At 55.8% G+C, this 57671-nt stretch carries 49 protein-coding genes and 1 pseudogene (1 of these 50 running past the window's edge); 31 read left to right on the forward strand and 19 right to left on the reverse strand.

Annotated features, from left to right (window positions below; all coding sequences use genetic code 11):
* Positions 1 to 180: 180 nt before the first annotated feature.
* A complete protein-coding gene (locus IDH45_RS19825; protein WP_190929868.1) occupies positions 181 to 333 on the reverse strand; it encodes a hypothetical protein in 153 nt (50 codons plus the stop codon).
* A gap of 232 nt (positions 334 to 565) precedes the next feature.
* Positions 566 to 1099 carry a 5' nucleotidase, NT5C type gene (locus IDH45_RS19830; RefSeq protein WP_190929869.1) on the reverse strand — a complete coding sequence of 178 codons (534 nt, stop codon included), beginning with the start codon at positions 1097 to 1099 and terminating at the stop codon, positions 566 to 568.
* Between the two features lie 230 nt (positions 1100 to 1329).
* Here IDH45_RS19830 and IDH45_RS19835 point away from each other — a divergent pair, with 230 nt between their 5' ends.
* Positions 1330 to 2457 (forward strand): response regulator, encoded by a 1128-nt coding sequence (locus tag IDH45_RS19835; protein WP_190929870.1) that lies wholly within the window; start codon positions 1330 to 1332, stop codon positions 2455 to 2457.
* Between the two features lie 19 nt (positions 2458 to 2476).
* On the opposite strand, the gene IDH45_RS19840 is transcribed toward IDH45_RS19835, so the two are convergent.
* On the reverse strand, positions 2477 to 3883 hold the full coding sequence (locus tag IDH45_RS19840) for a DUF4832 domain-containing protein (RefSeq protein WP_190929871.1): 1407 nt from the start codon (positions 3881 to 3883) through the stop codon (positions 2477 to 2479).
* Positions 3884 to 4040: 157 nt separating this feature from the next.
* Here IDH45_RS19840 and IDH45_RS19845 point away from each other — a divergent pair, with 157 nt between their 5' ends.
* The 7 genes from IDH45_RS19845 to IDH45_RS19875 are packed head-to-tail and all read left to right on the forward strand — an operon-like array spanning position 4041 to position 14929.
* Positions 4041 to 6227, forward strand: a complete 2187-nt coding sequence (locus IDH45_RS19845; protein WP_190929872.1) for an NAD-dependent epimerase/dehydratase family protein — start codon at positions 4041 to 4043, stop codon at positions 6225 to 6227.
* A complete protein-coding gene (locus IDH45_RS19850; RefSeq protein WP_190929873.1) occupies positions 6220 to 7113 on the forward strand; it encodes a tetratricopeptide repeat protein in 894 nt (297 codons plus the stop codon). The genes IDH45_RS19845 and IDH45_RS19850 overlap by 8 nt, the downstream gene beginning before the upstream one ends.
* A gap of 1 nt (position 7114) precedes the next feature.
* The gene (locus IDH45_RS19855) at positions 7115 to 8950 is read left to right on the forward strand and encodes a DUF2194 domain-containing protein (protein ID WP_190929874.1); all 1836 of its coding nucleotides are present in this window, start codon (positions 7115 to 7117) and stop codon (positions 8948 to 8950) included.
* Between the two features lie 5 nt (positions 8951 to 8955).
* Positions 8956 to 10389, forward strand: a complete 1434-nt coding sequence (gene pelF / locus IDH45_RS19860) for a GT4 family glycosyltransferase PelF (RefSeq protein ID WP_190929875.1) — start codon at positions 8956 to 8958, stop codon at positions 10387 to 10389.
* Positions 10377 to 13502, forward strand: coding sequence for an exopolysaccharide Pel transporter PelG (gene pelG, locus IDH45_RS19865; protein ID WP_190929876.1), 3126 nt, complete (start codon positions 10377 to 10379; stop codon positions 13500 to 13502). Before pelF ends, pelG begins: the two co-directional genes overlap by 13 nt.
* Before the next feature lie 2 nt (positions 13503 to 13504).
* Positions 13505 to 14215 (forward strand): polyphosphate polymerase domain-containing protein, encoded by a 711-nt coding sequence (locus IDH45_RS19870; protein ID WP_190929877.1) that lies wholly within the window; start codon positions 13505 to 13507, stop codon positions 14213 to 14215.
* A 33-nt stretch (positions 14216 to 14248) separates the two neighbouring features.
* On the forward strand, positions 14249 to 14929 hold the full coding sequence (locus tag IDH45_RS19875; RefSeq protein ID WP_317891242.1) for a DUF4956 domain-containing protein: 681 nt from the start codon (positions 14249 to 14251) through the stop codon (positions 14927 to 14929).
* 2 nt (positions 14930 to 14931) lie between these two features.
* Here the strand turns inward: IDH45_RS19875 and IDH45_RS19880 are convergent, their stop codons facing one another.
* The 3 genes from IDH45_RS19880 to IDH45_RS19890 form a co-directional block, all read right to left on the reverse strand.
* Entirely contained in the window at positions 14932 to 15918 is a 987-nt protein-coding gene (locus IDH45_RS19880) for a copper amine oxidase N-terminal domain-containing protein (RefSeq protein ID WP_190929878.1), read from the reverse strand.
* A 160-nt stretch (positions 15919 to 16078) separates the two neighbouring features.
* Positions 16079 to 18727, reverse strand: coding sequence for a TIM-barrel domain-containing protein (locus IDH45_RS19885; RefSeq protein ID WP_190929879.1), 2649 nt, complete (start codon positions 18725 to 18727; stop codon positions 16079 to 16081).
* Complete coding sequence (locus IDH45_RS19890) at positions 18700 to 18981, reverse strand: hypothetical protein (RefSeq protein WP_190929880.1); 282 nt, start codon at positions 18979 to 18981, stop codon at positions 18700 to 18702. Before IDH45_RS19890 ends, IDH45_RS19885 begins: the two co-directional genes overlap by 28 nt.
* Positions 18982 to 19299: 318 nt before the next feature.
* Between IDH45_RS19890 and IDH45_RS19895 the strand changes: the two genes are divergently transcribed.
* From IDH45_RS19895 to IDH45_RS19915, 5 genes are all read left to right on the forward strand, one after another.
* The gene (locus IDH45_RS19895; RefSeq protein ID WP_190929881.1) at positions 19300 to 19515 is read left to right on the forward strand and encodes a hypothetical protein; all 216 of its coding nucleotides are present in this window, start codon (positions 19300 to 19302) and stop codon (positions 19513 to 19515) included.
* A complete protein-coding gene (locus IDH45_RS35020) occupies positions 19487 to 20566 on the forward strand; it encodes a glycoside hydrolase family 31 protein (protein WP_317891245.1) in 1080 nt (359 codons plus the stop codon). Before IDH45_RS19895 ends, IDH45_RS35020 begins: the two co-directional genes overlap by 29 nt.
* A 168-nt stretch (positions 20567 to 20734) precedes the next feature.
* Positions 20735 to 21514, forward strand: a complete 780-nt coding sequence (locus IDH45_RS19905) for an NUDIX hydrolase (protein WP_190929883.1) — start codon at positions 20735 to 20737, stop codon at positions 21512 to 21514.
* A gap of 79 nt (positions 21515 to 21593) precedes the next feature.
* A complete protein-coding gene (locus IDH45_RS19910; protein WP_190929884.1) occupies positions 21594 to 22151 on the forward strand; it encodes a cysteine hydrolase family protein in 558 nt (185 codons plus the stop codon).
* 84 nt (positions 22152 to 22235) lie between these two features.
* On the forward strand, positions 22236 to 23669 hold the full coding sequence (locus IDH45_RS19915; protein ID WP_190929885.1) for a nicotinate phosphoribosyltransferase: 1434 nt from the start codon (positions 22236 to 22238) through the stop codon (positions 23667 to 23669).
* Positions 23670 to 23874: 205 nt separating this feature from the next.
* On the opposite strand, the gene IDH45_RS19920 is transcribed toward IDH45_RS19915, so the two are convergent.
* Complete coding sequence (locus tag IDH45_RS19920; RefSeq protein ID WP_190929886.1) at positions 23875 to 24726, reverse strand: SDR family oxidoreductase; 852 nt, start codon at positions 24724 to 24726, stop codon at positions 23875 to 23877.
* A gap of 483 nt (positions 24727 to 25209) precedes the next feature.
* Here IDH45_RS19920 and IDH45_RS19925 point away from each other — a divergent pair, with 483 nt between their 5' ends.
* The gene (locus IDH45_RS19925; RefSeq protein ID WP_190929887.1) at positions 25210 to 25386 is read left to right on the forward strand and encodes a hypothetical protein; all 177 of its coding nucleotides are present in this window, start codon (positions 25210 to 25212) and stop codon (positions 25384 to 25386) included.
* 141 nt (positions 25387 to 25527) lie between these two features.
* Here the strand turns inward: IDH45_RS19925 and IDH45_RS19930 are convergent, their stop codons facing one another.
* A complete protein-coding gene (locus IDH45_RS19930; protein ID WP_190929888.1) occupies positions 25528 to 25812 on the reverse strand; it encodes a hypothetical protein in 285 nt (94 codons plus the stop codon).
* Between the two features lie 305 nt (positions 25813 to 26117).
* On the opposite strand from IDH45_RS19930, the gene IDH45_RS19935 reads away from it, so the two are divergent.
* The 5 genes and pseudogenes from IDH45_RS19935 (at position 26118) to IDH45_RS19950 (ending at position 34386) form a co-directional block, all read left to right on the forward strand.
* The gene (locus IDH45_RS19935; protein ID WP_190929889.1) at positions 26118 to 31268 is read left to right on the forward strand and encodes a heparinase II/III domain-containing protein; all 5151 of its coding nucleotides are present in this window, start codon (positions 26118 to 26120) and stop codon (positions 31266 to 31268) included.
* 132 nt (positions 31269 to 31400) lie between these two features.
* The gene (locus tag IDH45_RS19940) at positions 31401 to 32804 is read left to right on the forward strand and encodes an extracellular solute-binding protein (protein ID WP_190929890.1); all 1404 of its coding nucleotides are present in this window, start codon (positions 31401 to 31403) and stop codon (positions 32802 to 32804) included.
* Between the two features lie 213 nt (positions 32805 to 33017).
* Positions 33018 to 33323, forward strand: a pseudogene (locus IDH45_RS19945) (Hsp70 family protein); the annotation flags it as partial.
* Positions 33324 to 33518: 195 nt separating this feature from the next.
* On the forward strand, positions 33519 to 34271 hold the full coding sequence (locus IDH45_RS34185; RefSeq protein ID WP_223836813.1) for a hypothetical protein: 753 nt from the start codon (positions 33519 to 33521) through the stop codon (positions 34269 to 34271).
* The gene (locus IDH45_RS19950; protein WP_317891246.1) at positions 34186 to 34386 is read left to right on the forward strand and encodes a DUF1266 domain-containing protein; all 201 of its coding nucleotides are present in this window, start codon (positions 34186 to 34188) and stop codon (positions 34384 to 34386) included. The genes IDH45_RS34185 and IDH45_RS19950 overlap by 86 nt, the downstream gene beginning before the upstream one ends.
* 142 nt (positions 34387 to 34528) lie before the next feature.
* On the opposite strand, the gene glsA is transcribed toward IDH45_RS19950, so the two are convergent.
* Together glsA and IDH45_RS19960 are read right to left on the reverse strand one after the other, a co-directional pair.
* Positions 34529 to 35473: a glutaminase A gene (gene glsA / locus IDH45_RS19955; RefSeq protein WP_190929892.1), complete on the reverse strand. Its 945-nt coding sequence runs from the start codon at positions 35471 to 35473 to the stop codon at positions 34529 to 34531.
* Positions 35474 to 35578: 105 nt separating this feature from the next.
* Positions 35579 to 37057, reverse strand: a complete 1479-nt coding sequence (locus IDH45_RS19960) for a sodium:solute symporter family protein (protein ID WP_190929893.1) — start codon at positions 37055 to 37057, stop codon at positions 35579 to 35581.
* 216 nt (positions 37058 to 37273) lie between these two features.
* Here IDH45_RS19960 and IDH45_RS19965 point away from each other — a divergent pair, with 216 nt between their 5' ends.
* Positions 37274 to 38407 carry an N-acetylmuramoyl-L-alanine amidase family protein gene (locus tag IDH45_RS19965; protein WP_317891243.1) on the forward strand — a complete coding sequence of 378 codons (1134 nt, stop codon included), beginning with the start codon at positions 37274 to 37276 and terminating at the stop codon, positions 38405 to 38407.
* 66 nt (positions 38408 to 38473) lie between these two features.
* On the opposite strand, the gene IDH45_RS19970 is transcribed toward IDH45_RS19965, so the two are convergent.
* From IDH45_RS19970 to IDH45_RS19990, 5 genes are all read right to left on the reverse strand, one after another.
* Positions 38474 to 39166, reverse strand: coding sequence for a hypothetical protein (locus IDH45_RS19970; RefSeq protein WP_190929894.1), 693 nt, complete (start codon positions 39164 to 39166; stop codon positions 38474 to 38476).
* Between the two features lie 183 nt (positions 39167 to 39349).
* Complete coding sequence (locus tag IDH45_RS19975) at positions 39350 to 39739, reverse strand: LytTR family DNA-binding domain-containing protein (protein ID WP_190929895.1); 390 nt, start codon at positions 39737 to 39739, stop codon at positions 39350 to 39352.
* Positions 39740 to 39802: 63 nt separating this feature from the next.
* Complete coding sequence (locus IDH45_RS19980) at positions 39803 to 39922, reverse strand: cyclic lactone autoinducer peptide (protein ID WP_190929896.1); 120 nt, start codon at positions 39920 to 39922, stop codon at positions 39803 to 39805.
* Between the two features lie 4 nt (positions 39923 to 39926).
* Positions 39927 to 40448 carry an accessory gene regulator B family protein gene (locus IDH45_RS19985; protein ID WP_223836814.1) on the reverse strand — a complete coding sequence of 174 codons (522 nt, stop codon included), beginning with the start codon at positions 40446 to 40448 and terminating at the stop codon, positions 39927 to 39929.
* Positions 40438 to 41088 (reverse strand): hypothetical protein, encoded by a 651-nt coding sequence (locus IDH45_RS19990; protein ID WP_190929897.1) that lies wholly within the window; start codon positions 41086 to 41088, stop codon positions 40438 to 40440. Before IDH45_RS19990 ends, IDH45_RS19985 begins: the two co-directional genes overlap by 11 nt.
* Before the next feature lie 396 nt (positions 41089 to 41484).
* On the opposite strand from IDH45_RS19990, the gene IDH45_RS19995 reads away from it, so the two are divergent.
* Together IDH45_RS19995 and IDH45_RS20000 are read left to right on the forward strand one after the other, a co-directional pair.
* Positions 41485 to 42573 carry a Gfo/Idh/MocA family protein gene (locus IDH45_RS19995; RefSeq protein ID WP_190929898.1) on the forward strand — a complete coding sequence of 363 codons (1089 nt, stop codon included), beginning with the start codon at positions 41485 to 41487 and terminating at the stop codon, positions 42571 to 42573.
* Between the two features lie 93 nt (positions 42574 to 42666).
* The gene (locus IDH45_RS20000; RefSeq protein WP_190929899.1) at positions 42667 to 43635 is read left to right on the forward strand and encodes a sugar phosphate isomerase/epimerase family protein; all 969 of its coding nucleotides are present in this window, start codon (positions 42667 to 42669) and stop codon (positions 43633 to 43635) included.
* Positions 43636 to 43693: 58 nt separating this feature from the next.
* On the opposite strand, the gene IDH45_RS20005 is transcribed toward IDH45_RS20000, so the two are convergent.
* A complete protein-coding gene (locus IDH45_RS20005) occupies positions 43694 to 44512 on the reverse strand; it encodes a helix-turn-helix transcriptional regulator (protein WP_317891244.1) in 819 nt (272 codons plus the stop codon).
* A gap of 222 nt (positions 44513 to 44734) precedes the next feature.
* On the opposite strand from IDH45_RS20005, the gene IDH45_RS20010 reads away from it, so the two are divergent.
* Together IDH45_RS20010 and IDH45_RS20015 are read left to right on the forward strand one after the other, a co-directional pair.
* Complete coding sequence (locus tag IDH45_RS20010; RefSeq protein ID WP_190929900.1) at positions 44735 to 45226, forward strand: GNAT family N-acetyltransferase; 492 nt, start codon at positions 44735 to 44737, stop codon at positions 45224 to 45226.
* 147 nt (positions 45227 to 45373) lie between these two features.
* Positions 45374 to 46078, forward strand: coding sequence for an HAD family hydrolase (locus tag IDH45_RS20015; RefSeq protein WP_190929901.1), 705 nt, complete (start codon positions 45374 to 45376; stop codon positions 46076 to 46078).
* A 55-nt stretch (positions 46079 to 46133) separates the two neighbouring features.
* Here the strand turns inward: IDH45_RS20015 and IDH45_RS20020 are convergent, their stop codons facing one another.
* The gene (locus IDH45_RS20020) at positions 46134 to 47222 is read right to left on the reverse strand and encodes a DNA alkylation repair protein (RefSeq protein WP_190929902.1); all 1089 of its coding nucleotides are present in this window, start codon (positions 47220 to 47222) and stop codon (positions 46134 to 46136) included.
* Positions 47223 to 47441: 219 nt separating this feature from the next.
* Here IDH45_RS20020 and IDH45_RS20025 point away from each other — a divergent pair, with 219 nt between their 5' ends.
* Positions 47442 to 47870: an SRPBCC family protein gene (locus tag IDH45_RS20025; protein ID WP_190929903.1), complete on the forward strand. Its 429-nt coding sequence runs from the start codon at positions 47442 to 47444 to the stop codon at positions 47868 to 47870.
* A gap of 148 nt (positions 47871 to 48018) precedes the next feature.
* Here IDH45_RS20025 and IDH45_RS20030 read toward each other — a convergent pair whose 3' ends face one another.
* Positions 48019 to 48870: an RluA family pseudouridine synthase gene (locus IDH45_RS20030; RefSeq protein ID WP_317891247.1), complete on the reverse strand. Its 852-nt coding sequence runs from the start codon at positions 48868 to 48870 to the stop codon at positions 48019 to 48021.
* Between the two features lie 554 nt (positions 48871 to 49424).
* Here IDH45_RS20030 and IDH45_RS20035 point away from each other — a divergent pair.
* From IDH45_RS20035 to pflA, 5 genes are all read left to right on the forward strand, one after another.
* Positions 49425 to 50420, forward strand: a complete 996-nt coding sequence (locus tag IDH45_RS20035; protein ID WP_190929905.1) for an ABC transporter ATP-binding protein — start codon at positions 49425 to 49427, stop codon at positions 50418 to 50420.
* Positions 50417 to 51550, forward strand: coding sequence for an ABC transporter permease (locus IDH45_RS20040; protein WP_190929906.1), 1134 nt, complete (start codon positions 50417 to 50419; stop codon positions 51548 to 51550). Before IDH45_RS20035 ends, IDH45_RS20040 begins: the two co-directional genes overlap by 4 nt.
* A gap of 332 nt (positions 51551 to 51882) precedes the next feature.
* Positions 51883 to 52293, forward strand: coding sequence for a hypothetical protein (locus tag IDH45_RS20045; protein WP_190929907.1), 411 nt, complete (start codon positions 51883 to 51885; stop codon positions 52291 to 52293).
* 617 nt (positions 52294 to 52910) lie between these two features.
* Complete coding sequence (gene pflB / locus IDH45_RS20050) at positions 52911 to 55172, forward strand: formate C-acetyltransferase (protein ID WP_190929908.1); 2262 nt, start codon at positions 52911 to 52913, stop codon at positions 55170 to 55172.
* Entirely contained in the window at positions 55169 to 55918 is a 750-nt protein-coding gene (gene pflA / locus IDH45_RS20055) for a pyruvate formate-lyase-activating protein (protein WP_190929909.1), read from the forward strand. The genes pflB and pflA overlap by 4 nt, the downstream gene beginning before the upstream one ends.
* Positions 55919 to 56000: 82 nt before the next feature.
* Here the strand turns inward: pflA and IDH45_RS20060 are convergent, their stop codons facing one another.
* Complete coding sequence (locus IDH45_RS20060; RefSeq protein ID WP_190929910.1) at positions 56001 to 57239, reverse strand: aminopeptidase; 1239 nt, start codon at positions 57237 to 57239, stop codon at positions 56001 to 56003.
* A gap of 368 nt (positions 57240 to 57607) precedes the next feature.
* On the opposite strand from IDH45_RS20060, the gene IDH45_RS20065 reads away from it, so the two are divergent.
* Positions 57608 to 57671, forward strand: the beginning of a protein-coding gene (locus IDH45_RS20065) for a B12-binding domain-containing radical SAM protein (protein WP_190929987.1). The gene runs 1715 nt beyond the window's last position; the window shows 64 of its 1779 coding nt (coding positions 1–64); the start codon lies at positions 57608 to 57610; its stop codon lies beyond the right edge, outside the window.

A 57671-nucleotide genomic window follows, 5' to 3' on the forward strand; every position in this document is an offset into this window, starting at 1 on the left:
GGCTACGCCGCCGGGCTACGCCGCCGGGCTACGCCGCCGGGCTACGCCGCCGGGCTACGCCGCCGGGCTACGCCGCCGGGCTACGCCGCCATATCGCACAGCTGCCGGCCGGGCGCGAACCCGTGCGCCGGATTTCCCCAAAAAAAGACGGGCCGGAACCTTGGTTCCGCCCCTATACGATCAAGGCTGCGCCGTCGATTTCGCCGCTGCGCCTTCCTGGGCCTTCCACTGCTTGCAGGCATTGTACAGGCCCGTATAGTTTTTTTTGACGTACTCCACGACCCGTTCCTGCTTGCTGGACGGTTGGCGCTTGTGCAATTTCAGAGGCTCCATCGTACTCTCCCTCGCAAAATAAAATAAACAACGAAAGCATTTATATGCGGTTCGGCGCGCCAATATGCTTGTCCGTAGTTAAAAACAGGCGTGTGACGGCACAAAAAAGGCTGTCCCACCAGGGGAAATCCCCACTGAGTCAGCCCGCAGCTGCATAAGTTGTACGAATTGTACTCTATGGTTATGGTCCACAATCCGAAGCCAAGTCCAATCCGCGACATTCCAAACCTCGTTATTTCAAAAACAGATCCGCCACTTCCCGCCAATTGTTGACGCGCGGATAGCGGGTTTCTTCGATGTTGTGCGAAGCCGTATACAGAATGCCTTGCCCCCGGAAGCGCTCGAATTGGTAGGCGTGGTCGTCGATCAGATAGTCGGCGTTGATGATGCTTTTGTCGCCGCAGAACACGATGTGGGTGTTCGGGATGAAGTCGAAATGCTCCTTCAGCCATTCGTACTTGGCGGCGAACGAAGCCGGTACCTCCATGGCGGCGGTGGCGATGAAGATTTCGTACCGGGATTGCAGCTCCCGGATCACGTCCTGGCTGTCCGGTATCACTTTCAGATCCCGCAAAAAGGAGGGGTCCTCGAAATATTTCGATACTTCGGAGCCGCACTTGGCGACGTGGCGCAGCTTTTTGCCGCGGAGGTCGTCTACGGTGAGGCAGTCCGCGTAATCCCGGTTGTAGCACTCGAGCATTTTGCCCAGCGTGTCCCCCATAACTTCGTCCATATCAATTGCGATGCGTGGTTTGACGGCGTCCATCCGGCATGCTCCTATCCTGTTGTTGTACCTCTATGCTAGCCGTAAACGAAGGCAAGGTCAATGGATATTGGGTACCGCGCAGGCCCGCATATGCCGGCAGACCTTGGCGCGTGGGAGGACGGACGCATAGTGCTTGGCCGAAAGGCGTGATATAATACCAAAGAATGGGTCGTGATTCAATATAGGGGAAACGGCAAGACAATCGCACAGAAGGATCGGAGCCGTGACATATGAAAGTAATCCTTGTTGATGATGAGCGCTTGGCTCTTGAAGTTATGGGGAGATTGATCGGGGAAATCGATAGCTTCGAGGTCATCGGCAAGTATACGAACCCTCATCAAGCCTTGGAGGCCATCACTCGCGAGGAGCCGGACGTGGCGTTTCTCGATATCGAGATGCCCGAGATTAACGGAATCCAACTGGCGGAGCGAATACGCAGCCGGCTGCCTTCGGTGAAGATCGTGTTCGTGACCGCCTACGACAATTACGCAGTCAAAGCGTTCGAGCTGAGCGCAATCGACTATCTGCTGAAGCCGGTGAAGCGGGAGCGTCTGGCCGAAACGGCCAAGCGGCTCTTCGAGAAAACGGAGAAAGCGGCCGTCCCTGTTCCGGACAGTCAGCTCCTCATCCGGTGTTTCCAATCGCTGCAGATCGAGCTGCCCGCAGGCTCGGCGGAGCAGGCCGCGATTCGCTGGAGAACGTCGAAGGCGCAGGAGCTGTTCGCTTTTCTGGTCCATCAGCGGGGGCAACTGGTCAGGAAAGATACGCTGCTGGATATGTTATGGCCGGAAGCGGATTGGAAGAAAGGGTATACCTTGCTGTACACGGCGGTGTACCAGATTCGTAAAATGCTGGAGAACGCCGGGGTCAACATGCGCATTTTAAGCTATGACGAAGGCTACCAGCTTGAGATGAACCAGGCGAAGCTGGACGTCGCGGACTGGGAGCACGGCCTGCGCGAAGCGCCCCCGATCTCGGCCGCGACGCTGCCGGAGCATCGGAGCTTGCTGGAGCTGTACCGCGGCGATTATATGGCAGACAACGCCTATATCTGGGCGGAAAGCGAGCGCCAGCGGTTGAGGGTGCTTTGGATTCAGCACGCGATGGCGGTAGGGGAATATCTCATCGCCTGCAAAAATTACGCGGAAGCGATTGCGCTCCATCTCCGGGTCCAGTCGCTCTATCCGTACATGGAGCAAACCTACTTCATCCTGATGCAGCTGTACGAAGCCGCAGGGGACCGCGGCTCCGTCGAACAGCAGCATAAACGTCTGGAAGAGATGCTGCGCGGGGAGTACGGTACCCAGCCGCAGGAACCCGTCCGCCTCTGGTACGAGAGCTGGAAAAGCAAGAGCTGAACAGTTGCCTCCGCGCGGCCTACCTCTTGGCGGGCTTGATGAGAACGGTGCCGAGCGCATAACGGCCGTCGGCTCGTTTCCCGTCGCTTGCAAACTCGACCCCGGGTTTCCCGGATTGCGGATCGAGAATGGCGGCGTTTACCGTGTACGTGCCTTCCTGAAGATGATCCGGGATCGGCAGCGCATAGGAGGCTTCGTGCTCGCCGGGAAGCCACTTCCGAATATCGACATCGGTCCGGACGGCGGCCACAATCGCCCCTTGTCCGTCGGCAAGCGACAGCTCGAGCGGCCAATTGTAATAAAACGGCGCCACTCCCCGGTTGTTTACCGTAAGCGAAATAGGCAGACTTTTGCCGGGCGTCGCTTCTTTCTCGTGCGTTTCTTTCGTCAAAACGAAGCGGTAGCCGATCGTTTTCAGAAAACGGTCGATGTTCGGCTGAATCGCTGCATCCTTCTCCCGGTAAGGTGCGCTGGGCCCCATCCAGGTAACATGCGTCAGCCGGGCTTGCCGCAGCGTCTCCTCAATCACGCTGTCCTTAAAATACGAGCCGCTGGAAAACTCGCCGCCGCTCGGCGAAGTCGCCCAGAAATCGGGCATCGCCGGCTCGTCTTCGTCCGTCAGCCAAGATTTATATCCTTCCGTATACCACTTCAGAAAGCCGTCGATCGTCGATTTCGATTTTCCGAAGGCGTCGTTATACAACCCCATCTTATGATCGAGCGCGACCTGATGCGGACGCCTCATAAGCAGATGCTTGTCCGGAAACGCGCGGACGTAATGCTCGGCGTACTGGTCCGAGATGTTCCGTTTCGGAAACGGAATGAAGCCCTGATCGTCGTCCCGCGTATGCCACTCGCCCCAATGGCCGAGGCTGCCGAGCTGGATGAAGGCGATCTGCGGATCTTGGTTATACCGCTCTCCCAGAGCGTTCAGCAGCCGCTCGTGGTTTTGCATCAATGCGGGATGACCGTAATCCGGGCTGAAGCCTTTGCCGTAATCGCTATCGTACCAATCCCCTTTTTGGCCGATTTCTTCATACAGCCAATCCGGTATATCCATATGCGACTGCTCGCGGGGGTAGTCGAGAATAACACGCAAAATGAGATGCACGCCTTTCTGCTTCCAGAGCGCAAAGTTAAACCGTTTCTCAATCCCATCAAACGCGTACTTTCCTTTCTCCGGCTCCAGTTCCCGCCACGAGAGATTGGCATGAGCGAGCCGGAACGGCTGCACGGCATTGTCGTATTTGGCATCGACCGCGAACCCCATATACGGATTGGCAAGCACGAGGTCGGTTTCGGCCGGCATATAACTGACGGCATTGATTTTTGTATCGGCGCGAAGATGATTGGTGATCAGCAGACCGGACAGGCCGGTGGCGGCGATCAGGACGGCAACGAGTACATAACGTCGGGTCAAGTGCAAGGGAAATCCTCCATCCATGAGTGCGTGTAGTTCTACCATTATATATCGACTCGGGAAAATCTGGCTATACAGGAAACTCGTTCAGTTTTTGTTCAGATCGATGTCGTACAATCACATTCATTGTCGAAATATTACGGGCGAAGAAGTGGTGATTAACTTGAGAGTACTGGTAACAGGAGGCTACGGATTCATCGGATCTTTTGTAGCCGAACGGTTTTATAAGGAAGGATATGAAGTCTCGCTTATAGACAGCATGTCCTCGGGGGACAAGAGCAATATTACCTTCAAGCACAAAAGCTATATCGTCTCCATCGAAGACCGCAAATGTGAAGAAATATTCCGGAGCACCAAGTTCGATGTGGTCGTTCATCTGGCCGCGCAAGTAAACGTATCGACCTCGCTTGACAATCCGCGTTTGGATACGAAATCCAACGTTCTCGGGCTCTCCAACATTTTATCTCTGTCGCACAAGTATGGCGTCAAAAAGTTTATTTTCGCCTCCTCGGCCGCCGTATACGGGGAGAACGACCGGCTGCCGCTCGCGGAGTCGGAGGAGTGCGAGCCGATTTCCCCGTACGGATTGAACAAATGGATCGGGGAAACCTACTGCCGGAAATGGCAGGACATCTACGGGCTGGAGACGATTTGCTTCCGATTCTCTAACGTGTACGGCCCCCGCCAAGGAAGCGTCGGCGAAGGGGGAGTCGTGTCGATTTTTACCGAACGGGCGCTCCATGCGAAGGAATTGATCGTATTCGGCGACGGAGGCCAGACGCGCGATTTCATTTACGTGGAGGATATCGCCGATGCCATTTACCGCGCCTCGTATTCGAGTCTCACCGGGGTGTACAACTTATCCACGAACAGTGAGACGAGCGTGAACGAGTTGGTCGACACGCTCCAGTCGCTGCATGGATCGATTCCCGTTACCTATAAGGACGGCCGCTCCGGCGATATTTACCGATCGGTGCTCGACAATTCGCGGATCAAGAAAGATCTGGACTGGGCGCCTAAATATTCGCTGAAGGAAGGGCTGGCCCGGACGTACCGGTGGTTTGCCGATGAGCATAAGCGCTCGGAGGAGCGGCAAGCCGACGTGAAGAGGGACTCCTCCCCGATTTGGACGTCGGTCAAAAAAGTGCTTCCTTATGCGGAGAATGCGCTGGCGTTCGGGGTTACCGCCTGGATCACGCTGTCGCTGCAAAACGGCATGTACGATATTCTCGATTTCCGGCTGATCTACATTATCCTGCTCGGCATTCTCTACGGAAACCGCCAGTCGCTTATAGCCGTCGCACTGTCCGTCGCGCTTTATATCTACCAGCAGTTGGACAACGGGCGCGAATTCGTGTCGCTGCTTCACGATACCGAGTTCTTTTTCCATACCGCCGTTTATTTGTTCATCGGCCTCGTCGTCGGTTACGCCATCGAGCGCAAAAACCTCGCGCTGCGCAATATGAAGCGGCGGACGGAAACGACGGAGGAGAAGTACGCGTTCCTGAACGACATCTACACGGAGACGCGGCTGGTGAAGGACGAGCTCCAACTGCAGGTGATGAACAGCAGCGACAGCTTCGGCAAAATCTACTCCGTTACGAAGGAATTGGAAAGTTTGGAGCCCGAAAGCATCTTTAACTCGACCGTCAGCGTTGTCGAATCGATTATGAGAGTGCAGGTCGTATCGATTTATACGGTCAACAAATACGGGAACTATCTTCGTCTCGTAACCCGCTCGGGCTCGGGCGATTATGAGATCGCCAAATCGATCAAGGTGGAGGACGTCGATTTCGCCAGGCACGTGCTGCACGACAAGAAGCTGTTCGTCAACAAGAAGCTTCAGGCCGACGCTCCGCTGATGGCCGCGCCGGTGTGGAACGGAAGAGAAGTGGTCGCGGTTGTCGCGTTGTACGGGATGAAATTCGACCATTTCACGTTGTACTATCAGAACTTGTTCAAAATTACGGTCGACCTCGTATCCTCCGCTTTGTCCCGAGCGCTCTCCTTCGTGGAGGCAACGGAAAACGTGAGGTACATCGACGGCACGCCCGTTCTGAAGCCCGACGTATTCCATGACATTCTCGTAAGCAAACGGATCGGCAGAGCGAAGCATGGGACCGAATACGTGCTGTTGTCCGCCGGAGAGGGCAATGAGCTGACCATCGACTTGTCCCATCTGATCTCCGGCTCGCTGCGCGAAACGGACTATATCGGGATTGGACCGGGCGGGGAGCTGATGGTGCTGCTCAGCAACTCCAGCTTGGCGGATGCGGCCTTCGTCCTGGAACGGCTGCAGAAGAACGGCATTACCCTAACGGTTGCGGAAGAGGAAGCGGAGTATGTTTGAGATCGCATGGCTCGTCTATATCGTCGTATGCGGCATCGTGTTCGGAATCGTTTACCGGCACGACAGAAGAGAAGGGTGGACCCGCTTTGCGCTGGCCGCCTCGCTGCCCGTCGTCGGCTTCCTGCTGCCTCTATTTCGCTCTCGCCGCAACAGAGCAAATCAAGCGCGTCCGGTCGAATCCGGGATGTTCGATCATTTCAGCATCCGGAACGAGGAGCACTCCAGTCTTTACGACAGTCCGGATACCGTCAAGGAATTGAACGTCGTACCGCTGGAGGAAGCGCTGCTCGTCAACGATTTTTCCACCCGGCGGAGGGTGATGATCGATCTGCTCAAGCAGGATTCCCTCGACTATCTGGAAGTTTTGCGGCTGGCGGTCAGCAATGAAGATACGGAAACCTCCCACTATGCGGTCAGCGCCATTACGGGCATCAAAAGCAAACTGACACTGACGCTTCAGCAATTGTCCGTCCAATACGAGGAGAACAAGGACGATTCATATTTGCTCCGCTCCTATGCGGACGTATTGAAAAACTATATGCGCAGCGGATTTCTCGATGAACGGACAATTTCCAAACACCGGTATACGTACTCGGCTGTGCTGGCCCGCCTGCTCGAGCTGGAGCCGGAGTCGGCCGAGGCGTATGCCGAGAAGATCGAAATGGATCTGGAGCTGGGCGAATACGCTTCGGCCGAAGCGTGCGCGGAAAGCTTTCTGCGGCATTGTCCGCATGATGAGAACGCCTATTTATGCCTGATGAACGTATATTTCACCGTCCAGTCGATCGAGAAGCTGAAGGACACGCTGGACCAACTCAAGCAATCTCCGATTCGTTTGTCGAACGAGGCATTAACAACCGTGAGATTCTGGTCGGAAGGAACATGAGATGGATACGAAAGTGAAATTGAGACGAAACGTGTATATCATTATCGCGGGTGTAGTGCTGCTTGCGCTGGCGATTCAGTTAACAAGCTCGGAGTACGTCCTGCAGTTCAGCAGGAACGAAGCGGTGCAGGCCCAAGCCGGGACATGGAAGCCGGAGTTCGTGGACAAAGCTTCCCTCGCCTCTTCCGGCTCTCCGTATTGCATCGCGTACGAAGGTTCAGAGTCGTACAGCGCCGATATCAAACATCAGGCGGAGCAAACGCTGATATATATGAAGAAGCCGTTCCGGTCTTTTGATCTAAACGGGGGAACGTTCCAGCCCGACTCCTGCGCGGCCGTCATTGTCGCCACGGAACGGCTTGAGCTGCTCGGCGGAGACGGAGCGGCTCTCGCCGGTTATGTGGAGAACGGGGGATATGTGTTTCTGGCGGACAGTCCCGAATTAAACGATACGTTTTACCGTTTATACCGAAAGCTGGGCATCGTCGCCGCCAGGAGCACCGGGCTTTCGAGGGGCATTGTGCTGACCTCGAACGTGTTAATCGGCGAGAAGGGGCTAGTCACTGAAGATCCGATTATTGCTAATACATCCGTAATCGTTGAACTGGACGACAAAAGCCGGTTACTGGCGAAATCGACCGAAGGCATTCCCCTGCTGTGGGATTATTCCTACGGCAAAGGGAAGTTCATGGTATTTAACGGGTCGATGATGAGCGGGAAAGTAAACCGGGGTTTGCTGGCCGGTGCACTCAGTATGCTGGAGCCGGACTTTATCTACCCGATCTTCAATTCCAAGATCTTTTATATCGATGATTTCCCCGCTCCGATACCAAGAGGAATCGACGACGACATCTTTCGTGACTACCGCCGCGACATTCCCGCTTTCTTCAAAGAAATCTGGTGGCCGGATATGCTGAAGGTGGCCAAACGCTACGATGTCAAATATACGGCGGCGCTTATCGAATCGTACAATGACCGGGTAGAGCCGCCCTTTCATGCGCCGATCGACGCGGATTTGAAAGGACTTCTCGGCTACGGCCGCGAAGTGCTCAAAAGCGGAGGAGAGATCGGCCTGCACGGCTACAACCACCAGTCTCTTCAGCGAAATCGTATCGTCGCCGACTGGTACGGCTACAGGAGCTGGAGGAATCCGGAGCATATGGTGGATTCGATCCGGGAAGCAGTCGAATTCGCAAGCAAAGCGTTTCCGGATTACAAGATGATCTCCTACGTACCGCCTTCGAACGTACTCAGCCCGGAAGGGCGGGAGGCATTGAAGAAAGGGTGGCCGGGCATGGCGGTCATTTCGTCCCTGTACGCTATAGATATGGAGAAACGCGAATATGCGCAGGAGTTCGAGGTGGCGCCGGACGGGATCCTGGAGATGCCGCGATTGACTTCGGGTTACTACGAGAAGCCGTTTGACCGCTGGATGATGGCGAACGGAATTACGCTGTTCGGATTTTTCTCCCATTTTATCCATCCCGACGACCTGCTCAGCGACGACCGCAGCAACAATATGTCTTGGGAAGAGCTGTATCGTGAATTCAATTCCATGCTGGAGAGATTGGACCGCGTCTATCCGTGGCTGAGGCACTCGACTTCCTCGGAAGCAGCGGTCGATGTGGAGGAAGTACTGACGAGCAAGGTTGATATCAGACGTCAGGGAGGCAAGATCAGCGGTACAATCGAGCAGCTCCGCACCGAGCAGCACTTCATTCTGAGAACAGAGCGGAGCATTCAAGATGTGTCAGGCTGCAAGGTGAGGAAGATCGACGATTCCGCTTATCTGGTCACGGCGGTTCAGGCCAACTTTGAAATAACATTGGGAGATTGAAAACTATGCGGATATGCATCATTGCAGAGGGTTCTTACCCGTATATAACCGGCGGGGTTTCCAGTTGGATTCACTCTCTGATGACGAGTATGCCGGAACATGAATTTGTCATCTATACGATCGGAGCGCAGGAGAAGCAGCGCGGCCAGTATAAATACAAGCTGCCTCCGAACGTCGTAGAAGTCAAGGAAACGTTTCTGGACGCTGTGCTCGACGAACCCGGGGGCAGCCGGAATGACGTCCGGCTCACCGTGGCGGAGAAGTCGTCGTTTCGTTCGCTGTTGTCCGGCGACGGAGAGGTCGACTGGGAGGGAATATTCACGCTGCTGCGCTCGGATCGGTTCGAGGTTGCCTCTGAATTTTTGATGAGTAAAGACTACTTCGACATTCTGGTCGAACTGTGCAGCGCCAAGTACTCGCAAATCCCGTTTACGGAAATGGTATGGATGGTCCGCTCGATGATGCTGCCGCTATTCCAAGCGGTGCGTCAGGATATCCCCGAGGCGGATCTGTACCACAGCGTCTCGACGGGTTATGCCGGTGTGGTCGGCGCGCTCGCCAAGCATCTGTACGGCAAGCCGTACCTGCTGACGGAGCACGGCATCTACTCCCGGGAGCGGGAAGAGGAGATCATCAAGGCGGACTGGGTCAAAGGGTACTTCAAGGACTTGTGGATCGAATATTTCTACCGGCTGTCCGGCTGCGCCTACGATTATACCGACCGGGTTGTCACTTTGTTCAACCGCAACCGGGAAATCGAGATGGAGCTGGGCTGCGATCCGGATAAGATCGAGATTATTCCGAATGGCGTGAACGATCAGGACTATGCGGATGTCGCACAGATGCCTCCGAAGGAGGAGACGAAAATCCGTATCGGCGCGATCGTCCGCATCGTGCCGATCAAGGATATCAAGACGATGATCCACAGCTTCGCGCTCGTGAAGATGCAGGTGCCGAATGCGGAGCTGTATATCATGGGGCCTGCGGAGGAAAACGACGAGTACTACGAGGAATGCTTGCAGCTCGTGGAATCGCTGCAGGTGGAGGACATTATCTTTACCGGCTCGGTCCGCATCAAGGATTACTTGGGACGGATGGATCTCATGCTGCTGTCGAGCGTAAGCGAAGGGATGCCGCTTGCGGTGATGGAGGCGATGGCGAGCGCAAGGCCGGTCGTGACGACCGACGTCGGCAGCTGCCGCGAGCTGTTGTTCGGGCGGGACGACGGGCTCGGTCCGGCCGGCATCGTCGTGCCGGTCATGCACTACGATCAGATGGCCGGCGCAGTCGTCCGGCTGTGCATGAGCCGCGCCCTGCGCGAGCAGATGGGACGCAACGGGCTGGAGCGCATTCGTCTGCACTACACGCACCGGAAGTTTATCGACAGCTACAAGCGGCTGTATGCATCCTTTGAGGAGGTGAGACCATGGCGGGCATAGGTTTTGAGCTGAGAAAGCTGTTCCGGGACCAGGGACTGCTGAGCAGCATCCGGGCATACGGCTATTCGTCGCTGACGACAGTCGGGCCGATGGTGCTGTGCATCTCGATGATTCTTCTGATGCAGTGGCTGATGACGTGGACCGGAGCCGCCTATTTGGAGCAGGAGCTGTTTCTGGCGACGGTCGTCTACTGTTTCATCTTCTCCGTGCTGATTACGGGAGGGCTGTCGCTCCTGCTCACCCGGTTTATCGCGGATATGATGTTCGAGAAGAAATACGAGCATATGCTCTCTTCGTTTTACGGAGCCGCGGCCGTATGCTTGCCGCTCGGCGCGGTTTGCGCCTGGCTGTTCCTAAGCGGCGTTACGCAGGGATTCGGCTACAAGGCGGCTACTTTCATTTTTTTCTCGGAGTTGATTGTCATCTGGCTTCAGACGGTTCACTTGTCGGCTCTGAAAGATTACAAACGGATTGTTCGCAATTTTTTGTACGGCGTAGCCATTTCGGTTTTGGGCTCGTGGCTTGTTCTTGCCTTTACGCCTTTCAAAAGCGCGACGGCCGTACTTACGATGATGGCCATCGGATTTTTTGTGATCGTTCTGCTCTCGGCTCGTCATTTCGAAGAAATGTTCCCGCCGAAATCGAGTCGTCTCTACTTCAGCTTCCTGAAATATTTCCGGAAGTACCCGGCTTTATTCGGGATCGGCACCTTTTTTTACTCCGGGGTTTACATACACAGCTTCGTTTATTGGTTTGGGCCGCACGGAGTAAGCGTCGCGAATCAGTACGTCATTTCCCCGTTTTACGATTTGCCGGTTTTTTACGCTTACTTAACGATCATTCCTACACTGGTGGCGTTCGTCGTATCGATGGAGACGTCCTTTTATGAAAAATATCGAGAGTATTACGACAAAATTTTGAACGGCGGCACCTATGTTGAAGTGAACCGGGCCAAACAAGCGATGCAGCAAACTTTAATGCAGGAGATCAGTTTTATTATGGAGCTACAATTATTGTTTACGGTAATTTCGATCGCGCTCGGGATTAAGCTTCTGCCGATGATCGGATTCACGATGGTCCAGCTCGATACGTTTATAACGCTTGTGCTGGGTTATTATTTGTTCATCATCGCTTATATTGTCATGTTGCTGATGCTGTATTTCGACGATCGAAAGGGTGCGCTCGCGACAAGTTTTCTGTTCGTCGTGCTGAACGCTGCTCTGACCATCTGGACGATGAATACGGAAAACCACGGATTCGGCATGTTTATCGCTTCGGCTCTGACGCTGGCGGCTGCTCTCGCCCGCTTGTTGACTTACGTCCGGAATATCGATTACTACACGTTCTGCTCACGGCCGCTTGCGCTTACTTCCAGGTTGATGGGACGCGAACGCGGAATGAAACCTCCCTTCTGGGGACAGGGCGGAGGCAAAGCGGCCGCAACTGTCGTTTCGGTTCTTGTATTGTCTGTTGTACTAGCCGCCTGCTCAGAGGAGAGTGGGGAACCGGTCAAGTCGACCACTCCCGCAGCTTCGGTGGTTCCCGCTATGACGTCCGAGCGGTTCATCGATGACAAGCGGCTGTACGAGCGCGATGATGATACTTCGATCATCCCTTTGTATTTGACGATAATGCCCGACAATAAACACGAGAGCGACCCTCTAAACTGGTACCAACTGAACCGGCTCACCAGCAGGATGGAGGAAGGTGAGCTTAAAGTTATCGTCCAGGAAGGAGCTGCCGACGGAAGTGGTCCCTTACAGAACTTGTTTGGATACGGGACAACGGACGCCAACGCAAAAGTAACCATACGTGGCAACTCGACTCGATACGCTTCGCAGCGTTCGTACAAAGTCAGGCTGAACAACCAGGCCGGGCTGTGGCGCGATCAGCGCGTTATCAACCTGGTCAAGCACTATTATGATCCGTCGCGATTGAGGAACAAACTGAGCTTCGACCTTATGGAGACGCTGCCGGACATAGCAAGCCTTCGCACCCAGTTCGTCCGGCTGTATGTGAAGGACTTATCCGAGCCGGGAAAAGCAAGTAAGTCTTTTATCGATTACGGTCTGTACACCCATGTGGAAAATCCGAACGAAATGTTTTTGAAAAACCATTGGCTTGATCCGAATGGGCAGCTTTACAAAGCGTCGATGTTCGAATTTTTCCGCTACCCCGAAGCTTTGAAGTCGCAATCCGATCCGAGCTACAACAAAGAAGCGTTTGAGAAAGTGCTCGAGATTCAGGGCCGGGAAGACCACGACAAGCTGCTCAAGATGCTGGACGATGTAAACGATATGACGATCTCTATTCAAGACGTCATGTCCAAGCATTTTGATCTGGACAATTATTTGACCTGGCTGGCCGTCAACATTCTGATGGACAATATGGACACGAATACTCAGAACTTCCTGTTGTACTCCCCGCTAAATTCGGACAAATGGTACTTCGTCCCGTGGGACTATGACGGCGGATGGGAGCTGGAGCTCGAAAGCAGCAGCTATTCGAACGGGATCAGCAATTACTGGGGAACCGTGCTGCACAACCGTTTTTTCCGCAGCCAGGAAAACGTCAATTTGTTGAAAAACAAAATGGAAGAGCTGTATAAAACGATCAACAACGAGTCTGTAGCGCAAAGGATTGAACGATATCGTCCTGTGGTTGAAACGTTCCTCCGCCGCTCGCCGGATAAAGACTTCTCTCCGATCCGGACAAGCCAGTTGGAAGTCGAATTGAAACGGATCGTGGAAACGCCGAGCCGTTCGATAGCCCGCTTTCAGGAGGATCTGCAGAAACCGAAGCCGATCTTCCTCGGCGACGTGGTCCAGAACGGCCAGCAGCTTAGCTTCACCTGGGACCATTCGTTCGATCTGCAAGGGGACGACTTGTACTACGACTGGTCAGTAGCCAAAGATCCGGCGTTCACCCAGATTGTCGGCCAGCAATCGAACTTGACGACAACGAAGCTGACGATCGACAAGCCGAAGCCGGGAACGTATTATTGGAAAGTGATAGTCCGCGACAAAAACGGCAACAAGCAAGTCGCCTTCGACTCGTATGAGGACGAGAAGGGCGATCCCTACTATGGAATCAGGCAGATAAAGGTGGAGTAGACGTGCAATTTCTCGGACGAAAGCTACGGCATGAGTTGAAGTATTACATTAACCCGCATGAATATGTCGCGCTTCGCCAGCGGATCTCGTCGCTGCTTACGCTGGACAAACACTCCGGAGCGTCCGACGGGTACTGCGTGCGCAGTCTCTACTTCGACGGGCCGCACGACCATGCGCTGTATGACAAAAATAACGGAGTGTTCAGCCGCGAGAAATATCGGATACGCGTCTATAACGGAAGCGACCGGGTCATCAAGCTGGAGCGCAAAAGCAAATACGGGGATTACGTATGCAAAGAGTCGGCGTCCTTAAGCCGCGACGTGTACGACCGTCTGCTCGTAGGGGACGGATCGGTCCTGAGGGATGCGACTGTCCCGCTCCTGAAAGATTTCTACATGGCCGTCGAAATGCGCGGATTCCGCCCGGCGGTCATCGTCGATTATATCCGGGAAGCGTACATCTACGAATATGAGGACGTCCGCATCACCTTCGATAAGAAGCTGTCGGGAGCCGTGAATACGTACGATCTGTTTGATCCGAATCTGGCCCTCGTCGAGGCGCTGGAGACCGGCCGGACGATTATGGAGGTCAAATTCAACGCCTTCTTGCCGGAATCGGTACGGCTGCTCGCGCAGCCTCACGCTCATAACCGGTCCGCGATCTCGAAGTACGTCATCTGCCGTGAGCTGGGGATCAAACATTTCACTCCGTAACGATATGGAGAATCAGGCGAGAGGAAGATTGCAGTGGGGGATTCTACTAATTTTCAGGATTTATTCAAGAAAAGCGTGCTTCATCTGGAGGCGTTCCGGAATGTATCCTACATCGACGTCATCATCGGACTGGCCGTCGCTTTCGGGCTCGGGCTGTTTATTTTCTACATCTACCGGAAAACGTTCCGGGGTGTCGTCTACAGCTACAACTACAACGTCACGTTCGTGCTGATGACGATGCTGACGGCGCTGATTATCATGACGATCAGCACGAATATCGTCTTGTCGCTCGGGATGGTCGGCGCGCTCAGTATCGTCCGGTTTCGGACGGCGGTCAAAGACCCGCTCGATACGATCTACATGTTCTGGGCGGTATCGGCGGGGATCGCCACGGGTGCGAAGCTGTACCCTGTCGCCATTATCGGCTCGGCCGCCGTCGGCCTGGCCATGATCTGGCTATCGAGACGGAAAGTGAGGGAGCAGCCATACCTGCTCATTATCCGCCATTCCGAATCGGCAACCGACAGCGTACGCGAACACATTCGCAAATTAAACTATCATCTGAAGTCGAAAACGGTGCGCAAAGATTTTACCGAGCTGACGCTGGAGCTGAGGCTCCGGGACGACAATACGGCGTTCGTCAGCGAATTGTCCGATGTGGAGGGCGTCGTCGACGTTGCCTTGATCAACTATACGGGCGATTACGCGCAGTAACGTCAAGGGGAAGCGATCTGGATCGTCCGGGTCGCTTCTTCCCATATTACCTTCTCGCCGAGGGCTTCTCCAATGAAGCGCAGCGGGACGAACGTCGTTCCGTCCAGCAGCAGGGGCGGATGGCTAAGCTCTGTCCGCTTGCCGCCGATCGACGCTTCGGCGCTGCCGATCGCGATGCGGACGGTTTTGCCTTTGCGGATCGTCACCTCCGCGGAGTCCGGGTCCCAGCCGATGTCGGCCCCGAGCGATTCCGCTATCGCGCGCAGCGGCACGTACGTCGCGCCGTCGATCACTTCCGGACGCTGGGAAAAGAACTGCTCCTTGCCATCGATATAGAGGCGGGGGGCTTTTGTTTTCTCGCGGATTCCGATCAGGCCGAAGGCCGGCGAAGCGCAGACCGCATCCCCGGAAGGCACGGCGGTACACTGCACTTTGTCGCGAATCCTTTCCCATTCCAGAACGTAGCGCTGCCGCCCCGTTTCGGTAAGCGAATACCAGTTCGAGGCGTCATCTTGAAAGTAGATATGATTCCCCGCATCCGTTTGCAGCGTATCCGGCAGTACTCTTCTGTTGCCGTCCGGCTTATACGTCCACGTGATCTTGCCGTTCTCTTCCTTTACTACTCCGTTTTCCGTTACTTTCAAGCCGGTCGGAGCGTCCGTTTTCGGACTCGGCGACTTGCTCGCCGGGACCTTCTCGCCGGAAGGCAGCACCGCGTTAGTCCTCCCGGCGGCCTGGTAGTAGAACTTGTTGTCGGCGGAGCCGATCAACTGCCCCGGGGCCTGCTCGAGCAGCCTCCAGACTATGTCAAATTGGTCTGCGCCCCAAAGCGTGGCGGCGGACGCCGGTGCCGAGACGGCCGCCGAATGGGGCGAGCGAAATTCGAGTTTGCGGATCGTCTCGGACGTCTCGGGAGCCGCATAGGCCGCAGCCGGTACCAGAAGAACGAGGAGTAGGGAAGGAAGCTTTAACAGTCGGGCCGTTTGCATGGGAATCATCCTTAGTTGGGTAAGTGTACTTGTCTTTCCATCATAATGGATATTGGAGGAAACAACAATCGCCCTCCGGCGGCTGGCTGCTTGCGGCCCGCAGCCGGCGCGGGAGATTGTCATCCTGGAGAATAGGGCCGGATCGTAAGCTGGTGTTTCGTTACATTTTTAATTCGCCGGGAGTCACCCCCCAATACTTGCGAAACACTCGAATGAAATGACTCGTATCTTTATAGCCGAGCTGCAATGCCGCATCCGAGACGCTGCTGCCTGCGATAAGCAGCGATTTGGCACGCTCCATTTTCCGGACCATCACGTAATCGGTGAACGATTGCCCGACGGCTTGCTTGAACATCCGGCTCAAGTGGGAGGAGTTGACGTGCAGCCGATCGGCCATCGTGTAAAGCGTTATGTTGCCGTCGATCTCTTTTTCCACGATATCGGTTATTTGTTTAATCAGAGGGTGGATATCGGACTTTTTGGCGGAACGCCGGTACTCGATAACCTGTTGGACCGCTCGCCGCATGAGGTCATAACCATGTTCTTTCCTGAAAACGGCTTGTATATTTACGAAAGCGTCGTATTCGCCGTCGAGTACGGTCTGTACGTTCCATCCTTGGCGATTGCAGACGCGAACGAACAATCCGCAAATCATAAGCATGTTTACGCGTGCTTCGTCCAGGTTCGGAATACGCTCGATCCGTTCGACCCACCATTCCTCCAGCGCCGCAAACGCTTTGGCACGGTCCCCCGTTTCCAGACCGATTTCCAGTTCCGTCTCCCAATGCGTGTTCGTTCCGGACGAATCGGTTGAATCGTGACGCAAATGCCTCGCCGGGGTCTCCCGGTGAAAAGTAGTGTCGTAGCAGACTTCGATCGTCACGTCCTCCGGTTTATCCGCATGCTCCTGTGCGCCAATCCGGATGATCCGGGACGACCGGTCAAAATACCAGGTGTTGCGCGCCGAACCGGTTTCCGGCGGATGGACCGTTTCCTCGGCTAAGCTTCCGTCTACCGTCACTTGCAGCGGCTTGGCCGGAACATGAATGTACAGATCGTAGCTGCGTCTGCACGGCATTCCCTCGTAATGACCCTTCCGGGTACCGATCCGAACCTTTGTTCGCTTATCCGTCGTCCGGCAGCTTATTTTCGTTTCGGCAACCCGATGCTCCATATACCCGTAAGTTATCCCATCGTCTTCCATGAGAACATATTCGCTTTCGCCGTACGGGTACAGGTGGAGACCGATGGTCTCCGGCTGCTTCGGTCCGATATGGCTCATCTCCGGCCATACGGGGATAATGGCGCCTCCTTTGACGAACAACGGTCCGCCGGCCGGCGGTACCGCCGCATATTCCAACTGTTTCGGACCCGTATGCCGTTCGCCGGTCCAATAGTCGAACCAGACGCCTTCCGGCAAATAAACGGTACGGGTATATGCGGCTACGAGAAGCGAACCCCCGAACATATACTGATGCTGCAGCTCGTCCGCATGCGGATCATCGGGAAAGGCCAATGGCATTGCGCGAAGGATCGGCATACCGGTGCGGGCGGCGTTGTGAGCGGCTGAATAAATATAGGGCAGCAGACTGTAGCGCAATTTGGCATACGTTCGGAACGTTCGCAGCAGTTCGTGTTCCAGCAAGCACGGATGGCGCCAGTAAGCCCAGCTGTTCACCTGCGACCAGGGCTGCAATAAACCGAAGTGGATACCCTCGGGCGTAGAGACGTCCATATCCTCGGTAGTATGGACATGACCGGACATGCCATGATTGAGCATAGAGACGAGAGCCGGTTGCTGATCGGAAGTACCGGCCCATGTGGCGGCGTATCTTTGCATACCCGCGTACCCGTTGGCCATATAGATCATCGATCGCAAACCCGTCTGCTCTTTATACCCCAGATGCAGCTGCTTGGCGAGCAAAATCGGATACAGATTGTGCATCTCATCGTCGCTCATCCCGTTGCCCCACCTTCGTCCGGACGTTTCCAGCCCGAAGGGCGCACCGCTCAGCTTGAATGCGCTCACGCCTTGATCGACGAACTTCCGCAAATGATCGTACCAGGGCGCTTCGTTAAACGCCAGGATTGCGCTCGACGCCGACAACGAACGCTCTTCCTCTATGCTCAAGTCATGCGTGCAGGTAAGCCATAAGCTAAGCTTAAAGCCGAGCTTGTCCAGTGCGCCGATAAACGTATCGGATTTTTTGGAGTAAGGAGGGAGGGCAAATCGTTCCGGATGCCAGTTTTTATGAACGGATTCGCTGGGTGAATCCATCCAGCCCGGTTCGAGCCCGATCGTATCGCAAGGAATACCCGCCCGGCGGAAATTGAGCGCATCGTCCACCATCTCGCGCGCATTGACTTGCTGGTGGCATACGTAAGTCAGGCCATAAGCCCAGACGGGCAGCAGTAACGGCTTTCCGACCACGCCGGTATAGCGGTCCAGCAGCTCGGCATAGGAGTCGCCGACAAACAGGAAGAAGTCCAGCTTCCCGCGGGTCCCCTGGAATGTCAACAGGTCGCGCTGCGCATGGCCGATATCGATCTCGTGACACCAGGTCGTGTTTATGAATAGCCCCCATTTCCGGCTGCTCATTAGAAATGGAACGGGGGCGTAGCGGTGTACATTCTCGATCCGCATCTCGGCGCGATGTCCCCGGTGCTGAATGCGATCTCTCTTCACATCGCCGAGCCCGTATATCCGCTCCCCGTCTGCCAGCGTGAAATGAGCGCCGAATCCTTGGGCGGCATCGGACCAGGGGCGTTCGGCCTGGCACGTCAGCAATTCGCCGCGTTCATTGCACAAAGAAAGACAGCCGTTCCGCGTATCGACCGTAAGCGCCGCTTTGTCCGTTCGGATTGTGAAGCAGGACCGTCGTATTCCAGCACGTAGTCGCACGAACTGCGATGTAAGACGATACCGTAACGTTCGAGGACGGATTCCGGAAAGTCGTTCGTTTCATGAAGGCGAATCCGCAGCGTACCGGGGGACACCGAATCTACGCGCAAATAGCCGCCGCTGGCCATTTCAAATACGATTCCGTTCGATTTTGCGCTCAACTCGCTATGCCTCCTATTCAAACAGTCATCGATATCCTATTGATTGCAATCGATCGTCCTACGAAATGTATGCGGTTCCATATACAATGATTGTAATTCCACGAAAGCAAAGAAAGCAATAAGGAAGGTCATTCATGAAAGGAGGCAACGTCCCATGAAACGAAACATGTCCGAAAAAATGTCCAGAAGAACGATTCTTGCCACTTTGGGAGCGGCCGGCACTGCTGCCGTTAACGGCGCGGCGCGGATTGACGCGGCAGGGACTGTAGTGTAAAGGATTCGGAGATTCCAAATATTTTCGCAAAGGGGATAAGGGAGATGGCTCAAAAAAACGGGAAAGCGAGCGAGGCGGCACTGTTGTCGCTCCTACTGGCAACCGGCATGACGACGGCATGTGGAAGCGGAAAGGAAGGACAGGAAGGAAAAACAAACGAACCTCCGCAAGAGCCGGTAGAGCTGGTCCTGTATTATCCGTTTATTAACGATTGGGACGAAGAAGGATTGAATCAATTGTTGGGGGAGCCGCTCATTTAAGGAGCAGACGGGGCGCAGACCGATGATTTATACGGCAGGCGGATTTGCAGGGATCCAGCAATATGCGGCCACTTGGGCAGGGGACACCGGCGGAGGACCGAAGCCACTCGTATCGCTGCTGAATCTCGGGTTGTCCGGACATGTCAATACAAGCTGCGACATGGAGGTGTTTACTCCGGCCGGTCTCCACTTCGGGTTTTTGCAGCCATGGTCGCAGGTGAACAGCTGGGCCTACTGGCGCCATCCGTGGCTGCTGGATAAGAAGATGCTGGCTATGTTCAAGATGTACGCGAAGCTGCGGTATCGTCTTCTGCCGTACATTTATTCAGCGGCGCATGCTGCCGCTCGTACGGGAATGCCGATTATCCGCGCTATGCCGCTCGCGTATCCGAACGATCCGAAGTCGGACGACCTGCTCGGACAGTATATGTTCGGCGATTCCTTCCTCGTCGCCGCTTTTACGGACGAAGTCTATTTGCCGGAAGGCGAGTGGATCGATTACTGGACGAAGGAGCGGTACACGGGCTCGCAAACTGTCGCCTGCAAGATCCCCGCATACGCGGGAGGAGCATTATTCGTTCGCGCCGGAGCTATCATCCCCGAATGGCCCGAAATGGACTACGTTGGAGAGAAGTCTGTCGAACGTTTAGGGGTGCTGGTTTACCCGCATGACGCCAGCAATTTTACGCTGTATGAGGATGACGGGACGACTTTCCTTTATGAGGAGGGGAACGTTGCCGAGACGCGGATCGAATGCCGGCAGCAACAGGATGCCGTCGTTCTGCGAATAAGTCCGCGAACCGGAATGTATGAGGGAATGTCGGCGAAACGCAGCTACGATATCCTGATCCATTCGGATACGAAGCCCGCCTGCATTGAAATCAATGGGGCGAGGCTGCCGGAACGAGTGGAGAAGAGTAATCGGGACGATGTCTCTTGCGGCGTCGAGGGAGAAGGCTGGGTTTACGATCGAAGCATGCGTACGGTTCGGCTGATTGCCGAGGAAGATGAACGGAAGAAGGACGTTGTAGAAATCGTAGTTGTTTCTTGAAGGAATAAGCAGTGGCAGCAGACCGATGCGGCGATGACCGCATCGGTCTTTGATCGTGCTGGAACAGATAAGGAACTGTAGTGCGTTCAAGCCAGAAACTCGAGTTGACATTCGTATCATAATATGTCATTATGACATTATCAAAACCACAATTTGAAGGAGACGCTCATGCATCCGACCGACGAGATCGAGAACGAATCCAACTATACGCCCGCCAAATACCGGACGCCGGACGGGGCCCCCTCCGATATCGTCATGTTTACGATCACTTCGGAGGACAAGGGGACGGGCAAGAAAGCTTTGCCGGACCGCAAACTGGAGGTGCTGCTCATCCAGCGCAAAAAATGGCCGTTCGAGGGCCAATGGGCGCTGCCCGGCGGGTTTAGCGACGAGAACGAGAGCATGTACGATTGCGCGCGGCGCGAGCTGATGGAGGAGACGAGCGTAGCCGACGTTCATCTCGAGTATTTTAACGTGTACAGCGAACCGAACCGCGACCCGAGGGGCTGGATCATCTCCCACGCCTTCTTCGCACTTGTGCACGAGCGCTACTTGGCTGACCGCAAAGCCCAGGACGACGCGGCGGACGTCCGCCTGTTTCCGGTGGAGGAGGCGCTGGCCATGGAGCTGGCCTTCGACCACGGCCGCATTGTGCGGGACGCGCTGGAGAGAGTCCGGGCCAAGATGCGGACGACGACGATTGCGAAGGAGTTTTTGCCGGACGAATTTACGATCGGGGAATTGTACCAGGTGATCCGCACCGTCGTACCGGATTTTGAGGAACCGAACTTTATCCGCAAAATTACGTCGACCCGGAGCCGGTATGGCTTGCTGGAAGAAGCGAAGGATGAGCAGGGCAAGCCGAAGCAGTCGAACCGCTATTCGCAGCGCGCCGCCCAGTTGTACAGGTTTACCGGTTTTGTGCCGGAGCTGTCGATTTATGGATAAACAGCTGCGCTGCAAAGAGCAGTAGAGCTGCAACAAACACGGAACGATAAAAACGATCTTCCCAACAGGAGGTAATCCTATGAAAGCCTTAATCGTCATCGACTATACCATAGATTTCGTCGTAGGCAAGCTGCCGTGCGGACAGCCGGCGATCGATATCGAAGACCGCATCGCAGAGCTCGCGGAGTCGTTCGCGGCGCAAGGAGACTGGGTCGTTATGGCCGTCGATCTTCATGAGGCGGGAGACACGCTTCACCCGGAGCACAAACTGTTCCCTCCGCACAACATCCGGGGAACGGATGGAAGGAATCTGTACGGCAAGCTGGATGACGTATACCGCCGCAACCGCGATGCCATGTACTGGATGGACAAGACGCGGTACAGCGCGTTCTGCGGCACGGATCTGGAGCTGAAGCTGCGCGAGCAGGGGATTCGGGAGCTGCACCTGGTCGGTGTCTGCACCGACATCTGTGTCCTGCACACGGCGGTGGATGCGTACAACAAAGGGTTCGGCATTGTCGTCCATACGGATGCGGTCGCAACATTTAACCCTCCCGGTCACGACTGGGCGCTCGGCCATTTCCAGGGCTCCCTCGGCGCTACGCTGCTAAGCGGCGGCCAGCCGGTTCCGGATTGATTCCGGGAGCCGACATCAAGAATCCGTCCGGATCGAACTGTCCGGCACTCTACGGGGACCCCCCTGCCGAAAGGATGACAACCGATGAACTACGGGGATTTGACACTGCATACGGATAAATACCAGATCAACATGATCTACGCACATTGGAAGCTGAACCGGCACAACCAGGTACGCGTGTTCGACGCTTATTTCCGCAAAAATCCGTTTAACAACGGGTACGCGGTATTTGCCGGGCTGGAGCGGATCGTTCATTATATCAACGCCCTGCGCTTCGACGAGGACGATATCGCCTACTTGCGCGAACAATCCGAAGGGTACGAGGAAGCGTTTCTCGACGAGCTGAAGCGGTTGAAGTTCACGGGCTCGCTCCATGCGGTGCCCGAAGGGACGGTCGTGTTCCCGAACGAGCCGATCATCCGCGTCGAGGCGCGCATCTTCGAAGCCCAGCTAATTGAGACGGCGCTGCTGAACTTCATGAACTACCAGACGCTGATCGCTACCAAAGCGTCCCGAATCCGCCGGGTCGCTCCCCGAGATATGCTGTTCGAGTTCGGAACGCGCAGAGCGCAGGAAGCGGATGCGGCAATCTGGGGATCGAGAGCAGCTTATATCGCCGGCTTCGACGGCACGAGCAACATGGAGTCGGGCAAGCTGTTCCGCATCCCGACCGTCGGTACGCATGCCCACGCTTGGGTGATGGATTTCGATACCGAGCTGGAAGCGTTCGAAGCGTTCGCGCAAGTTCATCCGGACCATGCGGTGCTGCTCGTCGATACGTACGATACGTTGAAATCGGGCGTCCCCCATGCGATCCGTGTAGGCAAGCAGCTCGAACAGCGCGGGCACAAGCTGAAAGGAATCCGGCTGGACAGCGGGGATCTCGCCTACTTATCCATCCAGGCCCGAAAAATGCTGGACGAAGCCGGTCTCGGCTATGTAACGATTACAGCGAGCAACGATCTGGACGAAAATCTCATCTTCGATCTGAAAGCTCAAGGAGCTCGCATCGATGCATGGGGGGTCGGCACGCAGTTGATTACCGCGGCGGACAATCCGTCGCTCGGAGGCGTATACAAGCTGGTCGCCCGCAAGCAAGGAGACGACTACGTGCCGGTTATTAAAATATCCGGCAATCCGGAGAAAATTACGACGCCGGGGATGAAAACCGTATACCGGATCGTCGGTCAGCACGGCAAAGCCGAGGGCGATTACATTGCGTTCGTGCATGAGCGGGTGAAGGAAGCGAAGAAGCTGAAGCTGTTTGATCCGGTACATACGTATTTGCAGAAGGATGTAACCGATTTTGAGGCTGTCGAGCTGCTCCAGCCCGTCTTCGAGGGCGGCAAGCAGGTAGGCCGTCTGCCGGGATTGGATGAGATCCGCGCTTATCACAACAACCAGCTTGACTTGTTCTGGGACCCTTATTTGCGCAAAATGAACCCGGAGCCTTATCCGGTCGACATGAGCGAGACCGTATGGAACACCAAGATGGATCTGATCGCGAAGTACAAATAGAGGTTGATCAAAAAGCACGCTTTTGATCACGAAGCAGATCAGGAAGACTGCTCGACATCGAATATGGAATTCAGCCGGAACTTCCGGTGCTCACGTAGTTCCCACTACCTCATTTCCTAGCTTCATCCCATCTTCTCGGTGCTGAAAACCGGACTTTTTGAACACGTACAAATAGGAATACAATCAGGCAGTCCGTTCGTTCGGCTCACCCGTCCCGGGTCAGCCCGACCTGCTGCTCGCTCCAAGCCCATAGCCGTTTCGCCGAGAGGGCATCGCTCGCTTTAGCGGATACAGCCGCGGGCTTTTTCTTGTAAAAATATTGTCCGCTAACCCCCGCGGCCTCGTCGCTCATCGCCAAATACAGCGCGGTCGACGCGCCTTGCGCAGGCGTCTGCATCCAAGGCTTCAGCAGTTTGTATGCGAACTTGCCGAAGCCGGTCTGCCGGTCCACTCCGAGATTGGTTGCTACGGCTCCGGGGTGTACGGCGTTAACGGCGATGTTCGTATCCTTCAACCGTTCGGCCAGCTCCCGCGTAAACAAAATGTTGGCCAGCTTGGATTGGCCGTAGCCGGCTACTACATGAAACCGTTTCGTCAGATGGGGGTCTTCGAACCGGATCGTACCCGCTTTGTGCGCTCCCGACGATACGATGACGATGCGGCCCTGGGGCGAACGGCGAAGGGCGGGGAGCAGCAGGTTCGTCAGCAGAAAGTGACCGAGGTGATTAACGCCCATCATCGCTTCGAAGCCGTCCGAGGTCGTATGCCTCCGGACCGTGACGACTCCCGCGTTGTTGACCAGCACGTCCAGCGTATCGAACCGGGCCAGATAACGGTCTGCGAACTCCCGGATGCTCGCCAGCGACCCGAGGTCGCATGTCATCGTTTCGATCGCCGTCGAGCCGCTCTGCCGTCCGGCCTCCCGTCTGGCGGTCTCCCCGCGTTCCGCGTTCCGACAAGCCATGACGACCCGGTATCCGCTCCGGGCCAGCCCGATAACCGTAGCCAGCCCCATGCCGGAATTGCCTCCGGTGACCAGCGCAATTTTTTGCCTCAATACACATCCCTCCCGTCTACTATACATATTCATCATAAAGTTCCGCTTGCCGGTTGTCTATCGGAGATCCAGCCCGGTGCCGGGCATCTTGGAAAAATGTTGAAGGCCTAAAAAATCGGCCGGACTACACATTTCGACAGTAAATTTCCGTCTAAAAAGTTGGTTCTTGTCGAAAGGGTAATATTTCCATTAAGTATTTTTTAAGGGAAAGATAGGGGGCGAAGGACTTGAGCGGATGCGGCGAATTAGGTGAAAATACCTTGTTTATCCCGGTGCGCTAGTCGTGCGGGAGTCGGAGCCGAGTAGGACGGGGGTTAGCATCGGCTGTAAAAGCCGAAGCTTTCGTTCTAGTTATTTATGCAATCTTAGTCTAAATTTAAATGAAAATTTATGTGAATACCCGACACACTTTGACAGTATTTACACCGCCATCGTGCGATAACTATTACTAGGGATTAATTTCCAATCATCGGGGGGAGTTAGATGAATACTGCCGGAGTGAAGATCAGCTTGGACATCCGGGTGATCATGAGACAGATGGGCGTTACGGGATACGTCGAGAAGGAACAGCCGAAACAGCCGAAACCGCCGAAACCGCCGCTCGCGGTGCAGACGGATTGTACGACGTATACAGTGGACGGACTGCCGGCCGTTCTCTAGTTGGATTTTGCAGGATTGAAGTGCAGGGAGCGCGTTGCCGCTCCTGAACAGGCTTCGGAAAGAAAACCTCGGTTAACCTTTTACTACCCGCATTTACATCCGCTGAAACACAGTCGTTCTCCCTCAGGACGATTGTCGTTTTTATATAGAAAGCAGCATCCACGGGCAACTCGCTACATCGGGTACATCGTCAGGATTAGGATCTAGCAGTTCGAGGCGGATAAATTCGGCAAAAGAGTGCGGCCCCCACCAACAGGTTGAAATAAGGGGGGCTTTTCCAAACGAAAGGACTTCAACCTCCATGGTAATGTGGAGATTGAGGTCCTTTTTCTCAAGGTCATCCGGTTCAAAGTTTGGCTCGAAAAATCGCAAAACAACGTTGGAGACAGACAGCCCGTTTAAATTATTCGTTTTCTGTTTTTTCATTGACAGTCAGTATTTTGTCATGTAAATTATGCATGTAAATAATAATTCCCAGAAGGAGGGAGGCTTCGCCCGAAGCATGGGCCGGACGGATAACGCGCAGCAAGAACCGCAGAACGGCTTCACGTACCGGACAACATGTAACCGCTTGCAAATGCTGTAAACGAACTGCCATTTTGTAAGAGGAGTTGTTCTCAAATATGGGATCTCGCCTTCATTTCAAAGCTATAAGTATGTTGCTGGTTTGCGCACTCCTGCTTTCTTTGTTCGCTTTACCGATTCCAACTTTATCCGCGGAGGCAACTGCCGTGAATGCTGAACAATCTTTGCAGCCGAAAAACCAGGACTTCGAAAGTCAAACGAACGGGAAGCCGTCCGACTGGACGATTTACGACAACAACCAGCTGTATCAGACGTCGACCGAGCAAGTGTATGCCGGCACCTACAGTGCCAAAATCACGAACCTTACCCTGTCGGCGGGGCTGCGCAGCTCCAAAATTCCGGTAACGCCCGGGCAGAACTACGAAGCCTCGGTCATGTCCTACAACGTGGATACGAACTCTTATCTGTATTTGGAGTTTTGGGACGCGGCTGGCAAACGTCTGACTCCGGTCAGCACCAAAGTGAACGATACCCGGGGGCAGTGGGCCAGGACAGAGATCCGGGCCGCCGCGCCGGCCGGGGCTGTTGCCGCCACATTGCTGCTTTATTTGTCCAGCGCCAATAAAGGAACGACTTATTATGACGAAGCCGCATTTCGGGAAGTTACGTCAACCCCTTCGTCGCTGTTCGACCATCTGGTGCCCGCCACCTCCAAGACGCTGTATCAGCTCGGGGATAGCGGCACGGTAGAATGGTACGGCACCCGAACGGACGGATCGCTGCTGGAAGCGGCGGACATCTCGCAAGTGACGTATGCCAGCTCCAATCCCGGCGTATTCGCCGTACATCCGTCAACGGGCGTCTTCCAGGCGCTGTCGGCAGGAAGCAGCGAGATCAAGATCAAAGTGACTGCCGAAGGAACGACGAAGACGACGATCCTGACACTGAGAGCGGACGATTTCAGCGGGAATGTCACGGGCAGCAAAACGAAGAGTACTTACTACACCGACGCCAAACGGGCGAACGCCCAAGCCAATATTGCAGCCTACGACTGGGCGCGGGCCCAGAGAGACTCGGCGGTGACCAGCGCGGCGCCTTATGCGGCGGTTGGCGACGATCAGCTGTGGAGTATCGTGACGCCGCAAAGCGTCTCCCGCAGTCTCGGGATCGCCACGCGGTACAAATTAAGGCAGAAGGGCAGTCCCGATCCGGACGATTCCACGATTAGCAGCTACGGCAATTACCCTTGGAAAATCGATCCGATCCAGTACCCCTGGAAGCTGCAAAGTCCGGTAACCGGACGATTTTTCCCGACCAACGACTTCGCCTCCTTCTACCAGAGCGGGATAAACGAATACGGTGTGTTCGACTACCGGCAGGCCCTGAGCAACGGAGCCCCCTATTTGACGAATACCGGCGACCCGCAATCGGACTGGGGAGTCGACGACGGCTGGGGCTGGACGGAAGCGAATGGCGACATCTGGACCTTTATCGCCTACTACAACCATTGGGGCATTTGGTATAACGGTTTTATTATGAAAGCTCTGAACAGCTTGCGGGATGCTTATCTGTACACGGGCGATGCGGAATATGCCTATAAAGGTCTTATTCTGCTCGACCGGGTGGCCGATCTGTATCCGGACCTCGACGTGACCGCTTATCCGTGGGCCAAAGGATTCGATAACGGCGATCCTTCCGTCCATTCCGCGCAAGGGAAAGCGGTGAACGACATCTGGGAGACCGGACTCGTCAAAAGCCTTCTGTTCGCCTACGACGCCTTTTTCCCGGAGATCGAGGTTCTGGAGGATCGGCTGACCGCCTTTTTGTCGGCCAAGGCGCAGACGTACCAGATGGCGAATCCGAAACATTCCGCGGCGGCGATCCAGAAAAACATCGAAGACCATATCGTGCGCATCGTCTATCCGGGCATGCAGAAGTCGCAGATCCGCGGCAACAACGGGATGCACCAAAGCGCTCTAGCACTGGCAGCGGTCGTGCTCGACGAAGAGGTCGCCTCCAAGATGTGGCTCGATTATGTATTCCAGTCGGGCGGGCTCGTCGTGGTCCAGGACCCGGACCGGCCATACGGCAGACAATATCAGGTGACCGGCGGGGACCTGAACCGGCTGCTGGCGGACGAAGTCGACCGGGACGGGATGGGCAACGAAGCGGCGCCCGGCTACAACGGCTTGTGGCTGAACACGTTTCTGGAAGCGGCTGAGGTTCTGGACGGATACGAGCGTTATCCGGAATTCGATCTGTACCGCAACGTCAAATTTCAGAAAATGTTTTCCGCTTTTTACCGTCTGACGATGCTGGGCAAATATACGCCGTCGATCGGGGATTCCGGCTTTCTAGGCTCGCCTTCTCTGGTTGGAGACAAGAGCCACGATATATTGGCTTTCGAACGGTGGGGCAATCCGCTTCACGCCCAACTGATTTACTTGAAAAACGGCGGCTCGGCAAGCGGTATTCATGGAAGCATCTTCTCCCCGAATCCGGAGCAGGTCGCTGTCGATATCGCGAATGTGATCGCGACGGAAGGCCCGATGCAGCTGGACAGCTCGCTGATGAGCGGCTACGGACTTGCGGCGCTCCGTGACGGAAGCCCTCCTTTTTATGCGAACGGGACTATCTATGAATTTAACGATCTGGAGATCGTCTCCGCGAACCGGGGAACGAAATATTTGCCGAATTACAACGCGCTGCTGTTCCAGAATACGGACGGCGCGGGAGCGGCGATCACGTTCCGGTTTTCCGTACCGGCTGCGGGCGAATACGATATCGACATGCTGCCGAACAAAGCGCCCAGCTACGGCAAATACAAGGTCGACATAGACGGGGTGGACGCAGGCTCGTATGACTTTTACGGCGCTTCGGCTCCGGACAGCTTCTCCACGCTGGCGACCCGGTGGCTGGAGGCGGGCCCGCATACGATCTCGTTCGTCTATGAAGGACAATCGCCGGGAGCGACAGGGTATTATGCGGCGTTCAAGAAGCTGGCTCTGGTCCGTCCGGAAGACAGGGAACGGGAGCAGCAAGCGCAGAAGGATACGCAGAGGGACGTATGGCTTTACTTCGGACGGAACGGCGGGCACGGGCATAAGGATACGCTGAATCTCGGCATTCACGCGTACGGGATGGATCTGGCCCCGGATCTCGGTTATCCGGACGTCACCGGCAGCGATCCGAAACGAATGGAATGGACGGAGAATACGATCTCCCATAATACGGTCGTAGTCGATAAGTCCAAACAGAGCGGCTCGATCGTTGGCATTCCGCATCATTTCGACGGAGACGGGAATGTGCAGCTGGTCGACGTGGAAGCCCCGCGGGTGTATCCGAGTACGGAGACGTACCGCCGGACGACCTCGATGATTCGGGTGGATGAGGAGAACTCGTATGCGGTCGACTTCTTCCGTGTAGAGGGCGGGAGCAGCCATACGTTCAGCTTCCACAGTGCGGATGCGTCGGCGGTAACGGCGGAAGGGCTGACACTCGTCCCGCAGCAGGACGGCAGCGGCCGGTATACAGGCACGTATGCGGGTATCGACGTTCCGTACGGGCGGAAGGAGCCGGGCAGCGGTTCGGGAAGCGGGTACAAGGGCAGTGGGTTCCATTACTTGTTCGATGTGGACCGGGCGGCAAATCCGCAGGCGCCGTTCAGCGTCGACTGGAAAGTGAAGGATACTTGGGGCATTCATCCGGAAGATCCGAACGTTCATCTTCGTCTGACGATGCTTAGCGACGTCGATCAGGTCGCGCTCGCGAGCGGGCAGCCCCCGCAGAATAACGCCAAGAGCCCGCCTTCGGTCCGCTACATGGTGGCCGAGAGACAGGGAGTGGACTTGAAATCGACGTTCACGTCCGTGATCGAGCCGTACCGGAACAGCCGGACGATCGCAGCGGCAGAGCGGCTCAGCGTGTATAAGGACGGGGCGATCGTAACCGATGACGCCGTTCAGGCAGTAAAGGTGCAGCTCGCGAACGGAAGAGTAGATTATATCTTTTATTCGCTGGACCCCAGCGCCGTGTATACGGTGGAGAACCGGCTTCGGTTCCAAGGCTTTTTCGGGGTATATTCGGAACGGGACGGGGCGTACGAGTCGGCTTATTTACATGACGGCACGCTGATCGGACCGATCGGCGGACCGGCTATCCAGAAGCCGTTCGGCAGCTTGAACGGGACAGTCGCCGATTTTACGAAAGACATGTCGCTGAGCAATGAGATCGTCGTGAATCTGGATCTGCGCGGGCTCTCGCCGGAGACGCTGGTCGGCCGGATGATCCATGTCGACAACGACCGGGTGCGCAACGGCACCTACGAGATTGTAGGCGTCTCGCAGGCGCCGGGAGATCAACGGTATCGCCTCGATCTCGGCGACACGACGCCGATCCGCTCTTACCGGGACGCGAACGATTTCAGCAAAGGGTACGTGTACGACATCGCGCAGGGAGCGTCGTTCCGCATCCCGCTGTCTTACCGGGATTCGTACTCGGCGCCGGGCCTTGTCTCGATCCGCCTGGAAGGCGTCACTTCGCCCGCACCGGCGGGCACGGTGCGGCAGACAGTGGTGACGGCCGTGTACGGCAGCGGCGCAGTTGCGGATGCCACCGGCTGGGCGCACTATGAGAGCTCGGACAGCAGTGTGGCCGAATTCGTGAATACGGGACTGCTGCTGCTTAAAAAAGCCGGTACGACCGTGCTGAAGGCGACCTACGGGGAGCTGACGTCGGAGCCGGTCACCTTGCTCGTGACGGGTACGACGAACAGTACGGCCAAGCCGGGCATACCGGTGCTATCGGATAATAACGGTCACGACTACGGCATACTGGACGGCACCTACGACATGACGATGAACTTGTGGTACGGGGAGAACGGCTGGCTCTACAGGCTGTATGAAAACGGCATACTGATCGATACGCAGCCGTTATCCGACCGGACGCCTGCGGCGCAATCCGCGGTTACTCCGATTAGCGGCAAGAACAACGGCACATACCGGTACCATGCCGAGCTTACGAACGCGTACGGCACTACGGTGAGCGCCGAACACATCGTAACCGTGACGGGAGCGACGCCGGGCAAGCCGGTCATCACCCATAACAATTGGGACGGAGACGGCAGCTACCAGGTGAGTATGAATTTATGGTGGGGCACGAATGGAACGGAGTACCGGCTGTACGAGAACGGCGTATTGATCGATACCCGGACTTTGACGGACCGGACGCCTGCGGCGCAGTCGGCCGTTACGAACATCGCGGACCGGGGGCCGGGCACGTATGAATACCGCGCCGAGCTGACCAACGAAGCAGGCGCCGCATCGAGCGACATCCTCATCGTGACCGTCGGCGGGTAAGCGGACGGGATCGGGAAGAGCCGGCCAATCGAGCCGGCTTTTGCCGTCTGTCCGGGTGTGATATGATAAGGCCATATAGACAGGACGGGACACCGCCCCGGGAGCGGGGCCAATCTATGGGGAGGACCGGATGTGAGAGCAGGCTCCAAGAAATACGCGAAATTGCTGCATGATCTGAAGCTGGGGATTATGAGCGGAGAGATGAAGGAGGGCGAATACATCCCTTCCGAGAATACGATCGCCGAGCAATACGGGCTCAGCCGTCCGACCGTCCGCAAGGCGGTTGCGGAACTTGCCGGGGAGGGGCTGATCCGGACGATCGCGGGCAAAGGCAGCGTCGTTCTCGCGCTCGGGGACAGCCCGGGGAACCGGAAGGTGACGCTGCTGAATCTGTACTGGATGCTACCCTCCTACGAGTACCCGATGATCGAGGAAATCGTCGGACGCTTCAACCGGGAGCACGCTCATATTCAAGTCCGGCTCGTGCCGTTCTCCAGCGAGATCACGCCGCTTGTGTACGCGGGATACAAACAGCAGGATATGCAGGAGCTGAAGCCCGATCTGATCAGCATCTCCAACCGGTTTCTGTTCGAGCTTGAAGCGGAGAAGATCGAAGCGGTGCTGCAGCCGCTAACGGATCTTCATCTGGAGACGGGGAACGACATTTACGATTTTTTGTGGAAGCCGGCCAGGCGCGGCGGGCAACTGTTTGCGGTACCGGTTTCCTTCTCCCCGGTTATGCTCGTCTACAACCGGTCGATGTTCGAGGAGGGCGGACTGGACGTTCCGGACGGCGGCTGGACGTGGGACGATTTCGTACAGGCCGCGGTGCGGCTGAGCCGGCAGATCGACGACTCGACCGTTCAGTACGGATTCGCGCTGTCGCCTTCCTTTTACCGGTGGCCGCTGTTTTTTATGCAGGAGGGAGGGCAATTCGCCCGCAGCGGGCAGGCGTTTCCGCCGCTGAACGGAGCCGGGGAGGCCGGCATTCAATTCATCCTCGATTTGATCTACAAGCACCGGGCGGCGCCGCTGCTCCATACGGCTTCGGACCTGAGCGAGCAGATTTTCCAGCAGGGCAAGGTCGGCATGATCTTGTCCACGTATTACCTGTGCACGCTGTACGAGGAGAGCCGGTTCGACTGGGGCGTCTGCAAATTCCCGGCCGGCCGGCACGACCGCTCCCTGGCAATCTCTACGAATATCGGGATCGGCAAAGGGTGCGAGAACGTGCACGAGGCTCGTTATTTCATCCAATACTTGCTGTCGACGCCGATTCAGGCGCTCGTGAAAGAGAGGAGCACGACGCTCCCTGCGGTCCGAACCGTCGCGGAATCCGCCGAGTATCCGCACTCCGCCTTTGCAGGCTCCGGGTATGAGTCGTTCAGGGAGACGCTCGGCGATATCCAATTGGTCAACGATCTGGGCTTGACCTGCGAGCAAGTGACGAAGCTGTCCCGGGCGATGGAGATGGTCTGGTTCCGGACGGAAACGTTCGAGCAGGTCTGGAGGTCATTGGCCCGGGAGTATGGCTAAGCCGGATTTGCTGTCGTTGGGCGCCACCTAACGGCCGATAGATTCGTAGTGTACAAGTACGGCCCTCTTGTTTGTGAAGAGGGCTTTTTTGCAATTCGCCGCGTGCGAAGGAGCATTTCGCCACTTTTCATAAAAATAAACAAGATGTTTGCCGATAATACATGAAGTGGCGGAAATAGACACCTTTCGAAAACTTACAAGCGCGAGGTAATGGACGCGTTCCTCGGGCAGGAAATCGCGGAGGCGGTGATCAGCGTTCCCGCCTACTTCAACGACACGCAGCGCAAGGCGACCAAACGCGCGGCGGAAATTGCCGGCCTGAAGGTGGAGCGGCTGATCAGTGAGCCGACGGCGGCCGCGATTGCGCACGGGCTCCATCAGGAGGAATCGGATACGAAGTTCCTCGTCTTCGACCTGGGAGGAGGTACGTTTGACGTGTCGATCCTGGAGTTTTTCGAAGGCGTGATGGAAGTGAAGTCGATCGCGGGCGACAACTACCTGGGCGGGGAAGATTTCACCAATTTTCGGCATCGAGCCGACCCGCGATGTCACGCACATTAAGCGGCTTACGCCCGAAGGCTGAAAATTCACCATCCCGAGGAGGACGGCGACTACGAGGAAGATGACCGGGAGGACGACTATAAACTTCCAAGGTTCACCCTGCTCGACACGCACGACGAATTCCGGCAGAGTAACACGCCGATCGGGGAGTTTATGGAAGAGGCCGAATCGTTGTACGACGACTTCGCCGCCCGGATTCAGGTGGAACGATGGCAGGAGCTGCTGAGCGCGGACGTCGTCTGGAATGTGGAGCTGAAGCGGACGCTGAGCGATCGGATGGCGGATTTTCTGGAGGAGCGCGATCAGCTTCCGCGCAGCATCTGGCAGTTGCTGGAGGACAATTTCGGATGGCGGAACCAGGCGCAGGAGGAAGCGTATTTCGGCGACCGCTACTCGGATTTCGTCGAGTATTTGACCGGACAGCTCGAAGGGCCCGAGCTGCGCTTTACATTTCTATGCGGCGGGGGAGGACGGGACACCGATACGTTTTTGCGTCTGCGTTACGACGCTTTCCAGTCGCTGCAGGTAACGGGCCAAGTGCTGGATATGCCGCCCCGGCAGCTCCCAGGGCTTGTGCAAGAGATGCTGAAGCTGCCGGGCTTGTCCCTGTATCAAGACGCGGCTACGGTGACGGATCGTCTGATCGACACCCGGATCATTCCGGAGGAGCAGGACCCGAAGCGGACCAAGCTGCCGTTCCGGCTTACTCTGTACGTGATCGTATTGCTGCTGCTGTATGCGTCACTGATTCGCGTGCTTGCGGTAGGTTATAGAGCGGCCTTATATGGAGCAAGACGATTACTGGACCTATCTGCTGCAGATCACGCGTGCCGCACAGCGGTCGTATTCGGGCTGGAGCGAGTACGTGAACGGCTTCGCGGCGGGCGTGCAATATGTGGATGCTGATCTGACCTTCGACTACGTCAGCCGTAACCGGCCCGTTCTGACGAAGCTGCTCGCTTCCCCGCATAGTCCGTATCGGCAAGTCGATTGGAATATGGTGCTGGAGAAGCCTTCCTGAAAAGGCCTGCGCGAATCGCCCGCCGGATTCCGATACAAAGACGCTTCCCTCCCGATGATTCATCAGGATGGGAAGCGTCTTTGCGTTGGTACGGAAAGCGATAAGTTCTGTGTAAGGAGGGGGAAGGCCACAGGCCAGCCGGTCAGAACATGCTCCAATCGTACCGCTCGGAGAGCAGTCGGAGCAGGTGGACGCCTGCCGTGCTGTTGCCCTTGTCGTTAAGCGCCGGTCCGATGATGCCGATGCCGAGCTCGCCCGGGACGAGCGCCAGAATGCCGCCGGCTACGCCGCTTTTGGCGGGGATGCCGACCTGGATGGCGAATTCGCCGGAAGCGTTGTACATGCCGCACGTCACCATGAACGACTTGGCGATTCGAACGTACCGTTTCGGGATCAGCTCGCGGCCGGTGAACGGGTCGGCGCCGTCATTTGCCAGAACGAGCCCCATGCGGGCGACCTGGGCGCATGTAACCTCGATGGCGCATTGACGGAAGTAAACGTCCAGTGTCGGTTCGACTTCCTCGTCAAGCACTTTGTTATCTTTCAGAAAATAAGCGAGCGACCGGTTGCGGTTCGCCGTCTCCGCTTCGGAGCGGTAGACGTGTTCGTTAATCGAAGGTCCTTCGTCTCCCGCCAGCTCGCGGATGAACCGGACGATGCGCTCCGCTTTGTGTTCCGGGCTGTCTCCCCGGATGAGCGAGGAGATGACGATCGCTCCCGCGTTGATCAGCGGATTGAACGGCTTGCCGGGCTGGACGAGCTCCAGCTTCAGCATCGAGTTGAAGACGTCGCCGGTCGGCTCCATGCCTACTTTCTCGAATACGGCTTTTTCGCCGCGGTCCATGAGGGCCAGCAGCAGCGTGAATACTTTGGAGATGCTTTGCAGAGTAAAAGGCATACCGGCGTCACCCGCAGAGATAACGGCTCCGGACTTATGGTGCAGCGTGATGCCGAGCGCTTGCTGCGGTGCATGAGCGAGCTCCGGAATATAAGTGGCGACCCGGCCCTCTGCGGCATAAGCGCGGTACGCTTCGACCCAGTCGGGCAAATTGTCGGTCAAATCTTGGAATGCGGCTACGGAACTCATTGCGGATTCTCCTTCGGCTGGTGCTGTCTTGCTTTCATTATACATGGCCCGGCGGAGTCTCCGGAACAACTTTTTGGGTGTTCCAAATCGCTCTAGCGGATGGAGTTACTTGGCGTCTTCGTTCAGCGAGTCGACGAGCCGATCGACTTCCGGAGAAACGCTGCTTTTTTTCGTCAACCAGCCGATTCCGATAAACAGCACGGCGGAGACGACGACCGGAGAGGCGACCAGCACGGCGGTGGAGGCGTTCTCCATGATATATTTCACGTACCCGAACGTCAGCAGGCCGCCGGCCCAGGATAGGATCGCCGCCGCCGAGCCGCTTCGCTTGAAGGCCGGCAGCAGGCCGAGCAGCATCGGGATCGAGATGGGGCCGACGAGGGCGCCGAACCAGGTGATCAGCAGGCTGAGGATGCCGCCGAAGTTTTGCTGGTTGATGGCGACGATCAGCGTCAGCGTCGTGAAGACGACCAGCGTTACGCGTGCGGCGAGCAGCGACGCTTTGCCGCTCATCGTACGGAGCCTGCCGAACAGTTTCGGCAAAATGTCGCGGGTGACGACGGCCGTAATCGCGTTCGCATCCGATGTGGTCATCGCCATCGTATGGGCGAACATCGAGGCGAGCACAAGCCCGATCAACCCGGGTGGCAGCAGGTCCATCGCCATAATCGAGTACGACTGGTTCGGATCGGCCAGAGACGGATAAAACACCGGAGCGGCCCACATCGGAAAAAACAGAATGAGCGGCCAGATCAAATATAGCGCGGAGGACAAATAAGCGGCTTTGCGCGCTTCTCTGCCATTCGGAGCCGCTATGAACCGCTGGGCCAAATTCCACGTGCCGCCGTTGTAGCTGAGGAAATTGATCAGCAGGTAGGCGAGCACGAAGCCGAGCGTATACGGTCCGGCGAACGCATCGTTATGGGTCGGCGGCAGACGGTCCCACAGGTCGACGATCGAGCCGAGACCGCCGAGCTTGATCAGCACGATGACGAACATCGCGAGTCCCGCAACGAGCTGGACGATGAACTGGGCAAAGTCGGTCAGCGCGTCCGCCCACAATCCGCCGATCGTGATGTAAAACAGCGAGAGCACGCCGGAGACGATAATGCCGGTCGTCAGCGGCACCCCGGCGAACACATTTAAAATAACGGCGATGGCGGCCCACTTGGCGCCTACGTCGAACAGCTTCAGCAACACGCCGCTCCATGCCATAATTTGCTGAGTCGGCACGTTATACCTTGCCGCCAAATATTCCGTAGGCGACTCGATCTGAAGCTGCTGCCGCAGCCGGGACCAGCGCGGGGCGATCCAGCGCGCGCCGAAGAAGACCGCCACCGCGACCGGTACGGCCCACCAGATATAAAGCGTAAAGCCGTACTTGTAGGCGACGCCCGCGTAAGCGACGAACACGGCGGCGCTGTAGCCGGACATATGGTGGGAAATGCCCGCTAACCACCACGGCATCCGGCCGCCTGCAGTGAAGAAATCCCGGGTTCCCTTCACCTGGCGGTACGACCATAATCCGATCCCGACCATGAGCAGGAAATAGAGCCCCATGACAACCCAATCCAGCGTGTGCATGCGATCCTCTCCTTTTAAGATAGGAATAGCGCTTATCCGAAAGCGCATTACTAGAGCATATCGGATTTTCGTCCTTTCATGACAGCTTATTCGGTTTGGGCCGGAGGGCGGGAGGGGAGTATGCATACGAAGGGCGCCGCCGTTGTGCACGCCGCCAAACGATGGTACAGTACTAACAGCAGGATCAAAATCCATACTATAGCGAGGATTGCAGCTGTGAGAACCGGTAGAATCAAACGTATGTTGGCTTTTAGCTTGCTTCTGAGTCTTAGCCTGCCTGTGCAGGCCGTATTGGCGTCTGCGGCGGGTGCCGCCGCCTCCGGCGCTCCCGTGATATGCATCGATCCGGGACATCAGTTGCGAGGCAATAATCAATTGGAATCGGTCGGACCCGGCTCTTCCGAGAAGAAGCCGAAAGTATCGTCCGGTACGCGCGGCGTCGCGACCGGCAAGCCGGAATACGTGCTGACGCTGGAAGTGTCGAAGCGGATCCGAGACAAGCTGGAGGCGCTAGGATACCAAGTGGTGATGACGCGAGATACGCATGAGGTCGACATCAGCAACAAGGAGAGAGCGGAGCTGGCTAATGGAGCGGGAGCGGATCTGTTTTTGCGCATTCATGCGGACGGCTCCACCTCGCCCAAAGCGAAGGGAGCCTCGGTCTTGTATCCGGCGTTATCGGTGGCCGTATCGAATGAGCAATATTCGCTCAGCAAGACGGCGGCGGAGATCGTGCTGACGGATCTGGTGGCTGCGACGCAGGCGAATTCGCGGGGGACGGTAGCGCGCGACGATTTGTCCGGCTTCAATTGGTCTGAAGTGCCGAACATCCTGATCGAGATGGGCTTCATGAGTAATGCCGAAGAGGACCGGCTGCTTGCGACGGAGGCGTATCAGGAGAAGATGGCGGAAGGGATTGCGGCGGGCGTGCACCGGTATATGACGGACGCAGCGGGCAAATCTCCCTGGGATCCGCAGCCGTTCGAGCAGCCGTTGACGCTGCTGGGCGATACGGATCTGTATGACCGGGTTAGCGGCAGGTTAACGCCCGTAGGCGCCTACCTCGGTCCGCAAACCGTATCGGCCCGGGAGCGAGCGGGCGACTGGTACCGGATCGACACATGGCTCGGCAGCAACTGGGTCCGCGTGCCGAAGGCGGTAACCGGACAGATCGGGAGCGAGACGCAGTTGGTCGAGTTCACGTCGGTCACGTCCTTCCGCCGATTGCCTTTTGCGGACGAGCCTGCTATGGGCGAGCTGTCTCCGCAGACGGTGCAAGCTTTCGAGAGCTGGAACGGCTGGCTCCATATCCGGACGTGGCTCGGCGACGCCTGGGTGCAGGCGCCATGACCGGCGCGCTGTTATAGCAAGAGTAGCGGTTAGGCCATACAACCCAAAACCCCCGAACGCCGTGTGTTACGGCAGATCGGGGGTTTTGGTCATTTCGGCTCTTGTCCGGTGCCAATGCGACGACTCGTACTCTTTCTGGAACGTCCAGTATTGGATGATTGCAAAGGCGGAGAACATAAGTAGTACGATGATGATGGTATAGTCGCTCAAATAATACAAAAAATTAAAGCTGGAGAGTGCTCCGTACCCTGCAAATGTTAGCAGCAGCAGTTTCAGGTTGGTTCCCCTCAGCCGTACCCTCGTAATTTCGTTCGGGGTCACAAAGGAAAACCCGAGACGATATTTCAAGGCAAACCCGATGACGATAAATGCGACTGCAGCCGTTACGGCTTGCGCCAAGTAAGCGAGAGCCGTTCCAGGATTGATCATAATGCCGAGAAGCTCGTACACATAAAAGACGATCGATTGTATTGCGGCATAACCTAAATACCCATTCACTACGCATAAGCCGGCATAATAGACAGGCACTTTGAAGAAGAGCCAAAAAAAGAGAAAAACGAATAAGGGCTGAATAAGCGTGGCCAGTATATCGATGTCCAGATACTCAAACAAAACTAAGGAAATAATCGACAACAATAAGGCGGTAATTCCGACCTGAGCCGCATAGTCCCGCATGGGGAATCGATAAATCGAAAACGTAAGCAGAATCAATGCGATCCATTCGAGCATGGAAAAGAACAGGAATATCAAAGCGCTCATTATGTTTCTCCGTATCGGTTAAGGTTATCGAAAAGGCCGCTGCATGAAGTGAAAAAACCGACATCAGGAATGTCGGTCCAATGCAGCAATCGTGCTCATGTTGTGAAAATCCGGTATTGAGTCGTCATTCTTATATGTGAAAGCCGTACGGATAGGAGCGGCTTAATCTGCGTGAAGGAGATTCTACATATTGAAGCCGTCATCCGTCAGCTTTTTGGGCTTCTGGATGATTTCGATAATATCTTTTTTCACTTTATTTTTTTCTCTGTTCGAGATTGTAGCAAATTTGCTTTTATTTGTAAGTTCGGCATCAAAAAAAACGAGCGCGCGCTCTTCATCAAAGTGAGTTATTTTGTTCATATTCACCAAGTTGTTGCGGTCCAGCCTTTGAAAACCGTGTTCCAGTACATGCGGCTCTAGTGTAGAAATGTTCCAGGCCAAAGGGTAGTAAACCTCTTCGGTTGTATGAAAGGTTACGCTGCGGTTATGTACTTCTATTTTAACAATGTCTTCTATATCAAGCATGATGACTCGACCATTGTTATCCGGATCGTGAGTAACGGGATACTTCATTATAGTGTCAACTCCAGCAAAAAGGGTAGGCTGTCAGAAGGCTCTGACAGCCTTAATCAAAGATTACTTCTTCAATTCCTCCGGTATTTCTGGACGATGAGTCGAAGGAGAGGCAGTCTGCACGAAGCAACGAGCTACAAGATCAAGGACATGGGCGACTACGTTTGCTGCTTTTTGTACCATCGGTTTACACCTCCTTCCATCGAAACAATAGAATGCCTTGGATTAGAAACACGGATGCGATCACAGAGGAGTGGAAGAAAAAATTGCTGCATATGAGTAAGACGGAAGCAGCCTTCATTAAAGGATAGTATTTTTCCGGCATCGTGTGGTATCCGCGCAAGTTGGAAGGAGCCAGAAGAGCTGCCAGGATGAGAGCGGCGATCGTAAAGGCTGTACTCCACATATCAGGCAAGCTGACATGTGGAGGAACGGCGGTTATAACGACCATCGTGATCATACATGGGATCGGGGACTGGAAGTGGAAGCCGCCCGACAAGAGCCGCAGAACTACGAAAAAGGTTATGGCCGTTAAGGTTTCCAGAAACTTGCCCGTCAACAGACCGATCAATAAGGAGACGACCACCGGTATCGTAAAGTTGATGATGATAATCAGGGCAAATTTCATCACCGGGATACTTACCGTTATGTTTTCATTGGTGTTTTTAATGGATCGGGCGATTTTCTCGGACCAGGCTTCAATGATCATCGGAAAACTCCTTTTTCAGTACCCAATATTGTAAGAGGACTAGAGATACTGTAATCGGAATAATAATAAACTGGGTGTAGTTGCCCAAAAAGTATAAGAAATTAAAGCTGGTTAAAGCCAGATAACCCATAATCGTAAACAGCAAAAGTCTGGTATTGATTTTGGTGAACTTAATATTCGAGTTCGGGTAATACGGAACAAAGGTGTACCCGATCCGGTATTTATAAATAGCGTACGCAACCAATAAAGCTACAAGGGCCGTGACCGATTGATTGGCAAAGCTGATCGTCGTATCCGGAACGACGAGGATCGAACCCAACTGTTGCAAGACGATATACGATATCGATGTAAGGAAAATATAAGCCAAATAGCCGTTGGTCATAATCAGTCCGGCATAAAAGGCGGGGATACGGAACATTTGCCAATAAAAAATAAACACGATCGGAGGCTGCAGGAAGGTCGCATATCCTACCAGATCTAAGGCGACTATTAGTATATAAGAAAGTAGAGACAGCAAAAACGATGTGAAAACGATTTGTCCACGGAATCCCCTGATCTCGATCTTGAACATCGTGAAGGACAGGATAATCAGCGAAAACCATTCCAGCATCGAAAAAGCCATGAACGATAAAGCTTCCATAATGACTCCCCAATCTGCATCTGTGAGATCGTTTCCAGTCCAGTATACTATAAGCCGATAGAACTATAAAGCAAAATAATGGGAACCTGATAGATTTTGTAAATTCATGAGTAATCATTATAATTTTGGTCGAATATTGGGGTCGAACTATGACAACTACTCTGATTTATAACGATTACTAGCACGCTTCTGAGATAAATCAACCCGGCTGAACGGGTGTCTGCCCAAGGGTTTGCGAGCAGAAAATCAAGCTGGAAAAATAATCGTAGCCAGAAAGTTCATCTTTTGATCATATACTTCATGTTCAAAAAAATAGCTTTATGATTACATAGAACTGAACTTGCTAACGTATATAAAAGAAGTAGCGGAAGCGAATAGTAGGAGGGTGTAAATTTCATGGCAAACGGAAAATTGAGAATCGGCATTATCGGTACAGGCGGAATCGCCAACGGCAAACATATGCCGGGACTGGCTAAAGTTAAAAATGCGGAAATGGTAGCATTTTGCGACATCGTGGAGGAGCGCGCTCAGGAAGCGGCTAAGAAATACGGCGCGGAAGGTGCGAAAGTATATACGGATTACCGTCAACTGCTTGAGGACAAAACGATCGACGTCGTTCACGTCTGTACGCCTAACGATTCTCACGCGGAGATTTCCATCGCTGCTATGGAAGCAGACAAGCACGTTATGTGCGAAAAGCCGATGGCCAAAACGGCCGAAGGCGCCCGCCGTATGGTGGAGACCGCAAAAAGAACGGGCAAAAAGCTCACGATCGGATATAACAACCGGTACCGTCCGGACAGCCTCCATATGAAGCAAGTGGCTGAAAGCGGCCAGCTCGGCGAGATCTACTACGCCAAAGCTCTGGCAATCCGCCGGCGCGCGGTTCCGACCTGGGGCGTATTCCTGGACGAAGAGAAACAAGGCGGCGGTCCGCTTATCGATATCGGCACGCACGCTCTCGACCTGACGCTCTGGATGATGGACAACTACAAGCCGGTCAGCGTGACGGGCTCGGTATTCCACAAGCTCGGCAGCCGGGAAAATGCGGCTAACGCATGGGGCCCGTGGGACCCGAAGAAATTTACGGTAGAGGATTCCGCATTCGGCTTCATCAAGATGGAGAACGGCGCTACGATCGTACTCGAATCGAGCTGGGCGCTCAACACGCTGCAAGTCGGCGAAGCCAAATCCGTACTGTGCGGAACCGAGGGCGGAGCCGATATGGAAGACGGGCTGCGCATCAATGGCGAGCAATTCAGCCGTCTGTTCGACACGAAAGTGAAAACGGACGCCGGCGGCGTAGCGTTCTACGACGGCAAGAAGGAAGGCAGCGGCGATATGGAAGCGCGCTTGTGGGTTGAAGCGCTGTTGGAAGGCAAAGAGCCGCTCGTTAAGCCGGAGCAAGCGCTTGTCGTAACAGAAATTCTTGAAGCGCTGTATGAATCCGGCCGTACCGGCAAAACCGTTTATTTGAACCAATAATCGGCGCAAGCTGCTGTTATCACGTACATGCTACTTTCAGCGAAAGGCTTCGCCCCGAAGCCTTTCGTATAACCGGGAAGGAGGATATCCGCTATGAAACTTGGCGTATTTACCGTATTGTTCTCCGGCCGTCCGTTCGAGGAGGCGCTGGATTATATCGCCTCCAAAGGACTGGAAGCGGTCGAGATCGGCACGGGCGCATATCCGGGCAACGCTCACTGCGATCCGGATACGCTGCTCGCCGACGCGTCCAAGCTCAAGGCGTTCAAGCAGGCGGTCGAATCCCGCGGGCTCACGATCAGCGCTCTTAGCTGCCACGGCAATCCGCTCCATCCGCAGAGGCATATCGCGAAGGAGTTCCACGATACGTTCGTGAAGACGGTCGATCTGGCGCAGCGCCTGGAAGTTCCGGTGGTCAACACGTTCTCCGGCTGTCCGGGGGATTCCGACGATGCGAAATACCCGAACTGGCCGGTAGCTCCATGGCCGAACGATTACCAAGAGCTGCTGACGTGGCAGTGGGAGACCAAAGTCATCCCTTACTGGACGGAGTGGGGACGTTACGCCTCGGAGCGTAATGTCAAAATCGGCCTCGAGCTTCACGGGGGTTTCTCCGTGCACAGCCCGGGAACGCTGCTCCGCCTGCGCGAAGCGGCCGGCGAAGTGATCGGCGCGAACCTCGATCCGAGCCATATGTGGTGGCAGGGCATCGATCCGGTCCAGGCGGTTCATATTTTGGGCCGCGCCGGAGCGATTCACCATTTCCACGCCAAAGACACGACGATCGATCCGATCAACGTGAACACACACGGCATTACCGATATGCAGTCGTACTCGCTGATGCTCGACCGGGCTTGGCAGTTCCGTACGGTCGGCTTCGGTCACGATCTGAAAACCTGGGCGGACATTCTGAGCGCCCTTCGTCTGGTCGGCTACGACTATGTCGTCAGCATCGAACACGAAGACGGCCTGATGTCGGTCGACGAAGGCTTCACCAAAGCGGTGACGAACTTGCAGCAAGTATTGCTGCGCGAGCCGCTCGGACAAATGTGGTGGGTATAATCATCGAAGGCGCTTCTCCGATTGGGTTCGGGGGAGCGCTTTTTTTTGTCGTGTACCGTCAGTCGATCCAGTTCATGTCGCCGGCCCGGTATTCCTTCGGGCTCATGCCGTAACGGGCCCGGAACACGCGATAGAAATACGTGTAGCTGTTAAAGCCGGACGTCTCGGCGATTTGCTCCAGCGACATTTTGCTGAATAAGATTCGCTCGCGCGCCACCGACAGACGAATCTGCTGGACGTATTGCATAATCGTCTGATCGAACACCGATTTGAACAAATGGACGGCCCGGGATACGCTTAAATCCACATGTTGCGCGACGTCTTCGATTTTGAGCGGGGAGAGGGCGTTCTCTTCGATGTACCGCTTCATCTCGTAGGCGAGAAACGACCGGCCCTTTTCCTCGGGGGACCGTTGTTCCCGGCTGGCCCGCTCGATTGTCAGGCAGAGCAGACGCATATAGTATTCGGTCATTTCCTTGGCCGGATCTTTGCTGCGCCGATGCTCCAGTATCGTTTGCCGGCACAGATGGAGCACTTCCTTGCTCAGCGGCAGCTTCATATGTCTGGATTTGACCGTGCGGCCCCACCATTCCTCGAGCCACGACCCGCGGCAGAAAAAGTAGTAGTCCCCGCTCGATACTTCATGCTCCCCGCTTGGCTGAAGCTCGGCTTCGATTCTCAGGTCGTAGGCGTCCGTCGGCTTGTACAGCAGCAGATCACCCGGGACGATCAGGCGAACTTCGCCGTCTACGAGGATGCGGCAGCTGCCTTCGACCTGGAATCGGATCAAATAGTTGCGCAGTCCCCGTGTCGTCGCAATATGAAATGGCTTCGTATGATACGAATACCCCGCAGCCAACACTTCGCATTCCGTCACGATTGTTGCCTCCCCTGCTTTTACGCAGCATGTCCGGTTTTTTATCCTGATTGTACCATAGGTGCGGCCGTGTAGAACATGCGGCTGATACTTCGCCCGGTTTGTCCATTAGGTGACGCATGAGTTCGTTATAGAAGTTTTTGCCGGATGAGGAAGGAGGAGTTTCGCGAAGGCGTCTGGAAAGTAGTACATGGGAACAATCGGCGAAAGGGTGAGCGCGCATTGAACATCCGTCCAATCGACAAGGAACACGATAAAAAGCTGCTGCTGGCGCTTCACTGCGAAGTGAACTACGCCTGTGACACGTCGTGGGCGAGGGAACTGCCGTATGAGGAGTACAAGGCGAAATGGATGTCCACGTCGCAGCCGGAGCAGTTTTATTCCGCTATGCTGGAAACGCTGGACGATCCCCGGACGATCGCGGAGTTGGCGGAGGACGACGACGGGCGGCTGATCGGATACGTCTGGTCGACGTTCGCCGATGTGCCGGACTATGCGCTGACGATCGCCGAGATTCGCGATTTCTATATCGCCCCGGATTATCGGAGAGAGGGGTACGGCATGCGGCTGCTGGCCTATGTGGAGGACAGCGTCAGACGAAACGGAGCGAATCTGCTTCGCTCGGAGACGGGGGCGGAGAACGCGGCTTCCCGCTCGCTGCACCGGAAGTACGGCTTCGAGGAGTACCGGACTTGCCTGGAGAAGAGGTTGTAGGTCCGGAGGAACGATAACATCCCATTGCCTGGGAAGGAGAGGAACCGGCTGTGACGGTAAAAGCGGTTTTCCTTGATTTGTATGCATTGGCCCGGACCGGGCGGAGCAGCCGGCGAAAATCATCAGGTGTGAAACGGAGGAGTATGATTGTATAAAGCGGTCATTTTTGATCTGGACAATACGTTGCTGAATTACGACCTGTGCGAATCGGATTCGATGCGCCTGACCGGCCGGAAGCATGGGCTGGAGCGGTGGGAGCGGTTTACTTGGGAGCTGTTCTGGGAAGCTTTCGCCCCGATCAATTGGGTGTACTGGAGCGAGAGGATCGAACGTAAGCTGACGATCCATCAAGTGCTCGAATATTCGTTCCGCGATACGCTGCAGCGGCTGGAGTGGGACGCGGTTCACTCGGTTCCGCTCGCACGCACCTATTGGGAGCACTTCTGCGAGTTATGCCATTTCGAGGACGGGGCCCAGGAGCTGTTGACGGAGCTGCACGGCAGCCGGAAGCTGGCCGTCATCTCCAACGGCATAGGCGAAGCCCAGCGCAAACGGACGGCGAGCGGGAACATCGCCCATCTGTTTGACGCCTTTATCATCTCCGACGAGGTGGGTTTTCTGAAGCCGGACCGGAGTATATTCGAGATTGCGCTTGGGGAGCTCGGGCTGGACCGGACAGAAGTGCTGTACATCGGGGATTCGCTGGAGATCGACGGGGTGGGGGCGGGCAATGCCGGGATCGACTTCTGCTTCTACAACCGTGGCCGGCTGCCGGTTCAGGGCCCGTTCGCGCCTCAGTATGCGATCGAGCGGCTGAGCGAGCTTCCGGCCGTGATCGCCTCCAGAGGCTGAAGCCGTGGCGGCACAGTCCGGAGCGGACTGCGGCAATCGCTAAAAAAAGCAACAATCAAAGCTCTTCGTGCAGGTAAAACGGCACAAGAGCTTTTTCCATTCCGTTAACGATGACGGCGAGGCGGTGTTCGCCCGGGTAATGCTTGCGTGTCGTCAATTGGGCGAAGCTGTGGGTAAAGGTAACGGCGCACGCTCCGGGAGCGTACGTTTTCTCCGGCAGCCTGAACAGCTTGCGAGAGCTGCGGCCGTTGGCCTTGACGAAATCGATGCCGTATTCGATGCGAAGCCGCGCCGGCTCTGCTCCGTGATTCACGAGTGTAAAGCCCATCGACGCGGAGCCCCCGATGTGGATAGGTCCCGGAGTGACCGCCAAGCCGTGAACCTCGATCGCCTCCGCCGGAACGAATCCGAAGAAGCGAAGCGCCTCCGGGTCGCACCGCTTGAGCAGCCCTCTGCAGCCGTGCCGGACGATCCAGTCGGTGTGGGGATGCCGGCCGTACCAGCGGCGGGCGGTCTCCAATACGAGCTCAGGGTGATCCTTGGCAATATCGTTCAAGTTATTGGCTACGCTTCTCCGCACGTACTCCGACTCGTCTTCCTTCAGCAGTTCCAGCAGCTCCAGTACGGGACCGGGGTCCCGCTTGAACTCGTTCAGCGCCATCGCCCACGGCAGGCGCGGCCGGCTTCCTTCACTCGCCAGCCGGCGTATGTGCTCGTCCGGGTCTTCGGTCCACCGCTTCAACCGCTCCAGCATAAGGGCGGGATAGCGGACGATAAACGGCCGGACGGCGAATTCCGAGCTGGAATACCGGGTGAACCAGGCGAGCGTTTCGATCGAGGCTTCGGGGTCTTCCAATCCGTACACTTCCACGAAGTCCGGATACAGCATGTACGGGAGTCCGCGGCTGTCGACGGCGGCGCGTTTCAAAATAACCAGCGTTTCCCGATAATTAGACGGAAGCGTCCCGCGCAGCGATTCGGAGATGCGCCTCATCCGCTGTTTGAGCGCAAGCGACTCCCAGTCACCCGCGTATACGAGCTCCAGAAACGTCCGTTCCGGAAAGGACGGATACTCCGCACGCAGCCTCCCCGTCAACTGCTTGAAAAACGCCTCGTTGTAAATCTCTTTCAACAGCTCGGCCATGTCACGACACGATCCTTTCTCGTTTTATATGAAATGGGAATGCATGTTCTTATTTCTTGCAGTATACCACAGAATGATTACTAAGAGGAGTCCAAGTCGACTTAGCAATCCAGAAGAAACCTTTACACTCATCCCATGTTATCATAAGCACCAGACATAAACTTTTAAGAGTAAAAACCAATACGAGCAGTCGTATTCAGGTGCCGAAAGGAGCAATGTATGGCGAATATCGAGCATTTACAAACCGTGAATGTTCCGGCAGCGAAGGTATATGAAACCTTAACCACCGCTGAGGGATTGTCGGAAGTTTGGACGAATGAACTCATTGTCCGTAATCAGGTTGGCTCCATGAATGAATTTCGATTCGGCGGCCATGACGCGGACAAGATGAGGATCGAGGAACTGATCCCGAATAATCGAATCGTTTGGCGGTGTATGGATTCGGACCCGGAATGGATCGATACGGTTATCTCTTTTGACATCGAAGAGAAGAACGGGAAGTCCTTTGTGACTCTGCGTCATATGAACTGGAAAGAAGTGACGCCCTTTTATCGATCTTGCAATTACAACTGGGCCATATTCCTTTATAGTCTCAAATCCTATTGTGAACAGGGTGAGGGACTTCCTTATCAAAAACGCAAGTTTTAATCGTGCGAACTCACACTGAACGGACAACCAACCGTACAGACCGATTCGTCCTTTATCGCAAGATTATATAGTTAAAACCGCAACGGCCGCCCAAGACTCGAGTTTCAAGTCTCAAACGGCCGTTTTTTCTTTATTTTATCGTTGCGGACTACTCCCGAAATACCCGCAAGAAAGCAGGGGGCACCTTGCTTTCGAAGCGCATCGTTTGGCCGGTGGCGGGGTGCCGGAAGGTGAGGACGTGGGCATGAAGGCCGAGTCGTCCGATCGAGCCGGAGGAAGCGCCGTATTTTTTGTCCCCGACTACGGGATGGCCGATGTCCTGCATATGGACGCGGATCTGGTTTTTCCGTCCGGTCTCCAGCTCTACCTCCAGCAGCGAGAAAAGTTTGCTCGACTTCATCAGCTTATAGCGGGTCACCGCGAGCTGACCGTCGTCCGGCTTCTGGCTGGAATACACGCGCATCGCTTTGTTTTCCTTCAGCCACGACCGGATCGTGCCTTGCTCTTCCCGCACTTCGCCCTCCACCAAAGCTACGTACGTACGCTCCAGAACGGATTCCTGCCACGTGTTCTGCAGCTGCTGCTGGATTTGTTCGCTCTTGGCGAACATCATCACGCCGGATGTGTCGCGGTCCAGACGGTGCACGATGAAGATCCGGCTGCGCGGATCGGCGCGGCGCACGTGATCGGACAGCTGGCGGTAGGCCGTCATCTCTTTTTCCTGCTCGGAGGCGATGGAGAGAAGCCCGGCATCCTTATGCACGACGATCACATCGTCGTCCTCATGGAGGATGGACAAGCCGACCATCTTGTCCGCCTTGACGATCTTCGACCAACTGACGGTTACCTGGTGACCGGGAAGCAGGGGCTGATCGTGCCGGGTTACGGTTCTTCCGTTCACCGACACTTGCCCGCGCGCGAGAATCGACTTGACGGCGTTGCGCCCGTGGCTGCTTAACGATTGAATCAGAAAGGCCAGCAGCTCGTCCGGCTGCTGCACCGTAAGCTCGGTAGCGGGCGGGTGTTTGCTCCAAGGCGCCTTGGCTGGCGTTGCGTTCTTGTGCGGCTTGGCGCCCGCGGCCGTGTCGCCAGCAGGAGGATGCTTGCTCCAGACCGATTGGGCGGCTGCCCGCTTCTGGGGCTTTCCGTCCGGTCTGCTGGTGGAGGGCTGTTTGTCCCAGGTTGCTTTGGCATCCGTACGCTTGCGTTGCTTCTCGTTGGATTGTGCAGCCGGGGCCGGTTTGCCCCATGCGCTTTTGGGCTGTTTGCCAGACGTCCCTGCAGCGGCGGTTGGCTTCCCGAATGCCGGTTTGGCGGCTGTGCGCCTTGCTTGGTCTTTGCCCGGTTTTGAAGCGGGAGCTTGCTTACTCTCTGTAAATTTGGCGGGTGTGCGTTTCTTCTTGTCCATTCCGTTCTCCTTTGGCTGTGCAGTTCCTGTTGCTACTATATCGCATCCGGCGCAAAAAAGCATCCGCCCTCCCGTTCCCCGGCGGTTTGCATGCGGCCGCTTCGGAACAATGGTATAATAGTGCCATTCGCTGGAGGAGGGTGTGTATGAGCGATTCGGTCAACGCGGCGGCCGCCTTCGGTGGCGGCAAGAAACCGGTCATTCGGGCCGAGGGGCTCGTGAAGCGGTACGGTTCGTTTATCGCCGTGGACAATGTAAGCTTCGAGGTGCACAGAGGCGAAATATTCGGCTTGCTCGGACCGAACGGCGCAGGCAAAACGACGACGATGGAAATGATGGAAGGCTTGCGCCGACCGGATGAGGGAACGGCCATCGTAGCCGGCTTCGATACGCAAAAGGAGCTGAAGAAGGTCAGGCAGGCGATCGGGGTTCAACTGCAATCGACCTCGCTGTTTGACTTATTGAAAGTAAAAGAAATCGTACGCATGTATGCGAGCTTTTATCCGAGCTCGGTTCCGATACAACCGCTTCTTCAGGATATGATTCTGGAGGAGAAGAAAAACGACCGGGTGAAGCATCTGTCCGGCGGCCAGCGGCAGCGGCTTGCGATTGCTCTGGCGCTCGTCAACGATCCGGAAGTGATCTTTCTCGACGAACCGACTACCGGACTCGATCCGCAGGCGCGGCGCATGTTATGGGACATCATCCTGAAACTGAAAAACCGCGGCAAAACAATCGTGCTGTCCACCCACTACATGGATGAAGCGCATATTTTGTGCGACCGCATCTGTCTGATGGACAAAGGGAAGGTGATCGCTCTCGATACGCCGGAGCGGCTTGTACGCAGCCTGCATTCCGAGAGCGCCGTCGAATTCCGGCTGCCCCAGCTGGAGAGAACGGACTTGCCGGACGAGGAACGCCGTGCCGTCCTGGCGGTGCTGGAGAGCGTGCAAGGGGTTACCGGGGTGGATATGAAAAAAGAAGTTTATGTGCTGTACACGGATCGGCTGCAGTCGACCTTGACCGATTGGATCGCGGTTGCGGGAGCAAGAGGACTGGAATTCGCCGACCTGCGCACTCGTACAGCCACGCTGGAAGACGTGTTCATCCATATGACGGGAAGGAGCCTGAGAGAGGAATGAAGGCTTACTTGCAGTTGACGCTCGCTCAGCTCCGGTTGTTTATTCGGAACCGTCAGGTGCTGTTCTGGTCGCTGTTATTCCCGGTTTTTTTTATGGGTATGCTGGGAGCTTTTCTCGGCAACGGCAGCGGCATATCGCTGAACGGAGCGATCATCGATGAGGATCACAGCAGCGCTTCGCGTACGCTGGTCGGTTCGCTCCGCCAATTAAGCCATGTGATCGAACTGAAAGAGGAATACAACAAGGAACAAGCGATGGAAGAGCTGAAGCGGGGCGATCTGCATATTATCGTAGTTATCCCGGACGTTTACGAGGAACAGCTCGGAAAGCATTCCACCAATGCGTATCTCGATCCGCTGTTCGAACCGATGCCCGAAGTGGCCAAGGTCAAGGCGTATTACGACGAGACCAATATGACGACGTCCCAGTTGGCGCTGGCGGTTTTGTCGCAGGTGGTGGACGGCCTGAGCAAGCAGCTTGCCAACTATTCGCCGGTCGTAACGGTGGAATCGGTCGCGGTTCAGTCGCTGAATTTGAAATATATCGATTTTCTCGTCCCTGGCATTCTAGCAATGATGATTATGTCTACCAACCTGAATGGAGTAGCCGGTCAAATCGCTTCGTGGCGCGAGCGCGGCATTCTGCGGAGAATGCAGAGCACGACGCTTAAAGCGTCGACGTTCATCGCCGCGCAGATAACGGCAAGGCTCGTGATGAACGGGATGCAGGCGTTTATCGTCGTGTTCGTCGGCTCGACGTTTTTCGGCACGCAGGTGAACGGGGCGTGGTGGCTGCTGTTTCTGTTCGTCGTGCTCGGGACGCTCACCTTCATGTCGCTCGGCTTCATTATCGCCTCTCTGGCCAAGACGCCGGAAAGCGCCGGGCCGATCGCCGGCTTCGTCTCGTTTCCGATGCTGTTTCTCGGCGGAGTATTTTTTCCGATTAAAGAGATGCCTGTGCTGCTGCAATATGTGGTGAAGCTGCTGCCGATCTCGCATCTGACGACGGCGATGCGCCAGGTGATGAACGTCGGGGCGGATTTTGCGGCGTTGTGGCCGGAGGCGGCGCTGCTCGGCGGCTGGATTGTGGTGGCGTTTACGATCTCGAGTTTTACGTTTAAGTGGGAGTAAGGCGTGACTGGAAGTCCGGAGCCTCGTACTTATAGTCATATTAGAAGAGGATAAGCGATAGTAACGGTTCTCACGGATCGCACAAGGCCGGGCGGATTGGCCGGTCAAGCGATTCGGAGAGCCGTTTTTTGAGGTTCGGACGAAAACGCATACATAAAAAAACCGCAACGTGGCACACTGGTAATGCCGGCATGAAACGTAACGTTATGTAAAGCTGACGCACCTTGTTACACGATTGACACATAAAGTTAATGCTGCGCTAATGATCCGCTAATGCTCCCTTAATGTTTCCGCCTTACAATAAGTTCAGAGGGGAAAGGAGTGTTCGACTGATGATTTTGTATCGTTTGGCGAAATGGATGGAGGAACGTAAACGGTTAAAGCGGCTGATCGCCGAAACCGACGGGGATTCCGCCGTTTACATCAAACAAAAAGCGGATGTCGAGCGTCTCATGATCCGGGAAGCGCACAGATGGCTGGAGCCGGGAAAAGCGGCCGGCGGCCCTGTGTTAACCGTCCGAGAGCAGGAAGAAAGCTATACGCTGGTGCTGACGCAAATGCCTGTGCAGGAACGGATCGCTCCGCTTCCGGAGGTGCTGGCCGAAGTGCGCAGAAGCTCGCTCGAGACGGCAGCCCGTCCCGGCCGGGGCAACACGGGACCGGTACGCGCCGAAGAGCTCGTACCCGAAGAACTGCTGCATATGCCGCTCGTCGGGGAAGATACGATGCAGCCGCAGCTTTGAAACGTTGTGGCATGATAATAACGACAAGTCGATTATCTATAATGAAGGATAAGGGAGCCCGGGCGAATGTCCGGGCTTTTGAATGATTTCGGAGGGGGGCGCTAAGGCGACAAAATGAAAAATAAAACGACCCGGGAGGCCTTCTGCCCTGCTTATAGCTGGGAAGGAAGCGGTTAAGAGCGGTTTGCAGTCTTTATTTTGTCCGAAACCCGCTTGGAGGGGGAAATTAGAGCGGTTTGAGCCTCTTAAAATGGGGAAAAGGGTGCGAACCCGACCAGTCGATGGAAATAAGGGGTGCAAATCGCCTTTATTCCCTTCATTTTCACGATTCTATCGAAAATAAAGGGTGCCAAAGACTCTTATGGGGGACGCCCGCTCAACGAGCGCTCACCGCCCGCCAGTAGCCTCACCTCCCGCCTATCCAATGCCTGCTCACCACGCCCACCCAACGCTCGCTCACCACCCCACCCCCTGTCATACGCAACCGTTTCTCGCAACATTGTACTTTTTTTCACAAATTCGAAACGGAATCGGCCCGATCGTGTGATAAATGTCACGCCGGAAGCGGCCGGTTATCGCCTATACTCAAGGTAGATAGAGAAATGGAGGGATCTGGCATGATCGGCACAAAACCGGCACAAACACACAACGTTGAAGCATGGCGGGAATTCCGGCCGGGGAACTGGCAGACGCGGATTGACGTGAAAAACTTTATCGATACGAACCTGACTCCCTATCTCGGAGACGAATCGTTCCTCGCCGGTCCGACCGGACATACGACGGAGCTGTGGGCGCAAATTATGGAGCTGACCCGCGCGGAGCGGGCCAAGGGCGGAGTGCTTGATGTAGACGTCGATACCGTATCGACGATCGTCTCGCACGGCCCGGGCTACCTGGACAAGGAGAAAGAGAAAATCGTCGGCGTGCAAACGGACGAGCCGTTCAAACGTTCCGTCCAGCCGTTCGGCGGCATCCGTATGGTGGCCGATGCTTGCGAAGCTTACGGGTTCAAGCTGCCGGAAGAGATGATCCGGCTGTTTACCGATATCCGCAAAACGCATAACCAAGGCGTGTTCGACGCTTACACGTCCGAGATGAAGACGGCGCGCAAAGCCGGGATCATCACCGGTCTGCCCGATGCTTATGGCCGCGGCCGGATTATCGGCGACTACCGCCGGGTTGCGCTATACGGCGTGGATCGTCTGATCGCGGGCAAGAAGGAAGAACTGGCCGGACTCGAAGTGGATCAGATGTCCGAAGACGTTATCCGCTTGAGAGAAGAACTGTCGGAGCAAATCCGCAGTCTGGACGAGCTGAAACGGATGGCCGCCGCCTACGGTTACGACATCTCCCTGCCTGCGCAGTCGGCGCGCGAAGCCGTACAATGGCTGTATTTCGCCTACCTCGGGGCGATCAAAGAGCAGAACGGCGCCGCGATGAGCCTTGGGCGCGTGTCGAGCTTCCTGGACATCTACTTCGAGCGCGATTTGAAGGAAGGCGTGCTGACCGAGCAGGAAGCCCAGGAGATCGTCGACCATTTCGTCATGAAGCTGCGTATCGTCAAATTTTTGCGTACGCCCGACTATAACGAGCTGTTCAGCGGAGACCCGACCTGGGTGACCGAATCGATCGGCGGCATGTCGCTGGGTGGCGAGCCGCGGGTTACGAAAAACTCGTTCCGCTTCCTGCACACGCTCTACAATCTGGGCCCGTCGCCGGAGCCGAACTTGACGGTGCTCTGGTCGCCGCACCTGCCGTATAAGTTCAAGGCATACTGCGCCAAAGTATCGATCGAGACGAGTTCGATCCAGTACGAAAACGACGAGCTGATGCGCCCGTACTACGGGGACGATTACGGCATTGCCTGCTGCGTCTCGGCGATGCGCATCGGCAAGCAAATGCAGTTTTTCGGCGCAAGGGCGAACTTGGCCAAAGCGCTGCTGTACGCCATCAACGGAGGCCTCGACGAAGTGCTCGGCATCCAGGTCGGTCCTGCGATGAAACCGATCGACTCGGATGTGCTCGACTACGATGAGGTGGCGAAGGCTTACGACTCTGTCCTGGAGTGGCTGGCGAAGCTGTACATGAACACGCTCAACGTCATTCATTACATGCACGACAAATACTGCTACGAGCGGCTCGAGATGGCGCTGCACGACCGCGACATCGTCCGTACGATGGCTTGCGGCATCGCCGGCTTGTCGGTTGTGGCCGATTCGCTCAGCGCGATCCGTTACGCCAAAGTGAAACCGGTCCGCAACGCGAAAGGGATCGCCGTCGATTTCGAGATTGAGGGCGAATATCCGCAATACGGCAATAATGACGAACGGGTGGACAGAATCGCCGTGGAACTGGTCGAATCGTTCATGAGCAAGCTGAACAAGCATAAGCCGTACCGCAATGCGGTGCCGACGATGTCGGTCCTGACGATCACCTCGAACGTCGTTTACGGCAAGAAAACAGGGACGACACCGGACGGCCGTCAAGCCGGCCAGCCGTTTGCGCCGGGCGCGAACCCGATGCACGGCCGGGACCGCAAGGGCGCTCTGGCCTCGCTGGCTTCGGTGGCGAAGCTGCCGTACGCCTGCAGCCTGGACGGCATCTCGAACACGTTCTCGATCGTTCCGAAGGCGCTAGGCCGGGAAGAAGGGCCTCGTGTGCAAAACCTCGTGTCGATGCTGGACGGGTACGCGACGCTCGGCGGCCACCATCTGAACGTGAACGTCTTCAACCGGGAGCAGCTGCTTGACGCGATGGAGCACCCGGAGAACTATCCGCAGCTGACGATTCGCGTATCCGGCTACGCGGTCAACTTCATCAAGCTGACCCGCGAGCAGCAGCTCGACGTCATCAGCCGCACGTTCCACGGTGAGGTATGACGGGCCGCATCCATTCGCTGGAGACGTTCGGCACCGTGGACGGGCCGGGAATCCGCTTCGTCTTGTTCATGCAGGGCTGTGCGCTGCGCTGCCGGTACTGCCATAATCCGGACTCGTGGGATACCGAAGCGGGCCGCCGCGTGGAGGTCGAGGACATCCTCGCCGAGATCGAGCCGTATGTGGAGTTTTACCGTCTCTCCGGCGGCGGCATTACCGTATCGGGCGGCGAGCCTTCGCTGCAGGCGCCTTTTGTCGCGAAGCTGTTCGCCGCCGTCAAGGAACGGTGGGGGCTGCACACCGCTCTCGACAGCTCGGGCTTCTGCGAGCCGGCGCATGCGGAGGAGCTGCTGCGGCACACCGATCTCGTCCTGCTCGATCTGAAGATGATGAACCGGGAAGCTCATCAGGAGCTGACGACCCAGCCGAACGACAAAATTCTGCGCTTCGCCGAGCATTTGTCCGCCATAGGCAAGGCGATGTGGGTCCGCCGCGTGCTCGTCCCCGGCTGGACGGACTCAATGGAAGAGCTTCGCGGGCTGGGACGGTTTATCGGGAAGCTGCGCGGGGTGGAGAAGGTGGAGGTGCTGCCGTACCACCGGATGGGCGTATACAAATGGCAGGAGCTAGGCCGGGAATATGTATTGGAAGGATGCCCGGAGCCGACAGACAAAGAAGTGGAGCGGGCAATCCATTTAATTGAGGAAGGGCGGAGAAGCATGACGGAACCGCCTCTGCATGCCCAATAGAAAGAAATCGAAAAAAACCTCCGAATCCTTGATCTCTCAAGGCTTTCGGAGGTTTTTCCATCGATCGCGGAACCGCAGCCGATCAATCGAGCTCGATCGCCCAATTGCCGTCGCGGAAAATCGGTTCCGCCCGGCCGTCTGCGGTAATGCCGTCGATATTCATGCTGGACGAGCCCATCATGAAGTCGACATGAATGAGACTGTCATTGGCGCCGCGTTCGGACAACTGCTCCTTGCTCATCTCCGAACCGCCTTCGATCGTGATCGGATAAGCGCGGCCGAGAGCGAAATGGCATGAAGCATTTTCGTCGAACAGCGTATTGTAGAAAATCAGGTTCGTATCGGAAATCGGCGAACGATGCGGCACAAGCGCCAGTTCTCCCAGCATGCGCGCCCCTTCGTCGGTGTCGAGCAGCAGCTTCAGCGTCTCGTAACCTTGCTCGGCGGTAAAGTCGACAACCTTGCCGTTCTCGAACCGGAGCGTGAAATTGTCGATCAGATTGCCTCCGTAATTCAGCGGCTTCGTGCTGCGTACGGTTCCGTTCGCCCCGTCCTTGTGCGGCATCGTAAATACTTCTTCCGTCGGCATATTCGGGTTAAATGTGACGCCCTTCTCGTTGTCGGTCGAGCCGCCGTGCCAGACGTGGTTGTCCGGCATATTCACAGTGAGATCGGTGCCTTCTCCCTTATAGACGAGCTGGCGGTACTGCTTTTTGTTCAAATAGTCCACCGTTTTGGAGAGGCGCGCGTTGTGCTCCTTCCATTCCTGCACCGGATCGTCCAGATCGACGCGGGTCGCTTTCAGGATCAGCTCCCACAGCTTGGCGACCGCTTCGTCCACAGGCAGATCGGGGAACATTTTGGCGGCCCACTCGGGCGTCGGAGTCGAGATCAGCGACCAGGCGACCTTGTGCGCCATCGTATAGTGGCGCCAGCCTTGAAGCGCCGTTCCGGCCGCTTTCGTAGCCGCCGCCACCCGTTTCGGATCGATGTCCTTCAGCAGGTCCGGATTGGTGGAATAAATGCTCAGGAAGCCGGCCCCGTTCGCCGCGAACTCCTCCCAGCCTTTCGCCCGGAACATCGGGTATTCGCTGAGCGCTTCGTCCGGCGCGAGCTCGTACTTGATTTTGGTAATCTCCTCGTCGTTCCATTCCACGTGCACGTTTTTGGCGCCCGCCTCGTACGCTTTGCGGGTAATTTTGCGAACCAGCTCCACCGCAGTCAGCGGCGCGGATACGACCAGTGTCTGTCCCTGCTGCACGTTAATGCCTACGCGTACCGCCAGTTCCGCATATTTCTCCAGATCCAAATCCGTTGGCATCGCAATCGCTCCTTCCAATTCGAACCGTTATGTAGAAATGTTGAAACGCCGGTGAATGAATTCCGCTGCAAGCCCGGATGATGCCTGCGATTGCCGTTGTTCCCTGATTTTTTTAACTATCATTTCAATGTGGAAATCTGGGAACCAAATGCAAACGCTGACGCTTCTACGGCACCCATCCAAGCCCTCCGCTATCATTCACCGGGCTTTTGAGTGTACCCGGTGTACTTGCACTATATCATGCTCGTCTCGGATTTTCAAAATCCGTCCCCAACAAGTTTTCACAAAAAAGCGATTTTGTGTTCATCCGGTTTTGATGTAGAATTGAGTGTGATCCTACTATTAGAAGACTGAAAGGTTTGAAGCCAATGAACGTGGTCGTCTCCAGTCTGAACGCCAAATACATTCATACCTGCCTTGCCCTGCGATATT

This window comes from Paenibacillus oceani (genome assembly GCF_014705615.1).
Lineage (GTDB): Bacteria > Bacillota > Bacilli > Paenibacillales > NBRC-103111 > Paenibacillus_AB > Paenibacillus_AB oceani.

Excerpts from the sequence above, each read along its gene's own strand:
- IDH45_RS19825 (WP_190929868.1), bottom strand. The coding sequence starts at position 333 with ATGGAGCCTCTGAAATTGCACAAGCGCCAACCGTCCAGCAAGCAGGAA.
- IDH45_RS19830 (WP_190929869.1), bottom strand. The coding sequence starts at position 1,099 with ATGGACGCCGTCAAACCACGCATCGCAATTGATATGGACGAAGTTATG.
- IDH45_RS19835 (WP_190929870.1), top strand. The coding sequence starts at position 1,330 with ATGAAAGTAATCCTTGTTGATGATGAGCGCTTGGCTCTTGAAGTTATG.
- IDH45_RS19850 (WP_190929873.1), top strand. The coding sequence starts at position 6,220 with ATGTTTGAGATCGCATGGCTCGTCTATATCGTCGTATGCGGCATCGTG.
- IDH45_RS19855 (WP_190929874.1), top strand. The coding sequence starts at position 7,115 with ATGGATACGAAAGTGAAATTGAGACGAAACGTGTATATCATTATCGCG.
- pelF (WP_190929875.1), top strand. The coding sequence starts at position 8,956 with ATGCGGATATGCATCATTGCAGAGGGTTCTTACCCGTATATAACCGGC.
- pelG (WP_190929876.1), top strand. The coding sequence starts at position 10,377 with ATGGCGGGCATAGGTTTTGAGCTGAGAAAGCTGTTCCGGGACCAGGGA.
- IDH45_RS19880 (WP_190929878.1), bottom strand. The coding sequence starts at position 15,918 with ATGCAAACGGCCCGACTGTTAAAGCTTCCTTCCCTACTCCTCGTTCTT.
- IDH45_RS19895 (WP_190929881.1), top strand. The coding sequence starts at position 19,300 with ATGGCTCAAAAAAACGGGAAAGCGAGCGAGGCGGCACTGTTGTCGCTC.
- IDH45_RS19905 (WP_190929883.1), top strand. The coding sequence starts at position 20,735 with ATGCATCCGACCGACGAGATCGAGAACGAATCCAACTATACGCCCGCC.
- IDH45_RS19910 (WP_190929884.1), top strand. The coding sequence starts at position 21,594 with ATGAAAGCCTTAATCGTCATCGACTATACCATAGATTTCGTCGTAGGC.
- IDH45_RS19915 (WP_190929885.1), top strand. The coding sequence starts at position 22,236 with ATGAACTACGGGGATTTGACACTGCATACGGATAAATACCAGATCAAC.
- IDH45_RS19925 (WP_190929887.1), top strand. The coding sequence starts at position 25,210 with ATGAATACTGCCGGAGTGAAGATCAGCTTGGACATCCGGGTGATCATG.
- IDH45_RS19930 (WP_190929888.1), bottom strand. The coding sequence starts at position 25,812 with ATGAAAAAACAGAAAACGAATAATTTAAACGGGCTGTCTGTCTCCAAC.
- IDH45_RS34185 (WP_223836813.1), top strand. The coding sequence starts at position 33,519 with ATGGAAGAGGCCGAATCGTTGTACGACGACTTCGCCGCCCGGATTCAG.
- glsA (WP_190929892.1), bottom strand. The coding sequence starts at position 35,473 with ATGAGTTCCGTAGCCGCATTCCAAGATTTGACCGACAATTTGCCCGAC.
- IDH45_RS19960 (WP_190929893.1), bottom strand. The coding sequence starts at position 37,057 with ATGCACACGCTGGATTGGGTTGTCATGGGGCTCTATTTCCTGCTCATG.
- IDH45_RS19970 (WP_190929894.1), bottom strand. The coding sequence starts at position 39,166 with ATGAGCGCTTTGATATTCCTGTTCTTTTCCATGCTCGAATGGATCGCA.
- IDH45_RS19975 (WP_190929895.1), bottom strand. The coding sequence starts at position 39,739 with ATGAAGTATCCCGTTACTCACGATCCGGATAACAATGGTCGAGTCATC.
- IDH45_RS19980 (WP_190929896.1), bottom strand. The coding sequence starts at position 39,922 with ATGGTACAAAAAGCAGCAAACGTAGTCGCCCATGTCCTTGATCTTGTA.
- IDH45_RS19985 (WP_223836814.1), bottom strand. The coding sequence starts at position 40,448 with ATGATCATTGAAGCCTGGTCCGAGAAAATCGCCCGATCCATTAAAAAC.
- IDH45_RS19990 (WP_190929897.1), bottom strand. The coding sequence starts at position 41,088 with ATGGAAGCTTTATCGTTCATGGCTTTTTCGATGCTGGAATGGTTTTCG.
- IDH45_RS19995 (WP_190929898.1), top strand. The coding sequence starts at position 41,485 with ATGGCAAACGGAAAATTGAGAATCGGCATTATCGGTACAGGCGGAATC.
- IDH45_RS20000 (WP_190929899.1), top strand. The coding sequence starts at position 42,667 with ATGAAACTTGGCGTATTTACCGTATTGTTCTCCGGCCGTCCGTTCGAG.
- IDH45_RS20020 (WP_190929902.1), bottom strand. The coding sequence starts at position 47,222 with ATGGCCGAGCTGTTGAAAGAGATTTACAACGAGGCGTTTTTCAAGCAG.
- IDH45_RS20025 (WP_190929903.1), top strand. The coding sequence starts at position 47,442 with ATGGCGAATATCGAGCATTTACAAACCGTGAATGTTCCGGCAGCGAAG.
- IDH45_RS20035 (WP_190929905.1), top strand. The coding sequence starts at position 49,425 with ATGAGCGATTCGGTCAACGCGGCGGCCGCCTTCGGTGGCGGCAAGAAA.
- IDH45_RS20040 (WP_190929906.1), top strand. The coding sequence starts at position 50,417 with ATGAAGGCTTACTTGCAGTTGACGCTCGCTCAGCTCCGGTTGTTTATT.
- IDH45_RS20045 (WP_190929907.1), top strand. The coding sequence starts at position 51,883 with ATGATTTTGTATCGTTTGGCGAAATGGATGGAGGAACGTAAACGGTTA.
- pflB (WP_190929908.1), top strand. The coding sequence starts at position 52,911 with ATGATCGGCACAAAACCGGCACAAACACACAACGTTGAAGCATGGCGG.
- pflA (WP_190929909.1), top strand. The coding sequence starts at position 55,169 with ATGACGGGCCGCATCCATTCGCTGGAGACGTTCGGCACCGTGGACGGG.
- IDH45_RS20060 (WP_190929910.1), bottom strand. The coding sequence starts at position 57,239 with ATGCCAACGGATTTGGATCTGGAGAAATATGCGGAACTGGCGGTACGC.